This window comes from Nocardioides sp., from assembly GCF_030150155.1.
GTDB lineage: Bacteria > Actinomycetota > Actinomycetes > Propionibacteriales > Nocardioidaceae > Nocardioides.
The window spans coordinates 1-57,039 of the sequence record NZ_JASLGR010000029.1; the positions used below are offsets into that span (position 1 = coordinate 1).

Consider the following 57,039-nt stretch of genomic DNA (forward strand, 5'->3'; position numbering starts at 1 on the left):
CGGGAGGCGCGCGAAGAACCACCTCCTCGAGGCGAACCTCCGTCTCGTCGTCTCGCTGGCCAAGCGCTACACCGGTCGCGGGATGCTGTTCCTCGATCTGATTCAGGAGGGCAACCTCGGTCTGATCCGCGCGGTCGAGAAGTTCGACTACACCAAGGGCTACAAGTTCTCGACCTACGCCACCTGGTGGATCCGTCAGGCGATCACCCGCGCGATGGCCGATCAGGCCCGCACGATCCGTATCCCGGTGCACATGGTCGAGGTGATCAACAAGCTTGCGCGTGTCCAGCGGCAGATGCTCCAGGACCTGGGCCGCGAGCCCACCCCGGAGGAGCTGGCCAAGGAGCTCGACATGACCCCGGAGAAGGTCATCGAGGTCCAGAAGTACGGTCGTGAGCCGATCTCGCTGCACACCCCCCTGGGTGAGGACGGCGACTCGGAGTTCGGTGACCTGATCGAGGACTCCGAGGCCATCGTCCCGGCCGACGCGGTCTCCTTCACGCTTCTCCAGGAGCAGCTGCACGCCGTCCTCGACACGCTCTCGGAGCGTGAGGCAGGCGTGGTCTCGATGCGCTTCGGTCTGACCGACGGCCAGCCCAAGACGCTCGACGAGATCGGCAAGGTCTACGGCGTGACGCGTGAGCGCATCCGCCAGATCGAGTCCAAGACGATGTCGAAGCTGCGCCACCCGTCGCGCTCGCAGGTCCTGCGCGACTACCTGGACTGATCAGCCCCTGACGTCAGACACGAAGCCCCGCCCGGTTCGCCGGAGCGGGGCTTCGTCGACTTCCGGGTTCGCCACCGCCGACTTCCGGGTTCATCACCGCCGACTTCCGGGTTCACCACCGTCGACTTCCGGGTTCGCCCCCGAACTCAGTCCAGCCTGAACCGCATCCGCGGCAGAACCCGCCCCGGAACAGACCCGCTCGGCGACTCACCGACGACCTCGGCACCCTGGCTCCGGTAGAACGCCGCCGCGTCGGGATCGGCGTCGAGCAGCACCTCGGCGTACCCGCGTCGACGGCCTTCGGCCAGGGCATGGTCGAGCAGGGTGCGACCGATGCCGAGCCCGATGTACGGCGGATCGACGAACAGCATCGCCAGCTCACCGCTCGGCGCCGGCCCGTCGAGCAGCACGAACCCGGCGACGTTCCACCGCCCGTCGTCGGAGGCTCCGTCGTCGGAGGCCCCGACCTCGGCAACCGTGACGTCACCGACCTGGGACTGACGCAGGGTGAGCTCGGCGCGGCAGACGTCCAGGAACTCCGCGGAGTAGCCCCAGTGCCCCTTCGAGCGCAGCGCCAGCGCCGAGAGCAGGTCGACCTCGGTCGGCAGGGCCGGGCGCAGCAGGACGGGCGACGTCATCGGGTCAGCCTAGAGCGACCAGGGCGACGGCCACGCCGGTCAGTCCGAGCCCGAGGGCCTGGATCTTGTGCACGTGCTCGCGCAGGATCGCCACGGCGAGCAGGACCGTCACCGCCGGATAGAGCGAGCTGAGCACGGCTGCGACGCTGAGCATCCCGGAGTTGGCGGCGGCGAGGAAGAAGATCACCGCGGTGCCACCGAGCAGACCACCGGCGCTGGCCCACCAGTCGCTGCGTCGGGTGGGACGCCAGGCCTCGCCCAGGAACGTCGCGATCAGGGCGGTGAAGAGCGCGCCGACGGCCATCGAGAGCACCACCGGCCAGTGGCCCGCGGCCTCGGGTACCTGGGCGATGGTGGCGAAGCCGAACCCGAAGCCGACACCGGCCAGCAGGCCGAAGAGGGCGCCGGAGTCCGAGGTCGGCACCGGCGACGACCCTGAGGGGGACCCGGCAGAGTCCTCGACGCCCGCCGCCGTTGACGTCGCCGCGGCGGTCGGCGGCGCAGCAGCGACCAGGAAGACGGCCGGCAGCGCCAGCACCAGGCCGGTCCACACGATCCCGCCGGGGCGGTCCCCGTCGATCACGCCGACCAGGGCGGGCACGATCGCGCCGACGATGCCGGTGATCGGGGCGACGACGCCCATTCGGCCGATCGCGAGGCCGTGGTAGAGCGCGACCATCCCGAGGCCCGTGCACACGCCGGAGAGGGCGCCCCACGCCAGCGAGCCGCCGGTGAGGTGGCTGGTCGTCGCCACGGAGATCACGATCGTCGCCGCCATCCCGCCGAGCTGGCTGCAGAACGCCGAGGTCCAGGCAGGGATCTTGGTGCTCACCACCCCGCCGATGAAGTCCGAGGTCCCGTAACACAGGGCCGAGAGCAGAGCGAAGAGGACACTCACGTGACTACCACCATTCCAGTCAGGGTGACCGCCACAGCGAGCGCCGCGACGGAAAGCTCGATGAGGAGTGATAGGCCCGCCGCCTTGAGGGCGACGAACGTTGACGAGGTGGCCTCACCAGCACCCAGTCGTACCACCTCGGCGATCCACACGCCGAGAACGAAACCGAGCACCAGACCGATGACCGGGATCACGAAGAACCCCACCACACCGACCCCGAGGCCGATCAACTGGGTCCGGCCCGGGATGCCTGCGTCGGCGAGCCGGCGGCCCGGGACGACGTACTTCACGACCATGCCGGCGACCAGGAGGGCCAGCGCCACCGAGGTGAAGATCCAGGCCCGGCCGTCGTCGGCCTGGAGGGCCCAGACCACCGTGGCGGCGGCGATGATCAGGCTGCCGGGCACGACCAGGGCGACGATGCCGCACAGTCCGAGCAGCATGGTGAGGAGCAGCAGGACTTCGACGCCGGTCATGAGGGCAACCTAGTCTCGGTCGACCGACCTGACCCGACCGACCTGACCCGACCGACCCCGGAAACGACGAAGCCCCGGCCGCAAGGCCGGGGCAACGTGTCGAGGGGAGCGCTCAGTCGACGATCGGGCGCTTCTCGGTGAGCTTGTGGGTCTCGTCGACGACGTTCGCGGCGAGCTCCTTGATCTTGTCACCGTGCTCGCGGGCGTGGTGGGCGCAGAACAGCAGCTCTCCGCCGGACTGGAGCTCAACGCGGAGGTAGGCCTGGGCTCCACAGCGATCGCACCGATCGGCGGCGGTCAGTGCGGGGCTGGGGGCAACGGCGGTGGTCGCAGTGCTCATTTCGGGCCTCATTTCTGTCTCGGTGACTAGTGCAACGTAGCGGGGGGAACCAAGATTCCCGACTCTGCGTGTCACCTCTCACATCATCCAATCATGGACTGACACTCGAGACATCGGCATTTCGGCCTGTGAACTTCGCTCCTTGTGGGTAGTGCCGCGCTACCGGTCGTCTCGTTCACCCTCCAACCTAGTCGGCCGTTCAACGCGCGTGCCTCCACACCGGATCGGCGTGTCGCGGGTAGATTTGGACGACCATGAGCGACACGTACAACGCCGCGCACCTGCTCGTCCTGGAGGGCCTGGAGGCGGTTCGCAAACGACCCGGCATGTACATCGGGTCCACCGACACCCGCGGCCTGATGCACTGCGTCTGGGAGATCATCGACAACGGCGTCGACGAGGCCCTGGCGGGCTTCGCCGGCCGCGTCGAGGTGACGCTGCACGCCGACGGCTCGGTCGAGGTGTACGACGACGGGCGCGGCATCCCGACGGACAAGGAGCCCAAGACCGGGCTCACCGGCGTCGAGGTCGTGGCGACGAAGCTGCACGCGGGCGGGAAGTTCGGCGGGTCGTCGTACGCCGCCACCGGTGGTCTGCACGGTGTCGGCCTTTCGGTGGTCAACGCGCTCAGCTCGCGGATGGACATCGACGTCGACCGGTCGCCGGCCCGGCAGGGGATCAGCTTCCAGCGCGGTGTGCCCGGTGTCTTCGACGGCGCCGAGCCCGACGCCGGCTTCACCCCGGCCAACGGCCTGACCCGCAAGGGCGGCCGGGTCGCGAAGGGCAAGTCCGGCACCCTGGTCCGGTTCTGGCCCGACCGTCAGATCTTCACTCGTGACGCGGGTTTCGTCTGGGACGACCTGGTCGGTCGCGCCCGGCAGACGTCGTTCATCGTGCCCGGCCTCGAGCTGGTGCTGCGCGACCTGCGCGGCGAGCTGCCGGTGGAGGAGAAGTTCCTGCACGCAGGCGGCATCGGCGAGTTCGTCGACTTCCTCTCCACCGGCAACGCGGTCACCGAGGTGCTGCGGCTGCAGGGCTCGGACAACTTCACCGAGACCGTGCCGATGCTCGACGACAAGGGCCACATGACGCCCCAGGACGTCGAGCGGACCCTGGGCGTCGACGTGGCGCTGCGCTGGGTGGACGGCTACGACACCGTGATGAAGTCCTTCGTCAACGTGATCGCCACCCCCAAGGGCGGCACCCATGTCTCGGGCTTCGAGGGCGCGCTGAAGAAGACCTTCAACGACGCCATGCGCGCCGCCAAGGTGCTCAAGGTCAACGACCCCGACATCACCACCGAGGACGCCCTGGAGGGTCTGACCGCCGTCGTCACGGTGCGGCTGGCCGAGCCGCAGTTCGAGGGCCAGACCAAGGAGATCCTCGGCACCCCGGCCGCCCGCTCCGCGGTCCGCAAGGTCGTCGCCGCTGAGCTCAAGACCTTCCTGACCTCGACGAAGGCCAAGGAGAAGGCCCAGGCCAAGCTGGTGATGGAGAAGGTCTACGGCGCTGCCAAGACCCGCATCGCTGCCCGTCAGCACAAGGAGACCCAGCGCCGCAAGAACGCCCTGGAGTCCAGCGCCCTGCCCGCCAAGCTCGCGGACTGCCGCGCGGCCGACAACGAGCGCACCGAGCTCTTCATCGTCGAGGGTGACTCCGCGCTCGGCACCGCCAAGATGGCGCGCAACTCCGAGTTCCAGGCGCTGCTGCCGATCCGCGGCAAGATCCTCAACGTCCAGCGGGCCTCGGTCGCCGACATGCTGAAGAACGCCGAGTGCTCCTCGATCATCCAGGTCGTCGGCGCCGGTTCGGGTCGGACCTTCGACCTCGACGCAGCGCGCTACGGCAAGGTCATCTTCATGGCCGACGCCGACGCCGACGGTGCCCACATCCGCACCCTGTTGGCCACCCTCTTCATGAAGTACATGCCCGAGATGGTCAAGGCCGGCCGGATCTACAGTGCCGTGCCGCCACTGCACCGGATCGAGCTCTCCAACCCCAAGAAGGGGATGGAGAAGTACATCTACACGTACTCCGACGACGAGCTGCAGCGCAAGCTCGCCGAGCTGAAGAAGAAGAACATCAACGTCAAGGGCTCCCCGCAGCGCTACAAGGGCCTGGGCGAGATGGATGCCGACCAGCTGGCCGAGACCACGATGGACCCACGCCACCGCACCCTGCGTCGCCTCACCGTCGACGACGCCGAGGCGGCCGGCAGGATCTTCGAGCTCCTGATGGGCACCGACGTGGCCCCGCGCAAGGAGTTCATCACCGCCGGAGCCAGCCAGCTCTCCGACACCGATCTCGACTTCTAGGAGTCGACGATGACTGATCAGAAGGCACGGCGGATGGCCGTCGCCAAGGCCTTCCGTGAGCACAAGATCCCGTTGCGCAAGGGGCACTGGAAGATCCAGGGCACCGAGGTGGTGTGGTGGGTGAACCTGCGCTCGGATTCGCCGCTGCCCACGGCGGCGCTCGGCTTCGAGATCGGTGCCTGGGTCGCCGGTGCCGGCCCTGAGCCCGAAGGCGGCGCGATCGACTGCCCGCTGCTGGCCGACCAAGCCCTCGGTGCCGACCCCGCCGCCCAGACGGCGGCGCTGGTCGCCCAGCTCCAGGCGATCGGCACCGTGGCCGAGCTGGACGCTGCCGTCGATGCCGACGCGTTCCCCGAGGCCTACCTGGATGCGACGCTGCGGGAGATCCTGGGACGATAGCGGGGTGAACATCGGCACCCCGCTCTCGGCCTCCTCCACCACCGCACTCCTGCTCGGCTCCGGCGAGCTCGGCAAGGAGGTGGTCATCGAGCTGCAACGGCTCGGCGTGGAGACCGTCGCCGTCGATCGGTACGCCGACGCGCCGGCGATGCAGGTAGCCCACCGGTCCCACGTGATCGACATGCAGGACCCGGTGGCGCTGCGTGAGCTGCTGCTGGCCGAGAGGCCCGACGTGGTGATCCCCGAGATCGAGGCGATCGCGACCTCGGTGCTGGCCGAGCTGGAGGCAGCGGGCCAGGTGCGGGTAGCCCCGACCGCGCAGGCCACGGTGCTCACCATGAACCGTGAGGGCATCCGCCGGCTCGCCGCGGAGACGCTGGGCGTGCCCACGTCGCCGTACGCCTTCGTCGACAGCCTGGAGGAGTTCCGCGCCGCCGCCGACGAGCTCGGCTGGCCGGTCGTGATCAAGCCGGTGATGTCGTCCTCGGGCAAGGGCCAGTCGGTGGTCAGGAGCGCTGCCGACGTCGAGGCGGCGTGGGAGTTCGCCCAGACCGGTGGCCGCGGCTCGCAGTCGGCGCGCTGCATCGTGGAGGGGTTCGTCGCCTTCGACACCGAGATCACGCTGCTGACCGTTCGCCACGTCGACGGCACCACGTTCCTCGACCCGATCTTCCACCGCCAGGTCGACGGCGACTACGCCGAGTCGTGGCAGGAGCCAGCCGGTACGGCGTTCGGGTGGCTGTCGGCGGCCCAGGAGGTCGCCGGTGCTGTCACCGAGGCGCTCGGCGGCTGGGGGCTGTTCGGGGTCGAGCTGTTCATCCGCGGCGACGAGGTGATCTTCAGCGAGGTCTCCCCGCGCCCGCACGACACCGGCCTGGTGACGCTGGTGAGCCAGGACGTCAGCGAGTTCGGCCTGCACGCCCGCGCGGTGCTCGGCCTGCCGGTCGCCGTCACCCGCTGGCCTGGCGCTGCAGCGTCGTGGCCGATCAAGGTGCACGGCTCCGGGGTGCCGTCCTTCGCCGGCCTGGCGGACGCCTATGCCCTCGACCCGAGCGTCCAGGTCCGGCTCTTCGGCAAGCCCCGCGTCGATGGCGAGCGCCGGGTAGCGGTCACCCTGGTCCGGGGTGCGGCCTCGGGCACCGACGGCGCGCCGGCGGCGGCAGGTACGGCCCGGGCGCTGGCCAAGGCAGCCGCTGAGGCGATCACGGTCACCCTGGCCTAGCCGACTTCCGGGTTCACCACGCCCGACTTCCGGGTTCGCCACGCGCGACTTCCGGGTTCGCCACGCCCGAGTTCCGGGTTCGCCACGCGCGACTTCCGGGTTCGCCACGCCCGAGTTCCGGGTTCGCCACGCGCGAGTTCTGGGTTCGCCACGTGCGAGTTCTGGGTTCGCCACGTGCGAGTTCCGGGTTCACCACCGGCGACCTCCGGGTTGTCCACCAGAGCCTTGGCGCCAGTACGACGAAGTCCCGCCCTGCGCATGATGAGACGCGCGGGGCGGGACTTCGGACGTGAGTAACCCGGATCTCGATGGGGAGAAAGCCGGATCTCGGCGGTGGTGAACCCGGATCTCGGCGGTGGTGAACCCGGAAGTCGGCGGATCAGATCTTCTGCGAGATGAGGCCGGAGTCAACGTCGTAGACGAAGCCGCCGACCAGGGCGCGGTCGCCGATCAGGGGGTGCGAGGTGACCTTGTGGACGTCCTCGCCCAGGGCGCGGAGCTGGTCCTCGACGACGTGGAAGGGCTGCCAGGAGGCGTCGACGCCGGCGGACTTCTCGACCCGCTCGCGGATCTCGGCCTCGGTGCTGCTGGCCACGGCACAGCGGGTGTGCGGCACGATCAGGATGCGGTTGACGTTGAGCAGGTGGACGCCGAGGATCAGCGCCTCCATCGCCTGCGGCGTCACGCGGCCACCGGGGTTGCGGAAGATCTTCGCGTCACCGGGCTTCAGGCCGAGCATGTTGAGCGGGTCGATCCGGGAGTCCATGCAGGTCACGATCGCCACGCCCGCGTGGGCGACACCGTCGAAGCCGCTGAGCGGGAAGTCGGAGGCGTAGGTGGCGTTGGCACCGAGCAGATCGTCGAAGTTTCTCACCGAAGAATCCATAGCCCGACCTTAGCCGGTACGCCGACCCAGCAGCAGCAGGGCCAGCACTGCTGCGATCGTGGCCGCCCCGGCGGCCCCCACGAAGACCGCGTGCTCCTGGGCGATGCCGGCGTTCTGGATCAGGGCGCTGAACTCGGCGCACCGGGACTTGCCCGAGCAGACCTCCTGCACCGGCGGCAGGTTCGCCTGCTCGGCGTAGTAGCGCCGCAGCCCGATCCCGGTCAGCACCGAGATGCCGACCAGCATCCCGATCATGCGGGCCACCACCGTGGCGGCACTGGCGACACCGTGGGACTGCTCCGGTGCCGCGGCGAGCACCGCATGGTTGATCGGGGCCAGCGCCAGGCCGAAGCCGAGACCTCCCAGGACGAGCGGCACCGTGGCCCAGAACGAGGAGAGCGCGTCGGCATCCCAGGAGGCCATCAGCGCGAAGCCGAGGGCGGCGAGCACCATCCCCCCGGCAGCGACCAGGGCGGGGGAGAGGCGCTGCACGAGCCAGCCACCGGCCACGGCCCCGATCGGTAGGGCGACCAGGAACCGGACCAGCACCAGGGCGGCGAGCAGCTGGGAGTCGGTGTAGATCGTCGTCCGGGCGAAGAGCGGGATGTCGACCAGGGCGACCACCAGGGCGGCGCCGACGAAGAAGCTGACCAGCACCCCGCCCCAGGCCGGTCGGGCCCGCAGAGTCGCGGGGGCGATCAACGGCGTCGGGGTCCGCCGCAGATGCACGACGAACGCGACCAGGGCGAGGGCGGAGATGGCCAGGTACCAGCCGCCCAGGGGCGTCAGGACGCTCACCTTCGGGTCGGCCTCGGCGAAGGCGAGGACGACCCCGCCCAGGGCGAGTGCCAGCAGGAACGCTCCGGGCAGGTCGGCGGCACGGGTGTCGCTCCACCACCGGCGCAGGTCGATCAGCGGCCGGCGGGCGACCAGGCAGCGCACCACGAAGAGCACCGACCCGCCGATCACGGTCAGCCCGAGCGGCGTCATCCAGTCGCTGAGCCCGGTCACGGGCACGTACAGCTCACCCCAGGTGAGGTCGGTGACCAGCGAGGTCGGCTTGATCGTCAGCAGCATCGCCGCGACCGCCGTCGCCGCCGCGATCAGGACGCCCAGGAGGTCGGGCACCCGCAGCGGTGACCGGTCCCGGGTGCGGATCGCGACGGCCAGGACGACGGCGACGACCAGGTTGAGGGCGAAGATCGCCCGCCAGTCGGTGATCGCCAGGATGGCGGCCCCGAGCAGCGGCCCGAGCACGGCGCCGAGCTCCTGAGCGGCCGAGACCAGACCCAGGGGCATCGCGCGGCGTTCGACCGGATACAGATCGGCGACCAGAGCGAGCGTGGCCGGCACCAGCGCGCCCGCGCCGACCCCCTGCAGGAACCGGCCCGCCACGATGGTGGGCAGACCGTAGGAGAGCGCCGTCACGAACGAGCCGAACGCGAACAGCACCAGACCGGCGACCAGGACCGGCGCACGACCCCGTAGGTCGGCGATCCGGCCGATCAACGGGAGCATGGCGACGTACCCCAGCAGGAAGCCGGAGATGATCGGCGCCCCGCGCTGGAGCTCGTCGACCGAGAGCCCGACGCCGTGCATGATGTCGGGCAGCGCCAGCACGATGACGTACGTGTCGGCGGCGGTGAAGCAGACGGCGAAGGCGGCCAGCGCCAGCAGGCCGCGTCGCAGCGTCATCTCAGATCACTTCGGAGCGGTGATGGTCTTGCTGGTCCCGTAGTGGTCGAGATCGATGGTGTACGTCTCGGTATCCCCGGTGTTGTAGATGTCGCCCTTGAGCACGATCTGGCGCAGCTCCTCGGAGTCGGTGACCGTGTACGTGACGTCGAGGTCCTTGGTGATCAGCGGCACCAGGAGCTGGCCGGATTTGGCCGGCAGCGTCCCCGAGTACGACGTCAGGATCTCCTTGTTGCCGACGCCGCCGCGCACCTTGTCACCCTCGACCAGTCCCGTGGTGGCGGTGAGCCAGTCCGAGAGGCCGCCACTGGCAGCGGCCAGGGTGGCCGGGTCCGGGGCGCCGTACTCGGAGGGGTCGATGGTCTGCCAACCGACGCTCAACGGCAGCTGGGCGTAGACCTTGCCGTCCACGGCGACGATCGGGACCTGGGGCTTGAGGCCCGCGTACTGCACGGTGATCGAGCCGTCGAAGCCCGGCGCGTGGGTGAGCGTGCCCGAGCCGCTGAGTAGCGCGGTGACATCGGTGGGCACGCCGGTCGCGGTGATGCCGAGGTTGAGGCCGCTGGTCTCGTCCAGGGTCTTCTTGGCCTGGGCGAGCACCTGGGCGGGGGTCGTCGGCGCCGTGGACTCCTTCGAGCCCGACGTCGTGGAGGAGCCACAGCCGGCGAGCAGGGAGAGTGCGAGGCAGGCCGTCAGGAGGCGTCCGGTCGTGAGCATGGGGGTCACCCTCCCACGGGGCCGGCGACGGCGTCGATCGGCTGGGACGCCGGGACCCCGGAGCCGTCGCGACGCAGGTCGGGCTCGGGCAGGTCGATCGGGGCACCGGAGTTGGCCGCCGCGCGGGCGGGGCCGGGGCCGGCCCAGGCGAAGATCACGGTGTCCTCGCCACGCAGGTAGCGGTGGCAGCGCACGCCGCCGGTGGCGCGGCCCTTGGCCGGGTACTCCGAGAACGGGGTCACCTTGACCGAGCCGGTCTCCGTGCCCGGCAGGGCCGAACTGGAGCCCGAGGCGGTGACGACGACCGCGTCGGTCGGGTCGAAGGCACCGAAGAAGATGGCTTTCGAGCCGGCGGCGATCCGGATGCCGGCCATGCCGCCGGCGTTGCGTCCCTGCGGGCGGACCAGGTCGGCGTTGAAGTGCAGCAGCTGGGCGTCGGCGGTGATGAAGCACAGCTCCTCGGTGCCGGTGGCGAGCTCGACGGCGCCGATCACCTCGTCCTTGTCGGCGAGGTTGATCACCTCCCAGTCGTCCTTGCCGAGCACCTCGGGGTTGACCCGCTTCACCACGCCGAGCTTGGTGCCCAGGGCGATGCCGTGGCCCTCGGTGGCGAGCGTGACCAAGGCCAACGCGCGCTCGGTGCCGGTCAGCGCGAGCACCGCGCTGAGCGGCACTCCGCCCTGCAGGTTTGGGTCGCCGGCCGTGGCCGGGATGGCGGGCAGGTCCAGCACGCTGAGCTTGACCAGTCGTCCGGCCGAGGTGATCACGCCGATCTCGCCGCGCACGCTGGTGCGCACGATCGAGGTGATCACGTCGTGGTTGGCGCGACCACCGCCGGTGGCGATCGGCTCGTCCGAGGACGTCCGGGCCAGCAGGCCGGTCGAGGAGAGCAGGGCGAAGCACGGGTCGTCGGCGACCTCGGCCGACATCTTCTGCGCCTCGATCGCGGCTGTGCCGGCGCTGGCCAGCAGCACCGTGCGGCGCGGCGTGCCGAACGTCTTGGCGACGACGCCGAGCTCGTCGGAGACGACCTTCTTGAGCAGGTCCTCGTCGCCCAGGATGGCGTCGAGGTCCTCGATCGTCTTCTTGAGTTCCTCGGACTCCTTGTCCAGCTCGATCTTGGAGAACTTCGTCAGCCGGCGCAGCGCCATGTCGAGGATGTACTCGGCCTGGAGCTCGGAGAGGTCGAAGACGCTCATCAGGCGCTCCTTGGCCGCCGCGGCGTTCTCCGAGGAGCGGATCAGCTGGATGACCTCGTCGATGTCGAGGATCGCCAGCAGCAGGCCCTCGACCAGGTGCAGTCGGGCGGCGGCCTTGTCGCGGCGGAACTGGCTGCGCCGGCGGACGACCTCGTAGCGGTGGTCCAGGAAGACCTGGAGCAGCTCCTTGAGGCCGAGCGTGCGCGGCTGGCCGTCGACCAGGGCGACGTTGTTGATCCCGAAGGAGTCCTCCATCGGGGTCTGCTTGTAGAGGTGCTCGAGCACGACCTCGGGGACGAAGCCGTTCTTGACCTCGATCACCAGCCGCAGGCCGTTGTCCTTGTCGGTGAGGTCCTTGAGGTCGGCGATGCCCTCGAGCTTCTTGGACTGGACCAGGGTCTTGATCCGCTCGACGACCTTCTCCACGCCGACGGTGTAGGGCAGCTCGGTGACGACGATGCCCTTGCGTCGCCCGACCGGCTCGATCCGGGCGGTGGCGCGGATCTTGAAGGAGCCGCGGCCGGTCTCGTAGGCGTCGCGGATGCCGTCCAGACCGACGATGGTGCCGCCGGTGGGCAGGTCCGGGCCGGGGATGAAGCGCATCAGCGCCTCGGTGTCGAGGGTGGGCTTCTTGATCAGCTCGCGCAGCGCGGCGATTACCTCGACCAGGTTGTGCGGGGCCATGTTGGTGGCCATGCCGACCGCGATGCCGGTGGTGCCGTTGACGACCAGGTTGGGGATCGCCGAGGGGAGCACGGAGGGCTCGGTCTCGCGGGCGTCGTAGTTGGGCCGGAAGTCGACGGTGTTCTCGTCGATGTCGGCGGTCATCGCCATCGCGGCGGGCGCCATCCGGCACTCGGTGTAACGCATCGCGGCCGGGCCGTCGTCCAGGGAGCCGAAGTTGCCGTGGCCGTCGATGAACGGCACCCGCATCGACCAGGGCTGGGCCATCCGCACCAGGGCGTCGTAGATCGCGGTGTCGCCGTGCGGGTGCAGTCGACCCATCACCTCACCGACGACACGCGCCGACTTCACGTGGCCGCGGTCGGGGCGCAGCCCCATGTCGGCCATCGTGTAGAGGATCCGGCGCTGCACCGGCTTGAGGCCGTCGCGGGCGTCGGGCAGGGCGCGCGAGTAGATCACCGAGTACGCGTACTCCAGGAAGGAGGACTCCATCTCGGCCTTGATGTCGGTGTCGAGGATGTGCTCCTCGAACTCTTCGGGAGCGTCGGGGGTGCTGCGCCGTGCCATAGGGGGCATTCTCCCTGAGGCCGCCGACACTTCCGCGCAGGCTCGCGCAGTAGAGGCGATCCTGCTCCCGAATCGCGGATGCGGAGGCCGATGCTCACCCCTGGCCCGGTAGATTCCTGTCGTGACCTCGGCTGACGAATCTCCTGCTGACGTAGGCGTACAGGCCCCGCCCGACCACTGGGAGGCCGACGTCCTGCTGCGCGACGGCAGCACCGCCCACATCCGGCCGATCCTGCCTGCCGACGAGGAGCTGCTCGTCGACTTCTACGACCACCGGGTCAGCGACGAGTCGAAGTACTACCGCTTCTTCTCCCCGATGCCGCACCTGTCCGAGCGCGACGTGCACCGCTTCACCCACGTCGACAACGTCGGCCGGGTGGCGTTCGTGGTGATCCTCGGCGGTGACATCATCGCCACCGGGCGCTACGACGAGGTCACCCCGGGCGAGGCCGAGGTCGCCTTCCTGGTCAGCGACCAGCACCAGGGCCGCGGCATCGCCCAGATCCTGCTCGAGCACCTCGCCCAGGCGGGCCGCGAGCGCGGCATCTCCTCCTTCATCGCCGAGGTGCTGCCCGACAACTCCCGGATGATCCAGACCTTCCGCGACGCCGGCTACCGGGTGGCCAGCGGCTACGAGGACGGGATCATCAGGCTCGAGTTCCCGATCGAGCCCACCGAGACCGCCATCGGGGTGATGCTCGACCGCGAACACGAGGCCGAGGCCGCCTCGATCAGCCGCTTCCTCAACCCGCGCTCGGTCGCCATCATCGGTGCGTCGCGGCGTCAGGAGACCATCGGCCAGGTCCTGGTCCGCAACATGGTCAACGCCGACTTCACCGGCCGGGTCTACGTGGTTAACCCGAACTCCAGTGCGGTCTCCGGGATGCCGGCGTACAAGCGCGTCCAGGACATCGACGCCGACGTCGACGTGGCCATCGTCGCCGTCCCGGCCGAGGCGGTCCAGGACGTCGTCCTGGACTGTGCCGCCAAGGGCATCCACGGTCTGGTGATCATCTCCGCCGGCTTCGCCGAGACCGGGGAGGAGGGACGCGCCCGTCAGCGCCGCCTGGTCGGGCTCTCGCGCTCGTACGGGCTGCGGATCATCGGCCCGAACGCGCTGGGCATCATCAACACCGACCCGTCGGTGCGGATCAACGCCTCCATCTCCCAGGTGATGCCGCCGCGCGGTCGAGCGGGCTTCTTCTGCCAGTCCGGTGCGCTCGGCTCGGCGATCCTGGAGAAGGTGCAGAGTCGTGGCCTGGGTCTGTCCACCTTCGTCAGCGCCGGCAACCGCGCCGACGTCTCGGGCAACGACCTGCTGCAGTACTGGGAGGAGGACGACTCCACCGAGGTCGTGATGATGTACCTGGAGTCGCTCGGAAACCCGCGCAAGTTCTCCCGGATCGCGCGCCGCGTCTCGCTGCGCAAGCCGATCGTCGCGGTCCGGTCGGGCCGCACCACCCAGGGTGTGCCGATGGGCCACGCGGTGCGCAAGATCGCCGCGCCGCCGCAGGCGGTGGACGCGATGTTCCGCCAGGCCGGCGTGATCCAGGTCGACACCCTCGAAGACATGTTCGACGTCGCCCAGCTGCTCGCCCACCAGCCGCTGCCGCGGGGTCGCCGGGTCGCGATCGTGGGCAACTCCGACGCGCTCGGCCTGCTCGCCGCCGACGCCGCCGCCGGTGCCGGGCTGGTGGTCAACCGGCAGATCCCGCTCTCCTCGATTCCGACCGCCGAGGAGTTCGAGGACGCCCTCGACCAGGCCATCGACGACCCCGAGGTCGACGCCGTGGTCGCCGTCTACATCCCGCCGCTGTCGATCAGCGGCGAGGAGATCGCCAACGTTCTTGCCGCCGTGGGGGAGCAGTCTGACAAGCCGCTGCTGGCCTCCTTCCTGGGCGCCGAGGGTGTCCCGGAGCTGCTGCGCGTCCCCGACGTCGCCGGCTCGACGGCCGGACGCGGCTCGGTGCCGTCGTACTCCTCGGTGGAGAGTGCGGTCCGTGCGCTGGCCCGCGTCGTCGAGTACGCCGTGTGGCTGCGGACCCCGGACGGCCCGATGATCGAGACCGCCGCCGCAGACCTGAGCCGGGCGCGGGCGATCGTCACGACCGCCCTGGAGCAGCGCCCGCTCGGCGGTGACCTGACCCGCGACGAGCTCGCCGGGGTGCTGTCGTGCTTCGGCATCGAGCTGTGGCCCACGCGTGCCGTCGACACCCTGGCCGACGCCCAGGAGGCCGCCCGCGACCTGGGCTGGGACGTCGTGCTCAAGTCGACCGCGGACCACCTGCGCGAGCGGCCCGACCAGGCCCACGTGTGGCGCAACATCGTCGACGACCACACGATGGAGGAGGCCTGGCGTGCGCTGACCGGCTTCACCGGCGACCTCGCCGGTCGGGGGACCGCGTCCAGCTTCGTGGTGCAGCGCCTCGCCCCGCCCGGTGTGCCGCTGATGATCCGCTCGATCGAGGACCCGCTCTTCGGGCCGGTGGTCTCCTTCGGCATCGCCGGACCGCTCAGCGAGCTGCTCGGCGACCGGAGCTACCGGATCCCGCCACTGTCCCAGCGCGACGCCGCGGCGATGGTGCGCGAGGTCAAGGCGGCTCCGATGCTCTTCGGCTACCGGGGTGCCGAGGTGGTCGACGTGGACGAGGTCGAACGCCTCATCCGCCGGGTCGCCCAGCTCCAGAACGACCTGCCCCAGATCAGTGCGCTGACCCTCGATCTGGTCCTGGCCGGACCCGACGGTGCCAGCGTCCTGACGGCCGGGGCCCGGGTCGAGCCGGTGCTCGATCCGCGCTCGGACTGGTTCGTCCGCCGGATGCCGTCGCTGCCTGGCGACACCATCCCGAACTGACCCGGTCGGGTCGTGACAGACTGACCCCTATGAGCACCACCCATCCGAGTCACGCCGAGGTCGACCGGACCGCTGATCTGCGCCACGCCATCGACCTGACGGGCTACTACCCGGAGGTCGTGGCCGACGGGGTCGGCGGGGCCGTGGCGGGGGAGCGGGTGGTCGACTTCTTCGTGCACCACGAGCCGACCTTCGACCACGACGAGGTCCGACGTCACCTCTCGGTGCTGGTGCTGACCCCGACCCGGCTGATCCTGGCCCACACCGACGAGCACCCCGGCGACGACCTGCTGCCCGAGCCGTACACGTCGACCTCGACCGAGGCGATCCGGCTCTCCTCGCTCACCTCGGTGGTCGTCACCCGGATGAGCGCCAACCCGACCTCGGGCCGGCCCGCTGCCGCCGAGGCGGTGCTCAGCCTGGGCTGGGGAGCGGTGCAGCGGATCGACCTGGAGCCGGCCGGCTGCGCCGACCCGAACTGCGAGGCGGACCACGGCTACACCGGTCTGCTCAACTCCGATGACTTCTCGCTGCGGGTCTCGGCTGCTGCCGAGGGCCCGGAGGCCGTTGCCGGCCTGCTGCGTTTCGCCCAGGCCCTCTCAGCGCTGTCCTACGTCGCGTGAGCACGCCGACCGCGGGGCACGACGAGTTCGTCACCCCTGCCTACGGGCGGCGGTCGCTGGGCGACGTCGTGCCGGCGATCGCCCATGCTCTCGACCTCGGGGGCCTGGCCACGCCCACCGAGCTGGAGCTGCCCGATGCCTCGGCGTACGTGGTCTTCCTGGTCGACGGCCTGGGGGCCAACGTCCTGCGTCGCTACGCCCACGCGGCGCCGTACCTCTCCTCGCTGCTGGCCGAGCCCGGCACCGCCGGCGTGCCCTCGACCACGGCGACCAGCCTGACCTCGTTCGGCACCGGGCTGACCCCGGGCGCGCACGGCCTGGTCGGCTACACCAGCCGGATCCCCGGCACCGACCGGCTGCTCAATGCGCTCCAGTGGAGCAAGGACATCGACCCGCACGAGTGGCAGCCCAACCGCACGACGTTCCAGAGCCTGCGTGAGGCAGGCACGCCGGTGGCGGTGATCAACAAGCGCGAGTACGCCGGCTCCGGCCTCACCGAGGCGGCGCACCGCGGTGCGGAGTTCATCGGCGCGGACAAGGTCGGCGAGCGGATCGCCGCCGCATCGATCGCCTCGGCCGAGCGTGGCTCGATCACCTACCTGTACGACGGCGACCTGGACTGGACCGGGCACCGGCACGGTGTCGCCTCCAGCCCGTGGCTCCAGCAGCTGTCCATCATCGACTCCGAGGCCGAGCAGCTGCGCGAGTCGCTGCCGCACACGGTCAAGCTCCTGGTGGTGGCCGACCACGGCATGATCGACTGCGGTCCCGAGGACCGCACCGACGTCGACACCACCCCGGGGCTGCGCGACGGGGTCGCCCTGCTCGGCGGCGAGGCGCGCTTCCGGCACCTGTACTGCCGCAGCGGTGCGGTCGAGGACGTCGCGGCCACCTGGCGCGAGGTGCTCGGCGACAAGGCCGACGTGCTCACCCGGACCGAGGCGATCGAGGCCGGCTGGTTCGGCACCGTGGTGCCCCAGGTGCTGCCGCGCCTGGGCGACATCGTGGTCGCCAGCCGAGGCACCCACGCGGTGATGTCCTCGGCGTCCTTCCCGTACGAGACCACCCTGGTGGGACTGCACGGGTCGCTGACGGCCGACGAGATGCTGATCCCGATCCTGCTCGACTAGCGGGCCCCAGGCGGGCGGCCGCTCAGTCGAACGGCAGCGGCTCGGCGGCCAAGGAGACAGCCTTGGCCCGTCCGGCGGTCAGCTGACGCCGGTGATGCTGACGGCACAGCACCTCGTAGGTGACCTCGCCGGGTGAGGTGAGCTCGGCCTCGACGTCGCCGACGACGATCACGTCACCCTCAGTGACCATGATGCCGTCCTCGACCCGGGCGTTGTGGGTAGCGCGCTTGCCGCACCAGCACAGCGACTCGACCTGGAGCACCTGGGTGGAGTCGGCGAGCTCGACCAGGCGAGCGCTGCCCTCGAAGAGCTTAGAGCGGAAGTCGGTCAGGATGCCGAAGCAGTAGACGTCGATCTGCAGCTCGTCGACGATCTTGGCCAGGTCGTCGATCTGCCGGGTGGTGTAGAACTGGGCCTCGTCGCAGATGAAGTAGTCGATCCGCGCCCCGTGCGTCAGCGCGTCGACGGTGTAGCGCCAGAAGTCGAAGTCCGGCGGCACCTCGATGGCCTCGTGGGTCAGGCCGAGACGGCTGGAGACGAGGGCCTGCCCGGCACGGTCGTGCACGGTGAACAGACGCCCGGCGAGGCCGCGGGCAGCCCGGTTGTGGTCGGTCTGGAGGGCCAGAGTGGACTTTCCGGAGTCCATCGGGCCGGTGTAGAAGCGCAGCTCAGCCATGAAGCGGACGGCGTCGCCGGCTCAGGCCGGGTCGGAGTCGGAGGAGTCCGAGGACTTCTCCGCGTCACCGGCACCGCCGAACATGATCTCGTCCCACGACGGGACCGACGCGCGACCGCGACGCTTGGCCTTCTTCGGCGCCGCGGGGGCGGCGACCGGAGCCTCGACCACGGGCTCCGCCACGGTCTCGGCGGGGGCCTGCGCGGCGGGCTCGGCAGGAGCCTCGACCGGGGCCGCGGGAGCGACCGGGGCCGCCTCCTGCACCGGTACGACGTCCTCGACCGGCTCCGGGATAGCCGGGGCCAGCGGGGGGACCGCGGGGGTCCAGGTCGGCTTCGGTGCCAGCGTGGCGGCGGGCTGGTCGTCGTCGCGGGAGTCGCGACGCACCCGGGCAGCGCTCAGGTCGTCGAGCACCGGCGCGGCCGGAGCCTCGACCACGAGGTCGCCGACGAGCCAGCGAGCGTCGTCGTTGTCCAGCGAGACGTAGTTGCCCGGCGGGTCGAAGGTGAACTCACCGGCACCGGAGCGGGCGGCGGTGGTGTAGAGCGCGACCAGCGCCCACCGGCCGTCGGTGCGACGCCAGGCGTCCCACTCGACAGCGTCTTCGACACCGTCGGTGGTGGCGAGCTGGAGCGCCACCGCGTCACCGAGGGTGCGGGCGGTCGACTCGGTCGCCTGCCGGCGCACGCTGGCCTTCTGGGCGCGCCCGGCCATGTGCTCGCGCTCGGCCATCACCGGAGCGGCAAACGGCATGATCCGCTCGAGACTGGTGCCGGCCGCCTCGGCGACGGACTCGGGACTCTCACCGGAGCGGATCCGTGCCTGGATGTCGCGGGGGCGGAGGCTGGGGGTCTGGTTCACTGTCGTCTTCTCCGATCGCCGCGGCAGCGCGGTGGGTGCAACCGCCACGGACATCTCGTTTCCGTCGGCGTCGACCAGCAGCATGCGGGTGCCGTCACGGCTGATCGAGGCGACCGTCCACGTCTGCTGCTCGGTCCTGGGACCAGCAACGTCGTGGGGCAGTTCTTCGGCCGACATAGGACGAGCCTAAGGGTTCGGCATTCCAGGTTCACGTTGCCACGCCATTAACGTCTCCTTGTGGGCTCTGATCCGTCGCTTCTGATCGACCTCCTGGACTTGGTCGGTGTGCTCGTCTTTGGCATCTCCGGTGGCCTGGTGGCGGTCAATCGGGGGATGGACATCATCGGCGTCCTGATCCTGGCCGGCACCACCGGCCTGGGCGGCGGGATGATGCGCGACGTGCTGATCGGGGCCACCCCGCCGGCGGCGTTCTCCGACCCGTGGCTGCTCGCCGCGGTCGCGGTGGCCGGCCTGATCACGTTCTTCTTCCACCCCGCGATCAGCAGGGCCGAGGCCACCATCGAGGCGATCGACGCCATCGGCCTGGCCCTCTTTGCCGTGGTCGGTGCGTTCAAGGCACTGGACTACGGCCTGGACGCCGTGCCCGCGGTGCTGATGGGTCTGCTGACCGCGATCGGCGGCGGGGTGCTGCGCGACATGCTCGGCAACCGGCTGCCCGACGTCTTCCGCAGCGGGCTGTACGCCACCCCGGCCGTCACCGGCGCCGCGATCGCGGTGGCACTGGTCCGGGCCGACGTCTCCGACGGCTGGGCGGCGTTCGTTGGCGGTGCGGTCTGCTTCGGGTGGCGGATGATCGCGCTGCGCAACGACTGGAACGCGCCGATGCCGCGCCCCGTCTCCGAGGCGTGGGTCAGGGCCCGAGCACTCGATCGAGGTAAGGGTTGGCGAAGAGGCGGCCGGGGTCCAGGCGGTCCCGCAGCGCCGTGAACTCGCCGAAGCGCGGGTAGGCGGGCTCCAGGTCCGCCCGGGTGCGGGTGTGCACCTTGCCCCAGTGCGGACGGCCGTCGGCCGCACGCAGGATCGGCTCCAGCAGGTCGAAGTAGGGCCGGTGGTCCACGTCGCGGTGGACGTGGAAGGCGAGGTAGAAGGTGTCGCGTCCGTGCGCCGTGGACAGCGCCGGGGCGTCGGCCTGGGCCACCCGGAGCTCGACGGGAAAGCTGATCGCCAGGTCGGAGGCCTCGATCGCCCGGCGACACTCGGCCAGCACCTCAAGGCCGGAGGCGAGCGGGACGGCGTACTCCATCTCGCGGAAGACGACCCGTCGTTCGGCGATGAAGACCTTGTGCGCGCGGTCGGCGTAGGTGCGCGCGGCCAGCAGCTGGGAGGCGGCCCGGTTCACCGTCGGGATCGCGCCGGGGAAGCGGTTGGTCGCCCGGCACAGCGCGCCGAAGACGGCGTTCTGGGTGACGTCGTCGTCGAGCCAGGCCTTCCAGGCGGGCAGCGGCTCGAGCTCGTCGAGGCCGACCCTGACGTTGCGCTTGGTCGAGATCCGGTCGGTGTGCGGGAACCAGTACGCATCCAGATGCGCGGGTACGCCGGCGTGGTCGGCGATCAGCTCGTCGAACCGTCCGACGAACTCGTCCCAGGCCATCGGGGTCTCGGTGGCACGCAGGCCGAAGATCGGCTCGACCTTGAACGTGATCGAGACCAGGATGCCGAGGGCGCCCAGACCGACCCGGACCAGGTCCAGCAGGTCGGGGTCCTCCTCGGTGACGGCGACCAGGGAGCCGTCGGCGGTGACCATCTCGACGCCGACCACCTGAGCGGCCAGGCCGGCGACCCGGCCGCCGGTGCCGTGGGTGCCGGTCGAGATCGCGCCGGCCAGGGTCTGCTCGGCGATGTCGCCCATGTTGTGCAGCGACAGGCCGAGGCTGGCCAGGGCGGCGTTGAGGTGCTTGAGCTGGGTGCCGGCCTTGGCCGTCACCGTCATCGCCTCACGGTCGATGGCGGTGATGCCGGTCAGGGCGACCGGGGAGAGCATCAGGCCGTTGGCACCGCTGACGGGGGCGGAGATCCCGGTGAAGCTGTGGCCGGTGCCGACCATCTTCACCTTCTGCCCGCCCAGGGCGGCGGCCGTGACGACGCGTGCCACCTCCTCGGCCGAGTGCGGTGTGAGCACCCGTGCGGGGGAGGCGGCTTCCAGCCCGGACCAGTTCTTCCACTCGGCCATGCCGGACAGGCTAGTGGGTCGGCGACCTAGACCGCCGCCCTCGGAGCCGCAGCAGCCACCGTCTGCTGCCAGTGCTCGGAGGAGGTGATCAGGTCGTGGGCGGCCCGCAGGGTGCCGCGGTAGGTCCGCGGCGGGCGGCCCGTCGCCCGGTCGGCCGAGCCGGGGACCAGCACCCGGGACTCGGCCGCGGTGCGCCACAGCGCCCGGGCGGCACTGCGAAGCTCGTGGGAGCGGGGTGCGGGCGCGGTGGTGGGCAGGTCGGCCCGACGTACCGACGTGGTCAGGTCCTCCATCCGGCCATGCACCTGCACCAGGCCGGAACGGGCACCGGCGCTGAGCGCGAGCAGGGCGCGCTCGTTGCGCCCGACCGCGAAGTCCCACCCGGCGCGGTCGAGCTGGGGAAGGTGCTCGACAGCGCGCCGGGGCTCCAGGGCGTCGGCGATCAGGGGTCGCATCACCTGACGGACCAGGCCGACGGGGTGGCCCGCCTGGTGCCAGCGACGGCCGAGGTCCTGAAGCATCTGGGCCGACTCGTGGCCCACCGACTGGTTGACCCGGCCGACGGGGTGCTCGACGTCGACGTGGGTGGCCCCGGCGATCTCGGCGAAGGCACGCCACAGCGGGTGCTCCTCGGCCCGGGAGCGGGGCAGCGGCAGCACGTGCAGGTGCGCCACTCCGGGGTGGGCACCCCAGTCGGTGACGATCCGGTCGATCTCCTGGGCACGGTAGTAGGTCCGCCACGACCGGCTGGCGGGGTCGCCGCCGCGGGCCGGGTCGATCAGGCGCAGGTACTGCGGCCAGCCGGCGTCGCCGAAGTTGCGGCTGAACGTCTGCCACTGCGAGGCCAGGCCGCCGACCTGGTCGCGCACCACCAGCACCACGTCGACCCGCAGGCCGGCGAAGGGGCGCAGCAGGGCGTCGATCTGGTGCGGCTTGGCGAAGCTGAGGAACTCCGAGGAGATCACCGCGGTCGGGGCGGGGGAGCGGCGGGCGCGCTCGGCCAGCTCGTGCCAGGGCCGGGCGGCCTCGGCCGAGGAGGGGCGGGCGAGCACCTTGGCGGTAGCCCCTGATGGCCGGCCGAGCAGACGTCCGGTGACGACCCCGCCGGCAGCGAGCCGGTCCCGGTTGGAGTCCAGCACCGCCTGGAGATACGTCGTTCCTGTCTTCATCGCTCCGATGTGGAGCACCACCCGCTCGGCCACCGGGAGATCTTTACTTTTCTCTTTACTTTTCTCCTCGGTGTGCGCTGTGACCTCGCTATGAGGGGTGCGCTGGGCACGTCGGCGGGCCGAATAGTGTGGGGGCATGGATGTGCACCCGTACGACGCCCTGCTGCTGGTCTCCTTCGGCGGCCCGGAGAAGCCCGAGGACGTGGTCCCGTTCCTGGAGAACGTCACCCGGGGCCGGGGGATCCCCCGGGAGCGCCTCGTCGAGGTCGGCCAGCACTACTTCGGGTTCGGGGGGAAGTCGCCGATCAACGACCAGAACCGTGCCTTCCTGGCCGCGCTGCGCGAGGACTTCGCCGCCAACGGGATCGACGTCCCGGTGTACTGGGGCAACCGCAACTGGGACCCCTACCTGACCGACACCGTCGCCCAGATGCAGGCCGACGGGATCACCCGGGCCGCCGTCTTCGCGACCAGCGCCTACTCGTCGTACTCCTCGTGCCGGCAGTACCGGGAGAACCTCTACGACGCCTTCCACGCCGTCGAGGGTGCCCCGGTGCTGGACAAGCTGCGGGTCTACTTCAACCACCCCGGCTTCGTCGAGCCGGTCGTCGACGGCGCGCTGGCCGCGCTCCAGGACCTCCCGGCCGAGCGCCGCGACGATGCCGTGCTGCTCTTCGTCACGCACTCCATCCCGGAGTCGATGAACGCCGCCTCGGGGGCGCCGGGCGAGGGCGGTGCCTACCTGCGCCAGCATCTCGACGTGGCCGCCGTGGTGGCCGAACAGATCAGTGCCCAGACCGGCCTGGCCCGGCGCCACGAGCTGGTCTTCTGCTCCAAGTCCGGCGACGGCCGGATGCCGTGGCTCGAGCCCGACGTCAACGACCGGCTCGAGGAGCTGGCCGCCGAGGGTGTCGGTGCGGTGGTGATGATCCCGGTCGGCTTCGTCTCCGACCACATGGAGGTGGTCTACGACCTCGACACCGAGGCGCTCGCCACCTGTGCCCGGCTCGGCATCGAGGGACGACGCTCGGCCACCGCCGGCACCGACCCGCGCTTCGTCGCCGCGGTCCGCGACCTGCTCGTCGAGCGGGCCGCACGCGAGCGCGGCGAGGCCGTCGCCCCGGCCAGCATGGGGGAGATCGGCGCGCTGTGGGACCGCTGCCCGGTGGGCTGCTGTGCCGGCCGGGTCGACCGGCCCGCCCTGTGCGGACAGGACTCCTGATGAGCAGCCGCGGTCCTCTCGACATCGACGCCCTGGCCGACCTGGCGCTGGACACCGCCCGCGCCGCCGCCGACCTGGTCCGCGAGCGTGCCGCAGCCGGGGTCGCCGTGGCCGCCACCAAGAGCTCCGAGGTCGATGTCGTCACCCAGGCCGACCGTGACTCCGAGGCGCTGATCCGGCGCCTGATCGGCGAGGTCAGGCCGTCCGACGCCTTCCTGGGCGAGGAGGGCGGTGCCACCGGTGGTGCCGGGGACGCGGGAGACGCGGGAGACGCTGGCAGCGCCGCCGTGCGCTGGATCGTGGACCCGATCGACGGCACCGTGAACTTCCTCTACGGCCTGCCCGAGTTCTCCATCTCGATTGCCGCCGAGGTCGACGGCGTGCTGAGTGTCGGGGTGGTGCTCAACGTCGCCACCGGCACCGCCTACCGCGCCCGGCGTGGGGCCGCAGGCCTCCAGGCCGAGGTGCTCGACGGCCCCGGGCAGCGGATCGGGGTACGAGCCCCGGTGCCGCTGTCCCAGCAGCTGGTGATCACCGGGTTCTCCTACGACGCCGACGTACGCCGGCAGCAGGCGGCGGCCCTGGTGAGCCTGCTGCCCCGGGTGCGCGACATCCGACGTCACGGCTCGGCGGCCCTGGAGCTGTGCAAGATCGCCGTCGGCCAGGCCGATGCGTACGTCGAGGTCGGGGTGAACCTGTGGGACTACGCCGCGGGTGCGCTGATCGCCGAGGCGGCCGGTGCGCGCTGGGAGGTGCTGCCGGGGCTGGCTGGGCGGGACCTGGTGGTCTGCGCCCCTGCGGCGTCCTTCGACGACGTCCGGGACCTGGCTCTCGACGCCGGTTTCGGAGCCGGTTCCGGGACTGGCTCACGCCCCTGAGTCGAGCCACTAGACCGGTCCCATGCGTGATTGTGGGTATCTCGATCTAGAACAGTTGTGTGATTCGGGTGACGGCGGGAATACTCCGCGTGCCAGCACGGTTCAGGCGACGAGATTCGGGCAAGTGTGCGAGAACTGGGCGAACAGTGCCGCGATAGTGCACAATCACCGCCCGAGCAGAGAGGGAGTGATGACGGATGGCCACAGACTACGACGCCCCGCGTAAGACGGAGGAAGAGCAGTCAGAGGAGAGCATCGAAGAGCTCAAGGCGCGCCGTCACGACAAGAACTCGGGCAAGGTCGACGAGGACGAGGCCGAAGCGGCCGAAGCCTTCGAACTCCCCGGTGCGGACTTGTCGCATGAGGAGCTTGCCGTCGAGGTCAAGCCGAAGCAGGATGACGAGTTCACCTGCATGAGCTGCTTCCTGGTGCATCACCGGTCGCAGCTGGCGGACGCGAAGAAGATGATCTGTCGCGACTGCGCATGATCTGAATCGACGAAGAAGGCCCATCCCGTCGGGGTGGGCCTTCTTCGTGTCTGAAGGTTCGGTGCCGCCTCAGCGCCGGGCGCGGGTCGACTTCCTCACGCTCTCCAGGGCCGGGGAGGTGGCCGGGAGGGCGGAGCGCTTCTGGTAGTTGGCGACGGCGCGCTGAGCGACCAGCTTGGCCAGCGCCACCCCGGCGCCGGTCGCGGCGGCCCAGGTCACTGCCTCCCAGGTCGCGACCTCGGGGTCGGCGGGGTTGGTCGGCGGCTTCTTGCCCGTGACCGCCTTCCAGGACATGTCGAGGGTCTTCTTGAAGATCGTCGCGGCACCGACGGCCGTAGCGCTGGCGGCCAGACCGTAGACCTTCGATCCGTTCGCGGCCGACTTCTTCTTCGACTTCTTCGCCATAGGGGGAGCCTAGGGCATCGACCGGGCTTCTAGCGGTCGGAGGAGGTCTCCGTCAGGGAACGGACAGCCGCAGCGAGCGCGTCGGGGCGGCGGGTGGAGACCAGCCAGTACGGTGCGGGGTCGGCCGGGTCGGTGATCTCGATCCGGACCGCACGCTTGAGGTAGGGGCGCATCAGCAGGAACGCGCGCACGTCGGCGTCCTGGCCGGCGATGCGGCGCGCGGCGGCCTCGTCCAGCGCCTCCACCGCACCGAGCCAGCGGCCGTCGATCCGGGCGGGACCGGCGTACAGCTCACCGTCACGGACGGAGATCTGGGCCGAGCCGTAGGCGACGAAGGCAAGTGCGAGGAGGGCCAGGATGGCGCCGGCGATGGACCAGGCCCACGGCTCGGGGACCGCGACGATGAGGGCGAGCCAGAGCGACGCCACGAACATGACTCCCTGGACCCACCAGCGCAGCGGGACGTACAGCCGCTCGCTATAGGTGGTCACAATCATCAAGTTTCCCATAGGGTCCCCGGGTGGTTGACATCGCACTGGTCCGGCTCGACCCTGAGCTCCCGATTCCGTCCTATGCGCACCCCGGCGACGCGGGTGCGGACCTGATGACGACGGTGGATCTGCATCTGGCACCCGGTGAGCGGGCCTTGGTCCCGACCGGTGTCGCGATTGCTCTGCCGGAGGGGTACGTCGCTCTGGTGCACCCCCGCTCCGGCCTGGCCGCCCGGCACGGACTCTCCATCGTCAACACGCCGGGGACCGTCGACGCCGGCTACCGCGGCGAGATCAAGGTGTTGCTGATCAACCACGACCCGCACGAGGCGATCGAGTTGCGCCGCGGTGAACGGATCGCCCAGCTGCTGATCCAGCGGGTCGAGCGCGCTACGTTCGTGGAAGTGGAGTCGCTTCCTGAGTCGGTACGCGGTGCGGGAGGATACGGTTCCACGGGAACGGCCGGCCTCTAGGCCGCCGCCCCTGCCAGGCACCATCCAAGGTTCGTCAGGAAGTAGTCCGTTGAAGTTCCGTCGCAAGTCCACGCCCGCCGAGGCAGCGCCTGAGGTCGAGGCCGCCCCGAGCACGCCTGAGTCGTCCGACCCGTCCGCGCCCAGCGCGGAGGGGACCGAGGCCGCCGAGACCATCGAGGTGCCGATCGGGCCCTACGACATCGACGCGATCCCGGTGCCGATGGACCAGGTCGACCGCGTCGACCTGGGCTCCATCCTGGTCGCGCCGGTGCCCAACTGCGAGCTGCGCCTGCAGATCGACGAGAACACCCAGGAGGTCCAGGCCGTCCTGCTCACCTCCGACGAGGGCGCCCTGGAGCTGCGTGCCTTCGCCGCCCCGCGCAACGGCGACCTGTGGACCGAGATCCGGCCCCAGCTGGCCGCCGACATCACCTCGCGTGGTGGCGTCAGCGAGGAGATCGACGGCCCGTGGGGCGTCCACCTCGTCGGCCAGATGCCGGTCGTGATGCCCGACGGCACCGAGGGTGTCCAGGCCTCGCGGATCATCGGCATCAACGGCCCGCGCTGGATGCTGCGCGCCACCCTGATCGGTCGCCCGGCCGTCGACGGCGAGTACGCCGGCACCTGGCTCCAGGGCATCGCCGCCTCGGTCGTGCGCCGTGGCAACCACGCCCTGCCGGTCGGCGAGGCGCTGCCGCTGGTGATGCCGGTGCAGCAGCAGTCCCCGGACGCCTGATCCCCGATGGGCAAGCTGCGTGACCGGCTCAGCGCCTGGGCCAACAACGACAGCCTGGAGGCACGCGATCTCCAGGAGGCCTACCGCGCCCAGGACGTCTACGCGATCGCGGAGGCACCTGACCGGGAGAAGGTCCGCCTGCGCGGCATCCTCAAGACCGTGACGCTGCGTCCGCGCGGCGGGGTGCCGGCCCTGGAGGCCGAGCTCTTCGACGGCACCGGCGTGGTGACCGTGGTGTGGCTGGGCCGTCGCCGGATCGCGGGCATCGTGCCCGGACGCTCGATCCAGGTCGCCGGCAGGATCGGCGCGTACGACGGCGCCCGGGTGCTCTACAACCCGCGCTACGAGCTGATCCCGTGAGCGAGCAGCGCCCCGAGCCCGGCGAGAACGCTGCCGCCGCGGCGGAGCCCGCCACCGAGCCGGAGTCCTTCGCGGAGACCGTCTCGGAGGTCGTGCACGAGGTGCTGCACGACGGTGAGCAGCCGACCGCGCCCGCCTCCCTGGACACCGTCGAGGCCGTCGTACGGCGGCAGATGGCGCAGTCCCTGGGCGGCAAGCGCGGCATGATCGAGGCCGGTGTGCCGTCGATCATCTTCACGATCCTGTGGCTCACCACCAAGGACCTCAAGCTGGCGCTGCTGTGTGCCGGTGGCGTCGCGGTCGCGGCGCTGGTGGTGCGGCTGGTGCAGCGCTCCTCGACGCAGTACGTGCTCAACGCGATCTTCGGCATCCTGATCGGCTGGGTCTTCGTCAGGATCGCCGCGGGCAGCGGCGGCTCGGCCTCGGACCAGGCACTGGCCTACTTCCTGCCCGGGATCATCTGGAGCGGGGTCTACACGATCGTGATGGGGATCTCCTGCTTGGCCGGCTGGCCGGTGATCGGCTTCATGGTCGGCTCGGTCAGCGGCGATCCGGTGGCCTGGCACGAGGACAAGCAGGTGGTGCGGCTGTGCCAGCGCCTGACCTGGCTCTTCCTGCTGCCCGGCGCCGTCGGAGTGATCGGCCAGGGGCCGCTGTGGCTGCTGGGTCACACCGGTGCGATCACCGCCTCGACCGCGGTCGCGATCATCGTCGTGCTGCGCCTGGGCCTGGGCTGGGTGCTGCGGATCGGCTCGTGGGCGGCGATGATCTGGCTGCTGGCGCGCAACGCGACGCCGGTGGAGCCGAGCGCGGCCGGCACCAAGCCTGAGCCTGCTTGAGCCCGCCTGAGTCTGCGTGAGCCTGGTCAGGCTCACCGACCAACGCATCGGGCCCGGCCCGCGGAGTGATCCGCGAGCCGGGCCCGATCTGGTCTGCGCGGTGGGTCAGCCGCCGTGCTTGGACGGGGCGAGCATCCGCTCGAGCTCGTCCTCCTTGTCGGCCGGGACGATGAACATCAGCTCGTCGCCCGACTCGATCGGCTGCGCCGGGTCCGGGGTGTAGACCATCCCGTCGCGCAGGATCGTGACCAGGGCACAGTTGTCCGGCAACGGGATCAGACCGGCCTGCTTGCCGACGTACGGCGAATCGGCGGGCAGCACGATCTCGACCAGGTTCGCGTTGCCCTGGCGGAAGGTGAAGAGCCGGACCAGGTCGCCGACGGTGACGGCCTCCTCGACCAGTGCCGACATGATCCGCGGGGTGGAGACGTTGACGTCGACCCCCCACGCCTCGGTGAAGAGCCACTCGTTGTGCGGGTGGTTGACCCGGCCGACGGTGCGGGGCACGCCGAACTCGGTCTTGGCGAGCAGCGAGGTGACCAGGTTGACCTTGTCGTCACCGGTCGCGGCGATCACGACGTCGCAGCGGTCCAGGCGGGCCTCCTCCAGGGAGGAGAGCTCGCACGAGTCGGCCAGCAGCCACTCGGCGTCCGGCACCCGCTCGGGACGGATCGAGTCGGGGTTCTTGTCGATCAGCAGGATCTCGTGGCCGTTGATGATCAGCTCGCGGGCGATGGAGCGACCCACGGCGCCGGCTCCGGCGATGGCGACGCGCATGTCAGGACTCCTGAGGACCGGCGTTGAGGGTGTCGTAGACGTGCTGCGCGTTCTCCTCGCGCATCACCAGGTGGAGCATGTCGCCCTCCTGGATCACCGAGTCGCGGGTCGGCAGCACGCCCTCGCCGAGGCGGTCGATCCAGGCGATCCGGCTCTGGGACTGCTCCTGGAAGTGGATCGTGCGCTGACCGATCCAGGCCTCGGTGATCGGGACCTGGTCGAGCCGGATCGTGCCCGAGGGGTCACGGTAGTCGGGCTCGGCTCCGGCGGGCAGCAGCCGCCGCAGGACCTGGTCCGAGGTCCACTTCACGGTCGCGACCGTGGTGATGCCCAGACGCTGGTAGACCTCGGCACGGCCCGGGTCGTAGATCCGGGCGACGACCTGCTGGATCCCGAACGTCTCGCGCGCCACGCGGGCGGCGATGATGTTCGAGTTGTCACCGCTGGAGACGGCGGCGAAGGCGTCGGCGCGACTGATCCCGGCCTTCTCCAGCACCTCCTGGTCGAAGCCGACACCGGTGATCTTGTCACCGTTGAAGGTCGGGCCGAGACGGCGGAACGCATCGGGCTCGGTGTCGATCACCGAGACGGTGTGGTTCCGGTCCTCGAGGCTGCGCGCGAGGGTGGAGCCGACCCGGCCGCACCCCATGATCACAACATGCACTCGCTGAGCGTAGCCGTGGAGGAGCCCTAGCGCCGCACTGTGCCGTAGCGTTGCGCCTCGTGGGTGTCGGCGATGTCTCCAAGCGGATCCTGATCGGCCGCAAGCTCCGCAGTTCGCAGTTGGGGGAGACCCTGCTGCCCAAGCGGATCGCACTGCCGGTCTTCGCCAGCGATGCGCTCTCGTCCGTGGCCTATGCGCCCGACGAGGTCTTCATCATGCTGTCGTTGGCCGGGATCTCGGCGTACGCGTTCTCCTGGAAGATCGCGATCGCTGTCGCGGTCGTGATGGCGGCGGTGATCGCCTCCTACCGGCAGACGGTGCACGCCTACCCGAGCGGTGGTGGCGACTACGAGGTGGCCACGGTCAACCTCGGCTCTCGCGCCGGTACGACGGTTGCGTGCGCGTTGATCGTGGACTACATGCTCACCGTGGCGGTGTCGATCTCCTCGGGGGCGAACTACGCCAGCGCAGCGATACCCGCGTTCCAGGGCCACGAGGCCACCCTCGCGGTGGCGCTCGTGGTGGTGCTGACAGCGATGAACCTGCGCGGGATCCGCGAGGCCGGCAGTGCCTTCGCGTGGCCGACGTACGCGTTCATGGTGGCGATCCTCGGCACCGCGGTGGCCGGGTTCGTGATGTGGGCGACCGGCAACCTGCCGCACGTGGAGAGCTCGAACTTCGACATCACCCCGCGCGAGGGGATGGAGTCGCCGCTGTCGACCGCGGCCCTGCTGTTCCTGCTGGCGCGGGCCTTTTCCAGCGGTTGTGCGGCCCTGACCGGTGTGGAGGCGATCTCCAACGGCGTACCGGCGTTCCGGCGACCGAAGTCGAAGAACGCCGCCACCACGCTGCTGCTGCTCGGTCTGATCGCGATCTCGATGATGGTGAGCATCATCGTGCTGGCCAAGGAGATGGGTCTGCGGTTCGTGGACCCATCGGACCAGCACCGGCTCACCCTCAACGGGGTGCCGCTGGGCGACTCCCACACCCAGAACGCGGTGATCGCGCAGGTCTCCAAGGCGGTCTGGGCCGACTTCCCGCCGGGCTTCTACCTCACCGTCACGGTGACCGGCCTGATCCTGGTGCTGGCGGCGAACACGGCGTTCAACGGCTTCCCGGTGCTCGGCTCGATCCTGGCCCGCGACGGCTTCGCGCCGCGTGCCCTCGGCTCGCGCGGTGACCGGCTGGCGTACTCCAACGGCATCGTCTTCCTCGCGGTGATGGCCGCGGTGCTGATCATCGCCTTCGATGCGCAGACCACGAAGCTGATCCAGCTCTACATCGTGGGTGTCTTCGTCTCGTTCAACCTGAGTCAGCTCGGCATGATCAGGCACTGGACCCGTGAGATGGCCGCCGAGCACGACCCGATCAAGCGACGCTCGATGATGCGCTCGCGCACGATCAACACGATCGGCCTGACCTTCACCGCCGTCGTGCTGGTGGTCGTCCTGATCACGAAGTTCCTGGCCGGTGCCTGGATCACGATCCTGGCGATGATCTTCTTCTACATCGTGATGCGGCGCATCCGCAGCCACTACGACAAGGTCGAGGTGGAGCTCGAGGCCGGCGACGAGGACAAGGTCATGCCGACCCGGGTGCACGCGATGGTGCTGGTCTCCAAGCTGCACAAGCCGACGCTGCGGGCGCTCGCGTTCGCTCAGGCGACGCGGCCCAACACGCTCGAGGCCGTCACGGTCTCGATGGACGACGAGACCACCGCCAAGCTGCTGGAGGAGTGGGACGAGCGCCACTTCGACATCCCGCTCAAGGTGCTGCACTCGCCCTACCGCGAGCTGATCCGCCCAATCATCGACTACGCGACGGCGATCCGGAAGGCGAACCCGCGCGGCGTGGTCGCCGTCTACATCCCCGAGTACGTCGTCGGCCGCTGGTGGGAGTCGCTGCTGCACAACCAGTCGGCGCTGCGGCTCAAGGCGCGGCTGCTCTTCACCCCCGGGGTGATGGTCATCTCCGTGCCGTACCAGCTGGTCTCGGGCCTGCGGAAGGCCAAGGAGCTGCGCGATACCGCGTGGGTCCGCCCGGGCAGCATCCGACGTGACGACGACCGAGACAAGCAGGTGCGACTGTGAGCCCGAAGCCCGAGGGCAGGCCCGATCGGCGTCGTCACGGTGGCCGCGGTAACGGTGGGCGCCCGGTCCGGGCGCGCCAGCCCCGCGGACGCTCCCGGGTAGGGGAGCGGTTCGAGGCGGTCGTCGGACCCGTCGCCCACGGCGGCCACTGCGTCGCCCGGGTGGCCGACGGGGAGTCCCAGCGGGTCGTCTTCGTCCGGCGCGCCCTGCCGGGGGAGCGGGTCGTGCTGGAGATCACCGAAGGCACCGACGGCGACAGGTTCTGGCGCGGTGACGCGATCGAGATCCTGTCGGCGGCACCGGACCGCGTGGCGGCGCCCTGCCCCGCCGCGCGACCGGGTGGCTGTGGTGGCTGCGACTTCCAGCACGTCACGCTGGCGGCACAGCGGGGGCTGAAGGCCACGGTGGTCCGCGAGCAGCTGTCGCGGCTGGCGGGGCTCGACGTCGACGTCGAGGTCGAGGCGGTCCCCGGCGACGTCGAGGGTCTGCGCTGGCGGACCCGGCAGCGGTACGTCGACGTGCCCGGCGCCCCGCACGCCCGCGGGATGCGCGCCTTCCGCTCCCACGACGTGATCCCGGTCGAGGAGTGCCTGATCGCGGCCCCGGGGGCGCGCGAGGGCGGTGCCGGTAGTGAGGAGACGGTCGTGGAGACCGTCGCCGTGGGCTCCGAGGAGCACCGGTTCACCGTCGCCGCCGACGGCTTCTGGCAGGTCCACCCCGGGGCACCGTCGACCCTGGTCTCCACCGTGCTGTCGATGCTGGACCCGCAGCCGGGGGAGTCCGTCCTGGACCTCTTCTCCGGCGTCGGCCTGTTCGCCGCGTTCCTCGCCGACCACGTCGGCCCCACCGGCCGGATCGTCGCGATCGAGGGGGACCGTCGGGCATCGGCGTACTCCGCGCAGAACGTGCCGTCGGCCGAGGTCGCCTGCGGCGACGTCGCCACGGTGCTGGGCTCCGACTTCACCGACGAGTTCGACCTCGTCGTCCTGGACCCGCCCCGCGAGGGCGCCCGCCGCGCCGTGGTCGAGGCCGTGCTCGCCCGTTCGCCGAGGGCCGTGGCGTACGTCGCCTGCGACCCGGCAGCGCTGGCGCGGGATGTCGCGCTGTTCGCTGACGGGGGCTATGAGCTGGCGCAGCTGCGGGCGTTCGATCTATTTCCGATGACGCACCACGTGGAATGTGTTGCTTTGCTGACGAAAACCGGCTCTGACCTGCGGTGATGCATTTGGGGCTGACGGGGAATTCCACCTCGCAGGGGCCTTAGTGCCCGGTTTGGGCCCGCTTTGAGGTTGCGAGCCCGCTTCTGGTTGATTGGAGGGCGGCCCTTGACGGGGCACAGCCGGGCTACGTCGCCGGCGGCAACGCGTGGCCGGATCGGGCACCGGGGGCGAGGCGTTCGGTCGCTGCCCGGTAGTCCGGAACGACGAGTTTTCGGCTGATGTCATGCCGCTCCGTCACAGCCTTGGAGGTGTGGCCGAGTTGAGTGCTGGCCGCTTCCGCGTCGTAGAACTCGTCGATTTCGGTCGCGACGGTGCGTCGGAAGGCGTGCGGCGTCACATCCTGAAGGACCTCGACGTCTGCGTTGTCACCTATCTGTGCAGCAGACCCCCGAAGGTGCCCGGAGGCGTTCTCACTGATCGGAGTGGCTTTCCTACCTGTTCGTACAGGTCAGGAGAACGTCCGACCCAGATGTCGTCATGGAGATCCGACTGGCCGGCTCTGCCGCTACTCCCAATCGGTTGTCGGGTCGAAGTTCAGGGCCGGGTCCTGGACCTCGTGGAGGAGCCGAGCGATCTGGAGCTGATCGCCGACCCAGCGACAGATCAGGACATGCCGTGGCTTTCGCACGCGGCCGCCCGGACTGTGCATGACGCCCTGGGCGAGGTGCCAACTGAGGAGGTCGCCGCGCAACTCGCCTCGTTTCTTGAATCCGAGGGTGTTGGGGTCCTGAGCAGCGTGTGCGATCGCGGCCGCGATGAGCGCCGAGTATCGGGCCTCTGCGTCGGCGCCGAAGTTCTCGAAGGACCACTCCAGCGCGTGTGCGATGTCGTTCTGGGCCGAGCCTGAGATGTGAGGCTCGGGCTTCACTGCCCCGGCGTCCTCGGGGAGAGACGTGGGCTCAGCCCGTTGATAAACGCGGGGAGGTCCTCAGCGGCGACCGCAGTGAATCGACCGTTCTCGAGGTCATCAAGCCCGGTCTGAACTGCCTCGCGGAACGCCTCGACCTTGGCGTCGTGTGCCCGGCGGTCGGCTTCCATCTTCCGGAGTGCGAAGTCGACGACTTCGGCCGCGTCCTTCGCCTCTCCACTCTCGACGACAGCAGCGACGTACTCTCGGCCGTGGTCGCTGAGTGGGACGTTTTGCGTGGTCATCGGGGCGCCTCCTGAGTCGATTCTAGCGCCGAAGGGGCGGGAGGGCGGGGCGCGACGCGGTTCGCTGTGGGAGAGCGGTGCCACCACCCGAACCTGTGGTCGTTTGCGACCGTCAGCGACTGCTGACAGCAGGGCGCACTTTGGGCGCACATTGGTTCGCAAAGGCCCGCAACCGACCACCGCCACAAGCGGGGTTCGAAATCGACATCATCGCAGGTCAGCGGACATTTTCGCCTGCCAATCGCAGCCGGGCGCAAACACCTGCAATCACGCGTAGCCTCGCCGGTGTGTTCCCGATGACGCACCACGTCGAATGTGTTGCGCTGCTGATGAGAACAGGGCCGACTTGCGGTGACGCCTTCGGTGCTGGCGGGCAGTTCCGCCTCGAGGGGATCTGAGGGCCCGGTTTGGGCCAGCTTGGACATTGCACGCACGTCCGGGCCCTCGGAACGGGGCCGTCGGTATGACCATCGAGTTCACCGCTCCGAGGACGGCCGTGCTCACGATCATGGCAAGGCCAGTCTCGCGACCTTGTGATACGCGAATGGCGGCACGAGCAGTCCGGCGATGAGACCCGCGACCAGGATCGTGATGTAAAGGCCGTCGAGGGTGCCGCTCGCAGCCACCGCGATCCAGCCCACCGCGATGACGCCGACGAGGAAGGTGAGGTTGAGCGCGACCGACCAAGCGCCGAGACCGACCTCCTCCATCGTCGTCAGCGCGGCGATGGCGATCGCGGTCAGGCCGAGGCTCGGACCGACCACGTGCAGGTAGTGGGTGGCATGAGCGGCGGCGGCACCGGCTGGAAGCAGTAGGTCGACCAGCGCAGCGGCGGCGGCAACGACGACGATCGTGATGACGGCATAGGTGCCCACGAGCACGGCAAACGCGTGACGCAGCATGCTGACGCGGTGACCGGTGCGGGCATTGACCAGGACGGCGATGCCGGAGCCGAATCCGACGGCAGGGATGGTGACTAAGTCTTGCACTGTCAGGGCGCTGCTGAACCCCTCGAGCGTGGATCGGTCTCCGTAGGCGCCGACCACGTGCAGCATGACGACGCTGTTGAGGAACAGCACGAGGAACGAGGCCGCGATGGGCAGTCCGATCTGCAGGGTGGTCGGCACCATCGTCGGGTCCCAACGGGCGAGGTGCGGCGGTCGGAGGACATGGCAGCGGGTCAGCAAGACCGCACCGAGCGCGAGCTCGACGACGCCGGCTAGGGCCGAAGCGATTGGTAGCGCGTCGAGCCCTACTGAGAGAGCCAGTCCGATGAGCGCCACGAGCCCAACGTTCACCGCGGCGAGGGTGATCGAGACGAGGGTGCCGAGCGTGGCGCGGCCCAGGCCACGCAAGGTGGCGGCGCTCAGCTCCCCGATTGCCCCGACCAGTTGAGCGACGACCATGAGCAGGGAGAAGTGACGCAGCTCCGGGGCCAGGGAGGCAGGCATCGAGGAGAGTGCGGCCAGCGGCGCGGCAGCCAGCGCAACCAGTACGGCGAGGACCGTGAAGGCGAGCACAGCGAGCCGTGCCGAGGAGCCGATCCTGGCCGACTGGTCGGGAGGGATCGCCTTGCCGTGACGACTGCGGGCGACCGCTACCTGGAGCGGGACCGCGATGCCTGTCGTGATCGCGGTGAGGATGAGTGAGAGTGGCAGGTAGACCGACCGGACATAGAGCGCTGTGCCGCCCATGTGGCCGACGAGCCCGGTGATGACCACGGTTACGAGCAGTTGTACCGCGCTCGTTGTCGCAGCCGGTACGCAGGTGTGCATGACCTCCGCTATCGGACTGCGTGTCGGTGGAGCGGCAGGGGGCGTCGTGACCTCGGAGCCTTCAGACATCAGCGATCCCTCGAGTTGGCCGAGGATCAAGGTCCCGCGTGGCCCCGGCGGTGACGTTGACCAGCGGCACGTTCGACACCCCCTCCAAGAACTCCAGCGCCCGTGCGCCTCTGCGCCACTTCTCGGGTCGCGGATGCGCATCGATGGTGTCCGGTCCGAGAGGGTACGCGGCCCACTCTGCCATGGCGGGGCGCCGTGCTGACCGAGATCGGAGAAGCGCCCGGCCGGGCAAGGATTGGGAAGGGAAGCCTCGGTCCTCTCAGCCTCGGAGCCGTGGGGATATCTGTCAGTCGCTCCGTTCCGTGACCGACCCCCGCCACGGAGGGCGGGGCGGGTTCATCGGACCGAGCATGCCTCGAATGCTAGTAGCCCGAGGGTGTCAGCGGACCAGGTTCAGGGAGACCATCACCCTGCCGTCGTGGTAGCTGACCAGCAGGTTCTCGATCCGCCCACCGGTGGTGGACTTGTCCGTCATCGCGGAGCAGAAGTCGGACTCGGGCTTGCAGTAGACGTCCTGCAGCGGTCCCCAGGGGCGGGTGCCGCCGGTGGCGGTCGTCCAGGCCGGGCCGGAGAACCAGGTGCGCAGATCGGCGAAGGTGAAGGAGGTCGGTACGCCGAACCAGCGGATCACCTCCTCGCCGTTGTCGGACTGCGAGCCGTCGATCGAGGACTGCACCCAGGTGCTCGGGATCGGCTCGGCGGCGGCGCGGGCGAACGCTGCGGCTGAGGCACCGGTCGGGGGCTGGTACTGGCGGTACTCGGCGAAGACACTGACCTGGGTCGGGGCGCCGTCGATGCCGGCGTACGCCGTCGCCTGGACGGTGTACTCGGGGTGCTGGCCGGCGGCTGGGATCAGCTGGGCCTTGCAGGTGGTGGTCGGATCGGTGCTGCAGTAGACGGTCTGGATCGCGCCGAAGGCCGGCCCGCCGGGGTGGGACGTGCTGGTGGTCCAGCCGGGTCCCTCCAGCCAGGAGCGCAGGTCGGCGGCGGTGACCGTGTGCGGGACGTCGTACTCGCGCGACATGCTCTTGTTGTAGAACGACACCGAGCCGTCGTCACCGCTGGAGCTGCTGCTCAGGGTCCAGTCCGCGGGGAGCGGCATGGCGTCGACCTTGACCTTCAGCGCCTTGATCTGCGGTGGCGGGACGAGGTAGAACCACCGCAGGTTCGTGAACGTCACCACGCAGGCAGCGCCCAGCCCGCCGATCAGGATGAGCTGGAGGAACCAGCGCAGGATGCCGAGCCCGAGGCCGCCGAGCGGGCCGAAGGTCTCCATGTACTCCTCGCCGCCGCCCTGCCCGCCGCTCGCGGCGACGCCCCAGAAGCCGAAGCGCGCCACGATCCAGAAGACCGTCGGCAGGGCGAACGCGCACACCAGGGTGGTGGGGATCCAGCGGTGGTGGTCGAAGATCGACGCCAGGCCGAACGCCCACAGTCCGATGCCGATGAGCACCGGGATGACGTGCCACGCCACCAGGATCAGGGCCGCGCGGCCGAGGCTGCCGTGGGTGCGCGCGGCCAGGGACGGCGACGAGTGGCCCGAGAGTTTCGCCATGCCTCATTCAATCAACCGCCCGTCGACCGACCGTTGACTCCACGCCGTCCACCGGCGCGAGGCGCGGTCAGGATCGGGGCGATACCCGACACCAGTGGGAGACTGGAGCCATGAGCCTCACCGCCCTTCACTCTGCCCTGGCTGCCACCGATCTGCTCACCGAGCTCGAGATCGAGGACGGCTTCATCCACGGCGAGACCACGTTCGCGGCGGCCGGTGTCGAGGTCGTCGTGAACGTCGACCCCGACCCCGAGGAGGAGGGCCGCGAGGTCGACGCCGCCGCGATGGTCGAGCGCACCCGCGCCCTGCTCGGCCTCAGCGCCGAGGAGTTCACCCGGATCGTCGGTGAGGTCGCCGACGAGATCGACGCCGCGCTCGAGGAGGAGGAGATCGAGAAGGTCGCCGACCTGCGGGTCGACCTCACCCCGGTCTCCCTGATCGTCCTTCCCGAGGGTGCCGGCCTGGTCCTGCTCGCCCCCACCCAGCTGCCGAACGGCGCCGTCACCGTGATCCTCGACGACGAGCGCGAGATCACCGAGATCCAGCTCCAGGGCCCCGAGGGTGGCTGCGGCGAGGGCTGCGCCTGCGGCTCCGAGGGTGCTGAGGGCGAGTCGTTCACCAGCGTCGAGGAGCTGATCGGCTCGCTCTCCACCGAGAGCTGAGCCCCTGCGCGGCCCCCGAGGCCGCGACGAGCAACCCTGACGCCCTGCCCCGTTCAACGGGGCAGGGCGTCAGTGCAGCTGCAGGGTGCCGATCTGACGCGCGGTCAGGGCGGCGAACAGTCCGTCGGCCGGGTCGGCCGAGCCGACGAAGTGGCCGGCGAGCTCCAGGCTGAGGAAGCCGACGACGGCGGCGAGCTCGGCGAGCACCGCTGCGGTGCCCGACGGGTCGCCGGCCTCGAGCCGGGCCATCTGGGTGCGCAGGTCGGGGGACTCGAAGCCGGGCACCGGCCGCCGGGCGCCGACCGCGAGGAAGGGCGCCGCCACCCGAGCCGCTGCGGGCACCGTCTCCGCCGGCGCGACGTACCCCGGGATCGGGGTGCCGTAGATCAGCTGGAACTCGTGGGGCGCCTCGATCGCCCACGCCCGGAGTATGTCGACGAGGTGCTGCCAGGCCTCGGCCTCGCCCCACACCGGGTCGACCGTCAGACGATCGGCGAGCCGGTGGTAGCTCTCCATGATCAGCTCGGTCAGCAGGGCGTCGCGGCTGGGCGCATAGCGGTAGAGCGCCGAGGGCACCAGGCCGACGGTCCGCGCGATCCGACGGATCGACAGCCCGCCGCCGCCGTACTCGGCGATCTCGTCGCGGGCGGCGGCGAGGATCGCCTCCCGGGTGCGGGCCCGGGACTCCTCTCGTACGGCCATCGGTGGTCCTCTCGTGCTCCGTGGTCGGGTCCCACCAGTCTGCCACACAAGTGAGAACAGTGTTCTTGACAATGAGAGAACAGTGTTCTTGAATCGGTGGCATGAATAGTGAACAGCGTTCTCGTTTCCGGTCTCCCGCTCCACACCTCGCCGCGCCCCTGGTGGGCTCGGGCGTGCTGATGGCGCTCTACCTCCTGCTTCGGCCCTACGGCGACACCCGCAGCGACGCCGACCTGGCCGCGGCCGTCGCCTCGACCCGCTGGCTGGTGGCCCACCTGTGTGGCATGCTCGCGCTCGCCTCCGCCGGCCGACTGGCCCTGCGGATCCACGACCTCGACCCGCGCCCGCTGACGGCCGCGGCGCGGTGGACCGGGCTGGCGGGCGTCGTACTGGTGCTGCCGTACTACGGTGCCGAGGCGTTCGCCCTCCATGTCATCGGCGGCTCGGTGCCGGACCCGACCACGGCCGCCGACCTGGTCACCCAGGTCCGCGGTCAGGGGCTGGCGATGACCATGTTCGGCCTCGGCCTGGCCCTGATCGCCGTCGCGGCGGTCCTGATCGGGCTGTGGTGGCTGCGATGGGTGCGCGGGAGCGCGACGACGAGTCGTCTCCTGGTCGTGGCGCCCTGGCCGTGGGTGATCCTGACCGCGTGCGTGCTGCCGCAGTTCTACCTGCCGCCCGCCGGCCGGATCGCCTTCGGCGTCGTGTACCTCGTCGCCGCCCTCGGCTTCCTCGCGGCGGTCCACCGTGTCGGCGCCCTTCCGGTTGCCGGGCAGCGTGCTCGCACGACAGCATGACCGCGTGATCGCCCGCACGCCGACCCCGCCCTACACCGCCGTGATCTTCACCTCGCTGCGCACCGAGGGGGACCAGGGCTACGCCCGGATGTCGGAGCGGATGGCCGACCTCGCCGCCCAGCAGCCCGGCTTCCTGGGGGTGGAGTCGGCCCGGGAGGACGTCGGGATCACCGTCTCCTACTGGGTCGACGACGCCGCTGCCGCAGGGTGGAAGCAGGTCGCCGAGCACCTGATCGCCCAGGAGCGTGGCCGATCGACCTGGTACACCGACTACCAGGTCCGGGTCGCGACGGTGACCCGCTCCTACGGCCCCGACGGCCCGCGCTGAGCCAGGCTTGCCTTACCCCGGGGTGCCCGCACGGTCGGTGCGATGATCGTCGCTGCCGTACGCCGACCCGCCGCCCCGGCCGGCGTCGGCACCGCAGGACGAAGGAGCCCCGATGAGACCGATGCCTGGGATCGCCCTGGGGCAGCTGACCGGCGACCCGACCGCGAAGACGGCGAAGGTCGAGCGGGAGACGCTGCTGCGGGTGATGGGGTTCGCCCGACCGCACCGCTCCAAGATCGGTGCCTTCCTCGTCGTCACGGTGCTCGACGCGCTGATGGTCGCGGTGCCGCCGTTGCTGATGCAGCGGATCATCGATGACGGCGTGGCCAAGAGCGACACCGGGCTCGTCGTACGACTGGCGACGGTCGTCGCCCTGGTCGCCGTCGTCAGTGCTGGTCTCTCGGTGGTCTCGGGGGCGCTGTCGAGCCGGATCGGGGAGGGGCTGATCTTCGACCTGCGGACGAAGGTCTTCGCGCACGTGCAGCGGCTGCCGCTGGCGTTCTTCACCCAGACCCAGACCGGCGCCCTGACCTCGCGGCTCAACAACGACGTGATCGGTGCCCAGCGCGCCTTCACCTCGACCCTGCAGAGCACGGTGTCGAACCTGATCGGCGTCGCGGTCGTCGGGGTCACGATGCTGTTCCTGAGCTGGCAGGTCACCGTGGTGTGCCTGCTGATGGTGCCGATCCTGTGGATCGCGTCGCGCTGGGTGGGCCAGCGCATCTCCGGGCTGACCCGGCGTCAGATGGACGGCAACGCCGACCTGGGCAACGCGATGACCGAGCGGTTCAACGTCGGCGGCGCCCTGATCGTGAAGCTGTTCGGCCGGCCCGCGCACGAGGATGCGGTGTACGCCGAGAAGGCGGCGGTCGTGCGCGACCTCGGGGTCCGGATCTCGCTGTTCACCCGTTCCTACATGGCGGTGATGGCCCTGGTGCCGGCGCTGGCCACGGCGTTCGTCTACGGCATCGGCGGCTACCTGGCGGTGAAGGGCTCGCTGAGCATCGGCACCGTGGTCGCGCTCAGCATCCTGCTGACCCGGCTGCTCGGCCCGCTGCAGGCGCTGTCCAACGTCAGGATCGACGTGATGACCGCCCTGGTCAGCTTCGACCGGGTCTTCGAGATCCTCGACCTGCCCAACGCGATCACCGAGAAGCAGTCCGCGCAGGGGCTGCCGGCCGGCGCGAGCGGCGTCGAGTTCCGGGACGTGCACTTCTCCTACCCGGCCTCTGGCTCGGCGTCGGCACCCTCGCTGGGGGCCGGGGTGAGCCGGTCCCGACGTGGCTCCGGTGAGGTGCTGCGCGCGGTCTCCTTCACCGCTGAGCCGGGCCAGATGGTCGCCCTGGTCGGACCCTCCGGGGCCGGCAAGTCGTCCCTGACCCACCTGGTCGCGCGGCTCTACGACGTCGACGCCGGCCAGGTGCTCGTCGGCGGGCACGACGTCCGCGACGTCACGTTCGCCTCGCTGACGGACACGGTCGGGTACGTCACCCAGGACGCCCACATGTTCCACGACTCCATCCGGGCCAACCTGCTCTTCGCCCGGCCCGAGGCCACCGAGGCGCAGATGTGGGACGCCCTGGAGCGGGCCCAGATCGATGCCCTGGTGCGGTCCCTGCCCGAGGGGCTCGACACGCTGGTGGGGGACCGCGGCTACCGGCTCTCGGGCGGTGAGCGTCAGCGCCTCGCGATCGCCCGGCTGCTGCTCAAGGCACCGGCCGTGATCGTCCTCGACGAGGCCACCGCGCACCTCGATTCAGAGTCCGAGGCCGCCGTACAGCAGGCTCTGGATCACGCCCTGGAGGGCCGCACCTCCCTGGTCGTCGCCCACCGACTGTCCACCATCCGCAACGCCGACCTGATCGTGGTGATCGACCACGGCACGGTCGTCGAGCAGGGCACCCACGCCGAGCTGATGGCGGCACACGGCCTGTACGCCGACCTCCATGCCACCCAGTTCGCGGAGCGCGCCGGGGCGGAGTGAGTCAGGCGTCGGGGTGGGATGGTCGACGAGGTGCTGCGTTCTCCCGCGGCAACGGCGCAGGAGCCCTAGGGTGACACCGTGTTCCTCACGGTCGCGAAGAGCCCGACGGGCGGCGTCGTCTGGCGCCCCAGCCTCCCGGCGAAGGTCCTCACCGGCCTCCTCGGCCTGGTCGGCGGCACCGCCTGCGCGTGGCTGTTGCTGACGGGGGACGACCAGTCCCTCAAGGACCAGGGCCTGCAGGCACTCTGCGTGATCGCGGCGCTCGTCGCGGTGCCACCGGCGGTGTTCCGGTGGCGGGTGGTCCTGGAACGTGACGAGCTGCTCTTCGTCTTCCTCAGCACCCGGCGACTTCCGGTGCGCGACATCGTCCAGGCGACGTGCTCGTCCGGCGACGGCGTGGCGTTCGTCTGCGCTGACGGCCGTAGCGAGTCGACCAGCCTGGTCGGCAACGGGCTGTGGTCGCATCGACGGACCAAGCCGACGGATGCCGACCTGATGGCGCGCACCGTGCTGTGTGCTGCCGCCGAGGCGCGGGGCGAGGCCCCGCCGACCGAGTTCCGGCTGCCGCCGGTGAGGCTGACGAAGAGGCAGCTCCTCCGTGGCGGCGTCTTCGCGTTCCTGTTTGGGGCGTTCTTCAGCGACTGAGCCCGGCCCTCACCCCGGCCCACGCTCGGCATGGGAGCGGAAGTCGTGCTCGTCCCCGGCGAGCCACAGCGGAACCGTCGCCTGCAGGACTGCGGTGAGCAGGGGGCGGCGAGGCCCTTCGAGGGTGGCCTCACCGAACATCGTCCGCAGCCGTTGTCGCCTGTTCCTCACGGTCTGGACGTGGACGCCCAGACGAGCCGCGCTCTGTGCTGCTGGACCACCGACCTGCAGCCAGTCGAGCAGGGTCTCGGCGAGGTTGATCCGGGCCGTGCCGCGCAGGGCGAGGAGCGGGTCGAGGACGTCCTGGACCAGCCGCTCCCGGACGCTGAGGTCGGCGCGGAGCCAGAACTGGAGGGGATCGTCGGAGCAGTGCACCACGCTCCCGCCGGGCAGGATCCTCGCCTCGACCATCGCGGCGAGGCGGTGCGCCCAGCGGAGGGCGAGATGGACCTTGTCATGCGGACAGTCCCAGCCCTGCAGGAGGGTCACGCCGGGGAAGTGCTGCGCTGCCTCGGTGACGACTGCGTCCTGGACCTCGGCATCGACCAGGAAGGTCTGCCAGCGATCAGGCGGGCCGGCGAGGGTCGCGGGGTGCCGTGTGAGGAAGCCAGCGGCGGCGGCGTCGTCGGTGCTGATGACGGCGCAGCGGCTCGGCATCGGCCATGCCGAGGCGTGGGCCAGCGCCGCGAGCGCGGAACCACGTCGGGGCTCGAGGTGGCGCTGAGGATCCGTGTCGCTCAGGCCGGCCCAGAGCGCGGCGTACTCGGTGGGGGAGCTCTTGACCCGGAGGTCGTAGCCGGTCTGGAGCTCGGTGCTGAGCCGTTCCCCCAGCCTGAGGAGCTGCTCGAGCATGTCGGTCGAGGTCACGGAGGCGGAGCGCTCGGCACCGTCGCGGACGAGCTCGCGGTAGGTGGCGAGGGCGCCGTGGGTGACGGCGAGATGGAGCAGCTTGGGGGAGCGGTGCTGCTCCGCGGCGATCCAGCCGAGCCGACCGAAGAAGCCGGCCGCACCGTCCCACTGCAGGGCGCGATCCTTGGTCGGCATGGTGAGGATCTGGAGCGTGACGTTGGCACCCTGCTGCATCAGTCGATGCTCGGGACTGCCCGTGGCGCACTCCAGCCCCGGGATGGAGGCGCGCACCACCTCCACGGCATCGAGGATGGCGGGGCGGAGGGCGGTGGCGAGATGACGGGTGATCCCACGGCGACGCGGCGTGCCGGCGTCGGAGGTCTGGGCCTCAGCCGCCATGAGAGGCCACTCGTGCCAGTGCCTTCAGGACGCCGCCGGGTATCGTCCGCGCCTGTTCCCAATGGATGAGGGTGGGCAGGACCGTCAGAAGCAGACCCTGCATCCGTACGTCGAAGTCGAGCGGCCCCAGCTCCTGGACCAGCTTGCGCCGGTGGACCCGGGCGGTCCGCTCGCAGACGCCGGCCTGGTGGGCCAGCTGCACCCCGCTCCGGGCCCCGCGAGCCGCCGCGCTCAGGACACGCAGATCGGTGGTGAGCGTCGTCGTGCCGGCATGGATCAGCGGAGCCAGGTAGCGAGCGACGTCGTCGATGTCACCGATGGTGATCTCGCTCTGGTGATCGTGAAGACCGACCGGTCGGGTGATCTGCACGCGTCGGGTCGGCCTGGTGCCGGCACGGGCCAGCAGACGGAACGCGGTGACGGCCTCGGCGTAGGCCGGCCGGATCACGTCGGGGGCGAAGGCAGGGGTGGCGATCACGATCCGGTCGGCGCGGAGGATCCGCGGGGCGAGGGTGAGACGGAACCGGTGCTCGAGCTCGTGCGGGGACAGATACACCACGTGATCGGCACCTGCATGGATCGGGCGGGACCAGCTGCCGGTCAGCCCGGCCGGTCGACGTGGAAGCGGTGGCAGGCTGCTGCTCGCGACAGTGTCGGGGCCGACACCGCAGACCCAGAGCACCAGAGCGGTGCTGCCTGTCTTCCAGTACCCCTGGGCGATCGCTGCCGCGGCGGCGGGGGCAAGGTCGGCTCGGCGCCGTGCTGAGGGCACGCGAATGCCGGGTGACGACGGGCGTGCGGAACGCTGCTGAACCATCTCGTGGGGAACCATCTCACGTCTCCGAGAGCGATCAGGTTGGTCCTGATCTCTTCCTGTCATTCTGAGGTTCTGGGAAGGTCTCAAACGCGAGATGGTGAAGATGGCCGGTTTCGGGGCCAAATTTCTTCTTTCCGGGGCTGAAATAGTCACCCCGGTACTAACGGATGGGACTAAAGCCTCTCCCATGTCATTTCCCCTGGCGCAGCAGGTGTGCCACTGTCCAGCTGCGCCGGAGGGGGAGGTAGACGCTCGACCCGGCGTAGCTGACGCGCACGCGGCTGCTGGTCCGTAGAGCTCGAGTTCGCACCGTCACGCGCACCCGGCCCCCGCTGAGGTTCCGCACGCGGGTCCAGCCGCGCCCCCGGATCTCGACCCTGCCGGTGGCCGGCCCGAGTCGTCCGCCGACGGTGAGGGTGAGGATCGCGCGGTGGTGTCGCCGACGCAGGTCGAGACTCAGGTGGGGCGCGACCCGGGTGGGGCTGGGATGGGTCGTGGGGCGAGGTGCGGCGGGGACCAGGACCGCGTCCGAGGTGGCGGCACCCGGGATGATCCCCGCCGCCGACGCGAAGATCCGCACGCTGATCCGGTGGCCCTGGTCGGCCGCCGTGAGCGTGTACGCCGCGGTGGTGACCGCGCTCGCGAGTCCGTCGGGCCCCGTGGCGGTCAGCGGGGCGCCGTCGCGGAGCCAGAGATACTGGAAGCGCAGCAGGCCACGTGCGGCCTTCCAGGTCCCCAGCGACGTGGTCAGGACCGAGCCCGGTCGCAGTGGCCCGGGAGTGGCGCTGAGCACCGGCGCCGCGGTGCTGACGGCCGCGCAGGAGCCGCCCGGCGAGAGCGGACCACCGTTGATGCAGGACCGCTCCGGTGGGGTGGTGGCCTGCTGGGCGAGGAGATCGCGCGGGACGAGGGAGAACTCCTGCCAGTGGGTCGGCATCGGGGACTGGTCCTCGTCCCGCACGATGTGGTGGAAGCCGGTGTTGATCCAGGCGACCGGGTCGGTGAGGGGCGCGGCATCGTTCCTGACGTAGTCGCTGATGCCCTCACCCGGACAGCCGGCGTCGAGGTTGTCCCAGGCGTACTGCTGGCACGGAGCCGCGTTGGTGAAGGCCACCTTGAAGTCGGTCATCGACCAGAAGCTGTCCTGCACGGTGTCGTTGGCGATCTCGTAGGACCGCGGGTGCCCGTCGGGGTTGAGTGAGGCGGGGTTGAGCACGCGCCACCACGTCGTACGCGGGGTGTCGGCGGGTGCGATCAGGGCTCGGGCCTCCGTCGTCGGAACCCCGTCGAGGCGATACGCCGAGGTGGACGAGGGGGCGTAGTCCCAGCGTTGGACCTGCTGAGGTCCGGCGCCGATGCCGAAGTCGACGCGGTAGATCGCGTTGTGCCAGTGGGAGGCGGCGCCGGGCTGGCCCGTCTCCGTGGTGGTGGTCGTGGTCGCGGGGCCGACCTGCCAGCCGAGGGCGGGATCGGTGGGGAACAGCAGCGTGCTCTGACCGATGTCCCCGGTCGCGCCGAGGGCGACGGTGATCTGCCCCTGGTCGGTGAATGTGTAGCGCTGTTGGTACTCGTACCATCCCACCCGGGACAGCGAGGACACCTCCAGGGCACTGCCCCGGGAGTCGTAGCGGTCGGCGGTGACCCCGACATCGTCCTGGGCATGCCACGCCAGTCCGGTGGAGGTGGTGGCGAGACAGATGCCGGGGATGGTCCGTTCGATGTGAGCCGATCCGCTGACCAGCGACTGCTCCACGGGGATGGTGGTGCCGGCGCAGGTGGTCGCGTTCTGAGCGACGAGCTGGGGTCCGCCCAGGCCGGTGCCGGTGACGTCGTTGAACCCGACCAGGCCGTGGTCGTACGGGACGTGGAGCTGGGCCAGGGTGAGGGAGTCGATGACCGGCAGCCAGCCGTCGTACTCCCGTGATCCGGTGGCGGGCTTGAACTGGATCGACTCGGCGACCAGACCGGTGAAGTCGTGGACCCGCACGCACATCCGCCAGGCCGAACCGGTCGGCAGTGTGCGGGTGACCTCGGCGACGCCGCAGCTCAGATCGGGGGCGGCGGTGGCCGCCGACCGAGGGGCCGACGCGTTGGCGGGGGCGAGGGTCAGCAGGCTGGTCAGCACCAGGAGCGCCAGGGGCACCAGGCGGAGGTGCCGGCCCCGTCGGGGCCTGCGCGCCGGGTCAGTCGTGGTGGGCATCGTGCTGCTCGTTCTCGAGCTGGTCGGTCGGAGCCACTGGGGTGGTGATGAGCCTGCGGACGGTGAGATCGACGACGAAGTCGGAGGTGTCCAGGTAGCGGCCGGACGGGAGGTCGATCTGGAGGCGAACGCATCGGTGGCTGGCGCAGGCTCCGGACACGGTGGTGTCGAGGGCCGCTGCGGTGCTCCTCCAGGTCAGGCCGATGGCGTGCACCTGCTCGGCGGTGACCAACGGCGTGTGGGTGAGGGAGCGGTACTCGGCCACGAAGCGTGGATGCGGAGTCGCGCTCAACGCTGTTTGCAGGGCGATCCCAGTCTCGGCGGGGGTCGGCGGCAGCTGTACGCCGCGGGCGCTGTGCGTGCTGGCGACTGTGCCGCTGCTCAGGTCGACGGTCGCCTGCCGGGTGGTGTTGTCGGTGTAGTCGTAGAGCACCACCTCGACCAGGCGGCGGCTCCGCTCGGTCGGGACGAGGGGGAGGTCGGCCAGCAGCACCTCGGCGCCGGCCTGGCCGTCGACGTCGCGGGAAGTCGGAGGGAGGGTGCCGAGCGCCAGCCGGACGGCGTAGCCACGCTCGTCGGTGCTGAGCGGCGCCCGGGCGGCTCGCAGCCGTGGCGGTGTGGTGGGAAGCGGGCCGCGTACGACGGCGAAGGCTGTCGAGGCACTCGTCGGGGTGGTGCTGCCGGTCCACGAGGCGAGCGAGGGTGCCCGTGCGAGGAGGACGGCCGCGACGAGGAGCGTCACGCTCCCGATCGCGAGGAGGCGCGAGCCGGGCCGGAGCCGGGTCGGTCGGGTCAGTCGTGGGTGCGGGCGGTGCTGCATGTCGGTCCTCCCGAGACCGAGGGGTGAGGCGGGGCGCAGCAGGGAGTAGTACGCCCCGCCTCACGAGGTGATGGCTCAGAAGCGAGCCCGCCGGGTGGCGTGGGATCCCGCGATGGTGCCGTTGCCGGCGTAGTCGACGGAGATCGTGTAGGTGCCGCGCTTGAGGTTCTTCACGGTGACCGTGGCGACCCCGGCCGCGTTGACGGTCGCGGTGGCGCGCTTGGTCTTCTTGCCCTTGATCAGGATCTTCACCGTGCCGGCCTTGGAGACGGCCGCGCCGGAGCGGACCGTGATCGTGAGGGTGACCTTCGCGACCACCTTCCGGGTCTTCCCCTTGGCCTTCCACGAGGTGAGGAGGGTCGAGGAGGCCTTGGCGACCGTCACGGTGGCCCGGGCGCTGCTCGGCTTCGTGCCGGTGGTGCCGGTGTAGGAGGCGGTGAGCTGGTGGGTCCCGACCGCCAGGGTGGCGGGCAGGGTCCAGGTCGCCTTGCCGCCGGTCAGCGCGACGGTGGCGTGCAGGGCCCCGGTGGCGAACGCCACGGATCCTGTGGCCGGTCCGGTAGCGGTGGCTACGGTTGCGGTCACGGTGCGCCGGGTGCCGTAGGCGCCGCCGGCGGGGGAGACCGCCAGCCTGACGGTGGAGGCCACCGGCGCGGTGACGGCCGCGGTCGGCTCGGAGGTGGACGTCACCGTGTCGGAGCCACGTGTCGCGGTGGTCCGATAGGAGACGGTGGCGCCGATCAGGTCGTCGGTCACCGTCATCGTGGTCGCGGTCTGGCCCTCGATCGGGGTGGTGACCCCGTCGCGGGTAGCGAACCACTGGCCGGTCGCGGGGGCATCAGGCGCGATGGAGAAGGTGGCAGGATTCGCGGTCAGCGTGCTGCCCACGACGGGGGTACCGGTGACGGTCGCCTCGGTGGCGGTGCGGAAGCCGGTGATGACGGCGACGGCGTGGGTTTCGCCGATCGCGATCGAGGTGATCGGCTGATTGGCCAGTTCGTCGAGCTTGGCTTGATTGCTGAGGTCGGCGGCATAGGGGCTGCCTTCCGAGCCCCACACGGCGACGCTGGTCGCCCCGGTGGCGGTGTCCTTGAGGACGACGGCGGCGTCGCCAGCGAGCGCCAGAGATTCGACCGTTTTACCGGGGAAGGTCTTCGCCGGCGGAGCGGAGCTCTCGCCCCAGACCTGCACGGTGCCGTCGGCCAGGACGGCTCCGAGCGAGAAGTAGCCGCCCGCGATCTGGGTGACCTTGGTCCCGGCCGGGATCGGAGGTGCGGTGTACGTCGCGGAGTTCCCCCAGCCCATCACGGAGCCGTCGCGGCGCAACACGATCCCTCCGTTGCCTGTGACGGCGACGTCGACGATGTCGCTCAGATCCTTGATGGACTGCGGCAAGGTGGTGACGGAGGCCGCCTGGGCGTAGCCCCAGGTGACGAGCTTGCCGGCGGTTGTGACGGCGAAGGCGGCGCCGTTGCAGAGCGAGAACGCCTTGACGTGGTCGGGTTTCCCAGTGCTCAGATCAAAGAATCCGCCCCAGGTGGTCAGGGTCCCGTCGCGGTGGAGCAGGATGCCGGCGTAGCCGCCGGCGTCGAAGGCCACGGCGGTGGCGTCGGTGACGTTCGTCGGAGCATTCATCTGCACAAACCCGGTGGGGTCCCCCCAGATGCTGAACGTGCCATCGGCTGTGACCACCGCGGTGCTGGCCGAGTTGGCCGCGGCGTCCACCACCGTCGAGCCGAGGTCCGGGGGAATGGTGGTCGAGCTCGCGGCAGAGTCCGCGCCCCAGGCGAGGACGGTGCCGGCCTTGACCGGATCGGCGGGGGTCTCGGCGTGTGCTGTGGCCGGCGTGGCAATCGCGACGCCGCAGGCCATCGCACTTGCCGCAGTGACCGCGAGCCAGGTGCGTAGATGCATGGTCAGTCTCCTTCGGTGACGGAGGGATGTCCCGTCCCCCCGGATGTGGACTGAATCGTGGGGCGCGACGGGCATGGTGAAGCGGCCTCACGACGGCGGGAGGCCCGGTCGTCGTCGCCGTTGTCATCGGCGTGACAAAGATTCGGCGGGTGGGGGATGCCCGGCGGCAAGGTCGCTGCCGCCGGGCATCGTGATGGTCTACCGCGTGGTGCTCTGACTGATCAGGGGATGAAGTCGATCAGTCCCCCGGTCCCGGTGGTGATGTTGAGCGGGACGTGCAGGGTGACGGCGTTGCCATTGGCGATGAGGCCGGGGACGCAGGATCCTCCAGTGACCTTGGCCATGGTGAGGGTGCCGTCCAGGGTGAGCAGCTGGGAGGCCGGGGGGCCGGCCTTGGGGGTCTCGTCGAAGGTGTAGCCGACGTTGCCCCAGAGCTGGAAGGTGCAGGCCCCGTTGCCGAAGTTGACGTTGACGCATCCGTTGGTGCCGCTGGCGCCGCTGGTGCCGAAGTTGGCGGTGCCGGTCAGAGCGGTGTCGTAAGGGCCCGCGAAGGGAGCGACGGCGCTGGCCATGGTGGTCAGTGCGGTGGTCGAGGACGGTGCGCTGAAGCCGATCCCGGCCGCGGTGACGCACTTGGTGTCATAGGAGATCACGACGGCGAGGCTGGGGATGATGGAGGGACAGTTCAGGCTCAGGTTGTTGACCGAGAGCCACGGGGCAGGGACCGGGGACGCGGCCGAGACGGTGCCGCTGGCCGATGCGCTGGTGCAGGTGACACTCACGAGCCCGGCGACGGTGGCGGTGATGGGAGCCTTGCCGACTCCGGTGAACGTTTGGGTGCCGGTGGCACCGCCGATCCGGTTGCCGCTGGGGGTGACCGCCTGGGCGACGGTGGGGGCCAGGGCGAGGCCCAGCGCCACCGCGACGGTGCCGAGGCTGAGAAGGAGTTTTCGCATGGGGATGTCGCTTTCTGTGTGTCGTATCGACGCCGTTCGACGTCGAAGACAGCGTCACGGGCCCTGCCGCGGATGACGCCGGCCATCGCGGAAATGATCGGGATACGCGACCTTTCGCGGCGTTCCCCTTGCGGGGTGAGACGCGTGGGCGTACAAGCGGCACGCTGGCGACGGGGGAAGGCAAGCGGTAGCGGGAGGAATCTGCCGGGGTCGCCCGGTTTTGCTAGCAGGCTCACAACGGTCAGGTGATTTCCGTCATTTCCGGGTGAGGCCGGCGCTTCCGGGTCACAGGGCTTCTTACGGTCGGGGCATTCCTGTGCCATTCGGGCCAGGGTGTGTGGCTGGAGGAGTGCAATGCGGGGACGGAGAGTGGCGGCAGTCGTGATTACGGTCTGCTTGATGGCCGGTGGCGTGGCGGCGGTGGAGCCGACCAGGCCGGCAGCGGCGGAGGAGGCGTCGGGGTGGAGCATCCCGGCGATGCAGAGCGCGGCGGTGCCGCTGGCCCAGGCCGGCGAGCTGGTCGCGTGGGGGCTGAGCGATAGCGGTCAGCTGCCGTTGCCGGCGGCGATGCGGGACGTGGCGATCGTGCAGACGGTGGATGTCGGCGGCGTGATCCTGGCGTTGACCGCTTCGGGGACGGTGCTCGCCGCAGGGGGTAACCCGGCCGGGGTCTCACGGATCCCGGCTCGGGTGAACGAGATCGGGGCGGTCCAGCTCACTGGCTCCGATGGCAGCTATGCGGGTGCGATCTTGAAGGACGGCACCGTCGCGGTGTGGGGGATCAATTGGGGTGGGTCGGACCCGCTGGATGTCCCCGCCGGCCTGAGGGACGTCAAACAACTCCTCATCGTCGGGTTCGTGGCCTTTGCGTTGAAGACCGACGGCAGCGTGGTCGTATGGGGAGCCCCGGCCAGCACGACCACCACGACGGCAGCGTTGTGGGCGGTGCCGACCGGATTGCGGGCTACTGCCTTGTCGGGCGGTGCCGACATGGTCTCGGCGCTGACCGCCGATGGCACCGTGGTGAGTTGGGGATTCCGGGGCGATTACAACCCCCCGCCGGAGTTTGTTCCGCCGGAGGTTACAGAGTCGGGCAACGTCACAGCGGTCTCGCGGTTCGGTGACGGGGCACTCGCTCTCCTGAAGGATGGCTCGGTCGTCCCCTGGGGCTCGGCCTACCGGACTGCTGGTGGAGACCTGCTGCCGTGGCTGCCACCGTCGATGACAGGCCACGCGATCGTCGCCTTCAAACAGGAGTACGGCTCGGTGATGGCGGTGGACGAGGTCGGCAGCCTGCATCTATGGCGTACGGGCGGTTTTGCGGGCCCGCAGGACTGGGCCGACGTGCCTTCTGACGCGTTGGCGGGCAAGCACATCGCCCAGTTTGACGTTGGCATGTCCAACGCCATGGTGATCGTCACCAAGATGTTGAGTGCCGTACCGCCCTCGGTCACCGGCGCAGTCGTGGCCGGGCGAACGGTGACGGGCGTGCCCGGGACGTTCTCCGCCTCACCGACCTCCGTGTCCTCACAGTGGTACGTCAACGGGGTGGCCTCGGGGAACACCTCGCCGACGTTGAATCTCACGGGCCTGCAGGGCAAGACCATCGCCTACGTCTCGACCGCTGAGAAGGCCGGGGAGACCACGGTGACGTCGACCTCGACCCCGGTCACGGTCGCCCCGGCCCCGAAGCCGCCGGTGGTGGCGAAGGTGGCCGCCAGTATCAAGGTGACGAGTCTCAAGGTTGCCAAGAAGGGCGCCAAGGTCAGCATCGCTGGCAAGGTGGTCGCGGCCAAGGCCCCGACCGGCGCTGTGACCCTCACCGTCTCCAAGGGCCCCAAGCGAGTGGTGACCACGACGCTGCGGGTGCCCGCGAGCGGGGCCCTCAGCGTCACGATCGCGAAGTTCTCCAAGCTGGCGTTGAAGGCAGTCAAGGGGAAGTCGAAGAAACGCTACCGCGGCACGTACGCGCTGGTGATCGCCTATGGCGGCAACAGCCTGGTGAAGCCCGCAAGCGCGCGGGCGACGTTCCGCGTCAAGTAGCACCCGCGTGTCGGTGCCTGGCGGCGGCTCGGGAGTCGCCAGGCACCGACATCGGACTGTCAGGGTCCCGCGAGGGCGGCCACGTGCCGCCCGGGGCCTCCGTTGAGAAGCAAGGGATCCCTCATGAATCTGCCCAGGATGCGCCCGAGATCGACCGTCCGACTCCTGCTCGCGTCGGCGATGGCAGCAGCAGTGATGGCCGCGGTGCCATCATCGAAAGCCGACGACTGGTGGCCGGGAATCCCCAACGCGGTCGACGTTGCTGACGCCTGGTACGGCTCGGCCGTGGGAGGGATGGGGTACAGCACGAAGGCGGCCCAATGGTTCAGAAACCCGGTCGGGATATCTGTGGCGCGGGCCCAGGCGACGATGCAGGGATCCGTTGGAGTTCCGCAGGTGGACAGCTCGGGCAACCCGGCCAATGTGCAACGGGGAGAGGCCGTAGGCGAGGCCTACATCGTGTCGCCGAGTGGCGCGCCCGCGAACTACGGCTATCTTGCCCCCGCCACGGTGCGGAGCGTGGGGTTCGGGCTGATGCCCGTGGAGGCGACGATTCAGGTCAGCCAGCGTCGCCGCAATGGCTATCCGATTCCGATCAGGGCAGTACTGCATGGGCGATGGGTGGCACGCCACCTGGGGGAACCCTACTCGGAGATCATCTCGGAGCCCGTTGTCGTCGACGACGCATTGAATGTGGAGGTCAAGGCCGTCAAGATCGACGGACGCAGTGTCGGCCTGCGCCCCGGCTGCCGCACTAGGACTCCCGCGCCGATCCATCTGGTGGGGCCGGGCTACATCATTGACACGCCACAAGACGAACCCGGTTGGTTCGCCAGCCATGACCCGACCACCTTCTACAGCCCCTTCCACGGCGGTTACATGGAAGGCACCATCACCATCCCGCCCTTCACCGGATGCCGCACGGCGACCGGCGACGACATCTCCGCACTGATGACGGTCTCGGCCTCCGGGCCGGGCAACCCGATCAAGGCCGTCAGCAGCGACCCGTTCGAGTGCAGCGACCATATGCCACATATCGACGGGCAGCGGTGGCCGTTCCCGCCCGGCGCCAGCACCCCGAAGAAGACGGGGTGTGCCGGCCCGATGACCCTGCCCTACCCGCCCCGCCCCTCGAGCTGAACGGTCCTTCCAGGTTCTGAATGACGACATGCCCGGCGGCAGGTTCACTGCCGCCGGGCATCGTGGTGCCTATGGCGGGACGTGCAGGTTGACGGTGTTGGAGGTGAAGTAAATGACGGGCAGGCCGGAGACACCGGACTCCCGCTGATCCCCGCTGGCGCGGGGCGGACGACCACGGTGAGACTCACGCTCTGACCGGCATGGGCTCATCCCCGCTGGCGCGGGGCGGACAAACCGATCAGATTGGCGTTCTCGCGGTAGACGGGCTCATCCCCGCTGGCGCGGGGCGGACGTCGGCACCACCGCCGTCAACAAGGCCGTCACGGGCTCATCCCCGCTGGCGCGGGGCGGACAGATGCCAGACCGGACCATCGACCCGCAGCGGCGGCTCATCCCCGCTGGCGCGGGGCGGACGCGGCCGTACAGGGCCGCAGCAAGACCGACGAGGGCTCATCCCCGCTGGCGCGGGGCGGACGGGCGCAACGCCACGTCAACGAAACACAAGAGGGGCTCATCCCCGCTGGCGCGGGGCGGACCGGGACGTCGCCTTCCAGAACACCAGCCCGTGCGGCTCATCCCCGCTGGCGCGGGGCGGACCCGCTGTTGCAGCCGTAGTGCGCCGGGGCAAGGGGCTCATCCCCGCTGGCGCGGGGCGGACATGTGCCGGACGATCCGGAAGGACTCGGCCTCCGGCTCATCCCCGCTGGCGCGGGGCGGACGTCGCCGACGGCATCTCGAACACCCTGACCGGGGGCTCATCCCCGCTGGCGCGGGGCGGACTTCTCGGCAAGATCTGAGCCTGAGGCGCACCCGGGCTCATCCCCGCTGGCGCGGGGCGGACGGCACGGTGTCGATCACCAAGCAGGGCCGCGTCGGCTCATCCCCGCTGGCGCGGGGCGGACCGGGTGACGAGGTCACGCCACCAGTGCTGCCCGGGCTCATCCCCGCTGGCGCGGGGCAAACTTCTCGTCACGGAACCGCTCCAACGATGAGAAGGGCTCATCCCCGCTGGCGCAGGGCGGACCGCATCCTGGTGTCGATCTGGGGCGACGGCGACGGCTCATCCCCGCTGGCGCGGGGCGGACACCTGCCCGGCCCCGTACTCGTCGGTGAACGTGGGCTCATCCCCGCTGGCACGGGGCGGACTATGACCCCTCGGTGCTCCTCAAGCCACTGGAGGGCTCATCCCCGCTGGCGCGGGGCGGACGCGGATGTATGCCTTGCTCACGGCGTCGGCTCCGGCTCATCCCCGCTGGCGCGGGGCGGACACGGACCTGGTCGGCCGAACGGTCGCCGAGGAGGGCTCATCCCCGCTGGCGCGGGGCGGACGTCTTGGCGCACATCTCGCACCTCGTGGTCGTGGGCTCATCCCCGCTGGCGCGGGGCGGACGGGCGCTCGCCGGGGATCGTTCAGGCCACCCGGGGCTCATCCCCGCTGGCGCGGGGCGGACGGGCCGGGGCACCGCCGTGACGGACAGGCGCCGGGCTCATCCCCGCTGGCGCGGGGCGGACAAGTCCGACATTGCCACCGCGTACCCGGACTGCGGCTCATCCCCGCTGGCGCGGGGCGGACAGAGCTCGCAGGGCGAGCGCTTGGCCTTGGCCGGGCTCATCCCCGCTGGCGCGGGGCGGACAGAACCGATCCACCGAGGCCGCCCTCGTTGTCCGGCTCATCCCCGCTGGCGCGGGGCGGACCAGCAAAGCACTTCCCGACGCGGAACGTCGCCCGGGCTCATCCCCGCTGGCGCGGGGCGGACGAAGTCGCGTTCGATGCCCCGCCGATGCCCCTGGGCTCATCCCCGCTGGCGCGGGGCGGACCGGCCCAAAGGCAATCACGCATCCATCGCAGACGGCTCATCCCCGCTGGCGCGGGGCGGACGTCCGGCGTGCTCGGTCCCTGGTGCGTGAGGAAGGCTCATCCCCGCTGGCGCGGGGCGGACTTCTCGGCCTTGGCGAGGTAGGTCACTGCGGCGGGCTCATCCCCGCTGGCGCGGGGCGGACACCGGACCGTCGGCCTGGAGGTAGTCGGTCCCGGGCTCATCCCCGCTGGCGCGGGGCGGACGGCGACGTCGAACAAGGACGCGAAGTTCGGGAGGGCTCATCCCCGCTGGCGCGGGGCGGACCTCATTCTTGATCGCGAGCGTTGGCATAACGAGGGCTCATCCCCGCTGGCGCGGGGCGGACCTCGCGACCGTCGACGTACTCGATCTGAAGCCGGGCTCATCCCCGCTGGCGCGGGGCGGACCCAGTCCGGCAGCGCCTCGAACCGCTCCACCCAGGCTCATCCCCGCTGGCGCGGGGCGGACTCTTGCAATATCACCGCGTGCGCGAGGGGGGACGGCTCATCCCCGCTGGCGCGGGGCGGACGCCAGCGAGACGACCTCGTAGGCGTAGGGCACCGGCTCATCCCCGCTGGCGCGGGGCGGACGCGGCCGAGATCGCCGCCACGGCGATGACGCAGGGCTCATCCCCGCTGGCGCGGGGCGGACCCGTCTTGCGTAGTGTGCGGAGGGCTTCGCCAGGGCTCATCCCCGCTGGCGCGGGGCGGACGGTCGCCATGCTGTGCCCGAAGATCGAGACGTGGGCTCATCCCCGCTGGCGCGGGGCGGACATTGGCGACGCCATCGACACCCCGGACGAAGAGGGCTCATCCCCGCTGGCGCGGGGCGGACGAGATCATCTTCACCAACGGGTCGCGGATCCAGGGCTCATCCCCGCTGGCGCGGGGCGGACGTCTTGGCGTCCAGGCGCAGGCGGGCGTCGACGGGCTCATCCCCGCTGGCGCGGGGCGGACCGTCGCGGCCTTCTTGATGAGCTCGCTCAGCCGGGCTCATCCCCGCTGGCGCGGGGCGGACAAGTTGTCGACCTTGTTCTGCCACTTCTGGGCGGGCTCATCCCCGCTGGCGCGGGGCGGACGGTCTCGCAGTCGCCCAGGGCCATGAGGCTCAGGGCTCATCCCCGCTGGCGCGGGGCGGACCGGTACGCCTGGATTCGCCCTCGGTCGCCCCAGGGCTCATCCCCGCTGGCGCGGGGCGGACCGGTGACGCTCTGGCACGACGACAGCCCGGGCGGGCTCATCCCCGCTGGCGCGGGGCGGACCCGCCCTCGTCGGACTGCGTGTTCTCAGCCCCGGGCTCATCCCCGCTGGCGCGGGGCGGACAGTAGCGCGACCTTGTACGACGCCGAGCGGCCCGGCTCATCCCCGCTGGCGCGGGGCGGACTTGCGAGGGTGGTCATGCTGCTGCCTTCGTCTTCGGCTCATCCCCGCTGGCGCGGGGCGGACCGGCCCGCCTCCAGGTCCCGGTCGCGTGCAGAGGGCTCA

Annotated in this window: 52 protein-coding genes and 1 CRISPR repeat array (1 of these 53 only partly in view); of the genes, 24 read left to right on the forward strand and 28 right to left on the reverse strand. The window is 70.4% G+C overall.

Translation table 11 applies throughout. The annotated features are described in order from the left end of the window. The coding region (locus Q1V88_RS08315; protein WP_300680370.1) for an RNA polymerase sigma factor at positions 1-727 on the forward strand (727 nt) is incomplete at its 5' end. A 146-nt stretch (positions 728-873) separates the two neighbouring features. Here the strand turns inward: Q1V88_RS08315 and Q1V88_RS08320 are convergent. The 4 genes from Q1V88_RS08320 to Q1V88_RS08335 form a co-directional block, all read right to left on the reverse strand. Continuing rightward, a complete protein-coding gene (locus Q1V88_RS08320; RefSeq protein ID WP_300680371.1) occupies positions 874-1,365 on the reverse strand; it encodes a GNAT family N-acetyltransferase in 492 nt (163 codons plus the stop codon). A gap of 4 nt (positions 1,366-1,369) precedes the next feature. Then, positions 1,370-2,263: an EamA family transporter gene (locus Q1V88_RS08325; protein ID WP_300680373.1), complete on the reverse strand. Its 894-nt coding sequence runs from the start codon at positions 2,261-2,263 to the stop codon at positions 1,370-1,372. Next, a complete protein-coding gene (locus tag Q1V88_RS08330; protein ID WP_300680375.1) occupies positions 2,260-2,739 on the reverse strand; it encodes a DUF456 domain-containing protein in 480 nt (159 codons plus the stop codon). The genes Q1V88_RS08325 and Q1V88_RS08330 overlap by 4 nt, the downstream gene beginning before the upstream one ends. Before the next feature lie 112 nt (positions 2,740-2,851). Then, entirely contained in the window at positions 2,852-3,079 is a 228-nt protein-coding gene (locus Q1V88_RS08335) for a hypothetical protein (RefSeq protein WP_300680377.1), read from the reverse strand. 254 nt (positions 3,080-3,333) lie between these two features. Here Q1V88_RS08335 and Q1V88_RS08340 point away from each other — a divergent pair, with 254 nt between their 5' ends. The 3 genes from Q1V88_RS08340 to purT are packed head-to-tail and all read left to right on the forward strand — an operon-like array spanning position 3,334 to position 7,015. Beyond that, a complete protein-coding gene (locus tag Q1V88_RS08340) occupies positions 3,334-5,394 on the forward strand; it encodes a DNA topoisomerase IV subunit B (protein WP_300680379.1) in 2,061 nt (686 codons plus the stop codon). A gap of 9 nt (positions 5,395-5,403) precedes the next feature. Beyond that, the gene (locus Q1V88_RS08345; protein WP_300680381.1) at positions 5,404-5,793 is read left to right on the forward strand and encodes a hypothetical protein; all 390 of its coding nucleotides are present in this window, start codon (positions 5,404-5,406) and stop codon (positions 5,791-5,793) included. Positions 5,794-5,797: 4 nt separating this feature from the next. Further along, positions 5,798-7,015, forward strand: a complete 1,218-nt coding sequence (gene purT, locus Q1V88_RS08350; RefSeq protein WP_300680383.1) for a formate-dependent phosphoribosylglycinamide formyltransferase — start codon at positions 5,798-5,800, stop codon at positions 7,013-7,015. A gap of 379 nt (positions 7,016-7,394) precedes the next feature. On the opposite strand, the gene Q1V88_RS08355 is transcribed toward purT, so the two are convergent. Genes Q1V88_RS08355 through Q1V88_RS08370 form a run of 4 tightly spaced genes read right to left on the reverse strand, consistent with a single transcriptional unit; the run spans position 7,395 to position 12,763 of the window. Then, complete coding sequence (locus Q1V88_RS08355; protein ID WP_300680385.1) at positions 7,395-7,889, reverse strand: carbonic anhydrase; 495 nt, start codon at positions 7,887-7,889, stop codon at positions 7,395-7,397. Positions 7,890-7,910: 21 nt separating this feature from the next. Further along, on the reverse strand, positions 7,911-9,596 hold the full coding sequence (locus Q1V88_RS08360; protein WP_300680387.1) for an MFS transporter: 1,686 nt from the start codon (positions 9,594-9,596) through the stop codon (positions 7,911-7,913). A 6-nt stretch (positions 9,597-9,602) separates the two neighbouring features. Continuing rightward, positions 9,603-10,313, reverse strand: coding sequence for an LppX_LprAFG lipoprotein (locus tag Q1V88_RS08365; RefSeq protein ID WP_300680389.1), 711 nt, complete (start codon positions 10,311-10,313; stop codon positions 9,603-9,605). A gap of 5 nt (positions 10,314-10,318) precedes the next feature. After that, on the reverse strand, positions 10,319-12,763 hold the full coding sequence (locus Q1V88_RS08370; protein WP_300680391.1) for a DNA topoisomerase (ATP-hydrolyzing): 2,445 nt from the start codon (positions 12,761-12,763) through the stop codon (positions 10,319-10,321). Positions 12,764-12,884: 121 nt separating this feature from the next. Between Q1V88_RS08370 and Q1V88_RS08375 the strand changes: the two genes are divergently transcribed. From Q1V88_RS08375 to Q1V88_RS08385, 3 genes are read left to right on the forward strand one after another with little or no spacing between them, the layout of a single operon-like run. Next, a complete protein-coding gene (locus Q1V88_RS08375) occupies positions 12,885-15,617 on the forward strand; it encodes a bifunctional GNAT family N-acetyltransferase/acetate--CoA ligase family protein (protein ID WP_300680393.1) in 2,733 nt (910 codons plus the stop codon). Positions 15,618-15,646: 29 nt separating this feature from the next. Next, positions 15,647-16,240 carry a DUF5998 family protein gene (locus Q1V88_RS08380; RefSeq protein WP_300680395.1) on the forward strand — a complete coding sequence of 198 codons (594 nt, stop codon included), beginning with the start codon at positions 15,647-15,649 and terminating at the stop codon, positions 16,238-16,240. Beyond that, a complete protein-coding gene (locus Q1V88_RS08385; protein ID WP_300680397.1) occupies positions 16,237-17,370 on the forward strand; it encodes a nucleotide pyrophosphatase/phosphodiesterase family protein in 1,134 nt (377 codons plus the stop codon). Before Q1V88_RS08380 ends, Q1V88_RS08385 begins: the two co-directional genes overlap by 4 nt. A gap of 22 nt (positions 17,371-17,392) precedes the next feature. Here Q1V88_RS08385 and Q1V88_RS08390 read toward each other — a convergent pair whose 3' ends face one another. Next, a complete protein-coding gene (locus Q1V88_RS08390) occupies positions 17,393-18,046 on the reverse strand; it encodes a thymidine kinase (RefSeq protein ID WP_300680399.1) in 654 nt (217 codons plus the stop codon). Between the two features lie 21 nt (positions 18,047-18,067). Then, positions 18,068-19,084 carry a septation protein SepH gene (gene sepH / locus Q1V88_RS08395; RefSeq protein WP_300680401.1) on the reverse strand — a complete coding sequence of 339 codons (1,017 nt, stop codon included), beginning with the start codon at positions 19,082-19,084 and terminating at the stop codon, positions 18,068-18,070. A 60-nt stretch (positions 19,085-19,144) separates the two neighbouring features. On the opposite strand from sepH, the gene Q1V88_RS08400 reads away from it, so the two are divergent. Next, complete coding sequence (locus Q1V88_RS08400; protein ID WP_300680403.1) at positions 19,145-19,855, forward strand: trimeric intracellular cation channel family protein; 711 nt, start codon at positions 19,145-19,147, stop codon at positions 19,853-19,855. Here Q1V88_RS08400 and Q1V88_RS08405 read toward each other — a convergent pair. Then, a complete protein-coding gene (locus Q1V88_RS08405) occupies positions 19,779-21,098 on the reverse strand; it encodes a D-arabinono-1,4-lactone oxidase (RefSeq protein WP_300680405.1) in 1,320 nt (439 codons plus the stop codon). The genes Q1V88_RS08400 and Q1V88_RS08405 overlap by 77 nt on opposite strands. Positions 21,099-21,124: 26 nt before the next feature. Beyond that, on the reverse strand, positions 21,125-22,300 hold the full coding sequence (locus Q1V88_RS08410) for a hypothetical protein (RefSeq protein WP_300680407.1): 1,176 nt from the start codon (positions 22,298-22,300) through the stop codon (positions 21,125-21,127). Between the two features lie 103 nt (positions 22,301-22,403). Between Q1V88_RS08410 and Q1V88_RS08415 the strand changes: the two genes are divergently transcribed. The 3 genes from Q1V88_RS08415 to Q1V88_RS08425 all read left to right on the forward strand — a co-directional run bounded on the left by Q1V88_RS08415 (position 22,404) and on the right by Q1V88_RS08425 (position 24,855). Continuing rightward, positions 22,404-23,489: a ferrochelatase gene (locus tag Q1V88_RS08415; RefSeq protein WP_300680409.1), complete on the forward strand. Its 1,086-nt coding sequence runs from the start codon at positions 22,404-22,406 to the stop codon at positions 23,487-23,489. Continuing rightward, positions 23,489-24,367 carry an inositol monophosphatase family protein gene (locus Q1V88_RS08420; protein WP_300680411.1) on the forward strand — a complete coding sequence of 293 codons (879 nt, stop codon included), beginning with the start codon at positions 23,489-23,491 and terminating at the stop codon, positions 24,365-24,367. The genes Q1V88_RS08415 and Q1V88_RS08420 overlap by 1 nt, the downstream gene beginning before the upstream one ends. A gap of 197 nt (positions 24,368-24,564) precedes the next feature. Further along, positions 24,565-24,855, forward strand: coding sequence for a DUF4193 domain-containing protein (locus Q1V88_RS08425; protein ID WP_300680413.1), 291 nt, complete (start codon positions 24,565-24,567; stop codon positions 24,853-24,855). A 69-nt stretch (positions 24,856-24,924) separates the two neighbouring features. On the opposite strand, the gene Q1V88_RS08430 is transcribed toward Q1V88_RS08425, so the two are convergent. Both Q1V88_RS08430 and Q1V88_RS08435 read right to left on the reverse strand, forming a co-directional pair. Then, a complete protein-coding gene (locus Q1V88_RS08430) occupies positions 24,925-25,260 on the reverse strand; it encodes a DUF4235 domain-containing protein (RefSeq protein ID WP_300680415.1) in 336 nt (111 codons plus the stop codon). 29 nt (positions 25,261-25,289) lie between these two features. Next, positions 25,290-25,757: a DUF3093 domain-containing protein gene (locus Q1V88_RS08435; protein ID WP_300680417.1), complete on the reverse strand. Its 468-nt coding sequence runs from the start codon at positions 25,755-25,757 to the stop codon at positions 25,290-25,292. 23 nt (positions 25,758-25,780) lie between these two features. Between Q1V88_RS08435 and dut the strand changes: the two genes are divergently transcribed. Genes dut through Q1V88_RS08455 form a run of 4 tightly spaced genes read left to right on the forward strand, consistent with a single transcriptional unit; the run spans position 25,781 to position 28,159 of the window. Next, on the forward strand, positions 25,781-26,224 hold the full coding sequence (gene dut / locus Q1V88_RS08440) for a dUTP diphosphatase (RefSeq protein ID WP_300680419.1): 444 nt from the start codon (positions 25,781-25,783) through the stop codon (positions 26,222-26,224). 49 nt (positions 26,225-26,273) lie between these two features. Then, positions 26,274-26,960, forward strand: coding sequence for a DUF3710 domain-containing protein (locus Q1V88_RS08445; protein ID WP_300680421.1), 687 nt, complete (start codon positions 26,274-26,276; stop codon positions 26,958-26,960). Between the two features lie 15 nt (positions 26,961-26,975). After that, positions 26,976-27,320, forward strand: a complete 345-nt coding sequence (locus Q1V88_RS08450) for an OB-fold nucleic acid binding domain-containing protein (RefSeq protein WP_300680482.1) — start codon at positions 26,976-26,978, stop codon at positions 27,318-27,320. Next, positions 27,317-28,159: a DUF3159 domain-containing protein gene (locus tag Q1V88_RS08455; protein WP_300680423.1), complete on the forward strand. Its 843-nt coding sequence runs from the start codon at positions 27,317-27,319 to the stop codon at positions 28,157-28,159. Before Q1V88_RS08450 ends, Q1V88_RS08455 begins: the two co-directional genes overlap by 4 nt. Positions 28,160-28,264: 105 nt before the next feature. On the opposite strand, the gene Q1V88_RS08460 is transcribed toward Q1V88_RS08455, so the two are convergent. Beyond that, complete coding sequence (locus tag Q1V88_RS08460; RefSeq protein WP_300680425.1) at positions 28,265-28,936, reverse strand: TrkA family potassium uptake protein; 672 nt, start codon at positions 28,934-28,936, stop codon at positions 28,265-28,267. Position 28,937: 1 nt separating this feature from the next. Continuing rightward, positions 28,938-29,600, reverse strand: a complete 663-nt coding sequence (locus Q1V88_RS08465) for a TrkA family potassium uptake protein (RefSeq protein ID WP_300680426.1) — start codon at positions 29,598-29,600, stop codon at positions 28,938-28,940. Between the two features lie 59 nt (positions 29,601-29,659). Between Q1V88_RS08465 and Q1V88_RS08470 the strand changes: the two genes are divergently transcribed. Continuing rightward, entirely contained in the window at positions 29,660-31,690 is a 2,031-nt protein-coding gene (locus Q1V88_RS08470; protein WP_300680428.1) for an APC family permease, read from the forward strand. Further along, positions 31,687-32,910: a TRAM domain-containing protein gene (locus tag Q1V88_RS08475; protein WP_300680430.1), complete on the forward strand. Its 1,224-nt coding sequence runs from the start codon at positions 31,687-31,689 to the stop codon at positions 32,908-32,910. The genes Q1V88_RS08470 and Q1V88_RS08475 overlap by 4 nt, the downstream gene beginning before the upstream one ends. Positions 32,911-33,034: 124 nt before the next feature. Here the strand turns inward: Q1V88_RS08475 and Q1V88_RS08480 are convergent, their stop codons facing one another. The 5 genes from Q1V88_RS08480 to Q1V88_RS08500 form a co-directional block, all read right to left on the reverse strand. Next, complete coding sequence (locus Q1V88_RS08480; RefSeq protein WP_300680432.1) at positions 33,035-33,247, reverse strand: hypothetical protein; 213 nt, start codon at positions 33,245-33,247, stop codon at positions 33,035-33,037. A gap of 168 nt (positions 33,248-33,415) precedes the next feature. Continuing rightward, positions 33,416-33,778 (reverse strand): hypothetical protein, encoded by a 363-nt coding sequence (locus Q1V88_RS08485; protein WP_300680434.1) that lies wholly within the window; start codon positions 33,776-33,778, stop codon positions 33,416-33,418. Beyond that, positions 33,775-34,062 carry a type II toxin-antitoxin system ParD family antitoxin gene (locus Q1V88_RS08490; RefSeq protein ID WP_300680436.1) on the reverse strand — a complete coding sequence of 96 codons (288 nt, stop codon included), beginning with the start codon at positions 34,060-34,062 and terminating at the stop codon, positions 33,775-33,777. The genes Q1V88_RS08485 and Q1V88_RS08490 overlap by 4 nt, the downstream gene beginning before the upstream one ends. 506 nt (positions 34,063-34,568) lie before the next feature. Next, a complete protein-coding gene (locus tag Q1V88_RS08495) occupies positions 34,569-35,906 on the reverse strand; it encodes an MATE family efflux transporter (RefSeq protein WP_300680438.1) in 1,338 nt (445 codons plus the stop codon). A 379-nt stretch (positions 35,907-36,285) separates the two neighbouring features. Further along, complete coding sequence (locus tag Q1V88_RS08500) at positions 36,286-37,461, reverse strand: hypothetical protein (RefSeq protein ID WP_300680440.1); 1,176 nt, start codon at positions 37,459-37,461, stop codon at positions 36,286-36,288. 110 nt (positions 37,462-37,571) lie between these two features. Between Q1V88_RS08500 and Q1V88_RS08505 the strand changes: the two genes are divergently transcribed. Next, on the forward strand, positions 37,572-38,123 hold the full coding sequence (locus Q1V88_RS08505) for a hypothetical protein (RefSeq protein WP_300680441.1): 552 nt from the start codon (positions 37,572-37,574) through the stop codon (positions 38,121-38,123). Between the two features lie 69 nt (positions 38,124-38,192). On the opposite strand, the gene Q1V88_RS08510 is transcribed toward Q1V88_RS08505, so the two are convergent. Beyond that, positions 38,193-38,825, reverse strand: a complete 633-nt coding sequence (locus Q1V88_RS08510; RefSeq protein WP_300680443.1) for a TetR/AcrR family transcriptional regulator — start codon at positions 38,823-38,825, stop codon at positions 38,193-38,195. 179 nt (positions 38,826-39,004) lie between these two features. Here Q1V88_RS08510 and Q1V88_RS08515 point away from each other — a divergent pair, with 179 nt between their 5' ends. The 4 genes from Q1V88_RS08515 (at position 39,005) to Q1V88_RS08530 (ending at position 42,579) form a co-directional block, all read left to right on the forward strand. Then, positions 39,005-39,622, forward strand: coding sequence for a hypothetical protein (locus Q1V88_RS08515; RefSeq protein WP_300680445.1), 618 nt, complete (start codon positions 39,005-39,007; stop codon positions 39,620-39,622). A 4-nt stretch (positions 39,623-39,626) separates the two neighbouring features. Beyond that, the gene (locus Q1V88_RS08520; protein ID WP_300680447.1) at positions 39,627-39,950 is read left to right on the forward strand and encodes an antibiotic biosynthesis monooxygenase; all 324 of its coding nucleotides are present in this window, start codon (positions 39,627-39,629) and stop codon (positions 39,948-39,950) included. 112 nt (positions 39,951-40,062) lie between these two features. Next, positions 40,063-41,934 (forward strand): ABC transporter ATP-binding protein, encoded by a 1,872-nt coding sequence (locus Q1V88_RS08525; RefSeq protein WP_300680449.1) that lies wholly within the window; start codon positions 40,063-40,065, stop codon positions 41,932-41,934. Between the two features lie 78 nt (positions 41,935-42,012). Then, entirely contained in the window at positions 42,013-42,579 is a 567-nt protein-coding gene (locus Q1V88_RS08530; protein ID WP_300680451.1) for a hypothetical protein, read from the forward strand. A gap of 9 nt (positions 42,580-42,588) precedes the next feature. On the opposite strand, the gene Q1V88_RS08535 is transcribed toward Q1V88_RS08530, so the two are convergent. The 6 genes from Q1V88_RS08535 to Q1V88_RS08560 form a co-directional block, all read right to left on the reverse strand. Continuing rightward, positions 42,589-43,827, reverse strand: a complete 1,239-nt coding sequence (locus tag Q1V88_RS08535; protein WP_300680453.1) for a helix-turn-helix domain-containing protein — start codon at positions 43,825-43,827, stop codon at positions 42,589-42,591. After that, positions 43,817-44,599 carry a hypothetical protein gene (locus Q1V88_RS08540; RefSeq protein WP_300680455.1) on the reverse strand — a complete coding sequence of 261 codons (783 nt, stop codon included), beginning with the start codon at positions 44,597-44,599 and terminating at the stop codon, positions 43,817-43,819. The genes Q1V88_RS08535 and Q1V88_RS08540 overlap by 11 nt, the downstream gene beginning before the upstream one ends. A 235-nt stretch (positions 44,600-44,834) precedes the next feature. Further along, positions 44,835-46,844, reverse strand: a complete 2,010-nt coding sequence (locus tag Q1V88_RS08545; RefSeq protein WP_300680457.1) for a hypothetical protein — start codon at positions 46,842-46,844, stop codon at positions 44,835-44,837. After that, on the reverse strand, positions 46,828-47,586 hold the full coding sequence (locus tag Q1V88_RS08550; RefSeq protein ID WP_300680459.1) for a hypothetical protein: 759 nt from the start codon (positions 47,584-47,586) through the stop codon (positions 46,828-46,830). Before Q1V88_RS08550 ends, Q1V88_RS08545 begins: the two co-directional genes overlap by 17 nt. A gap of 153 nt (positions 47,587-47,739) precedes the next feature. Further along, positions 47,740-49,578: an Ig-like domain repeat protein gene (locus tag Q1V88_RS08555; RefSeq protein ID WP_300680461.1), complete on the reverse strand. Its 1,839-nt coding sequence runs from the start codon at positions 49,576-49,578 to the stop codon at positions 47,740-47,742. Positions 49,579-49,799: 221 nt separating this feature from the next. After that, positions 49,800-50,534, reverse strand: coding sequence for a hypothetical protein (locus tag Q1V88_RS08560; protein ID WP_300680463.1), 735 nt, complete (start codon positions 50,532-50,534; stop codon positions 49,800-49,802). Between the two features lie 399 nt (positions 50,535-50,933). Between Q1V88_RS08560 and Q1V88_RS08565 the strand changes: the two genes are divergently transcribed. Both Q1V88_RS08565 and Q1V88_RS08570 read left to right on the forward strand, forming a co-directional pair. Next, positions 50,934-52,577, forward strand: coding sequence for a hypothetical protein (locus tag Q1V88_RS08565; RefSeq protein ID WP_300680464.1), 1,644 nt, complete (start codon positions 50,934-50,936; stop codon positions 52,575-52,577). A gap of 123 nt (positions 52,578-52,700) precedes the next feature. Further along, entirely contained in the window at positions 52,701-53,717 is a 1,017-nt protein-coding gene (locus Q1V88_RS08570; RefSeq protein ID WP_300680466.1) for a hypothetical protein, read from the forward strand. 142 nt (positions 53,718-53,859) lie between these two features. Next, a CRISPR array of direct repeats spans positions 53,860-57,039; the repeat unit is 28 nt; unit sequence GGCTCATCCCCGCTGGCGCGGGGCGGAC; it runs 389 nt beyond the window's last position.

Coding starts and splice junctions, on each gene's coding strand:
- Q1V88_RS08320 (WP_300680371.1), bottom strand. CDS start 1,365: ATGACGTCGCCCGTCCTGCTGCGCCCGGCCCTGCCGACCGAGGTCGAC.
- Q1V88_RS08330 (WP_300680375.1), bottom strand. CDS start 2,739: ATGACCGGCGTCGAAGTCCTGCTGCTCCTCACCATGCTGCTCGGACTG.
- Q1V88_RS08335 (WP_300680377.1), bottom strand. CDS start 3,079: ATGAGCACTGCGACCACCGCCGTTGCCCCCAGCCCCGCACTGACCGCC.
- Q1V88_RS08340 (WP_300680379.1), top strand. CDS start 3,334: ATGAGCGACACGTACAACGCCGCGCACCTGCTCGTCCTGGAGGGCCTG.
- Q1V88_RS08345 (WP_300680381.1), top strand. CDS start 5,404: ATGACTGATCAGAAGGCACGGCGGATGGCCGTCGCCAAGGCCTTCCGT.
- Q1V88_RS08360 (WP_300680387.1), bottom strand. CDS start 9,596: ATGACGCTGCGACGCGGCCTGCTGGCGCTGGCCGCCTTCGCCGTCTGC.
- Q1V88_RS08365 (WP_300680389.1), bottom strand. CDS start 10,313: ATGCTCACGACCGGACGCCTCCTGACGGCCTGCCTCGCACTCTCCCTG.
- Q1V88_RS08370 (WP_300680391.1), bottom strand. CDS start 12,763: ATGGCACGGCGCAGCACCCCCGACGCTCCCGAAGAGTTCGAGGAGCAC.
- Q1V88_RS08380 (WP_300680395.1), top strand. CDS start 15,647: ATGAGCACCACCCATCCGAGTCACGCCGAGGTCGACCGGACCGCTGAT.
- Q1V88_RS08390 (WP_300680399.1), bottom strand. CDS start 18,046: ATGGCTGAGCTGCGCTTCTACACCGGCCCGATGGACTCCGGAAAGTCC.
- sepH (WP_300680401.1), bottom strand. CDS start 19,084: ATGTCGGCCGAAGAACTGCCCCACGACGTTGCTGGTCCCAGGACCGAG.
- Q1V88_RS08405 (WP_300680405.1), bottom strand. CDS start 21,098: ATGGCCGAGTGGAAGAACTGGTCCGGGCTGGAAGCCGCCTCCCCCGCA.
- Q1V88_RS08415 (WP_300680409.1), top strand. CDS start 22,404: ATGGATGTGCACCCGTACGACGCCCTGCTGCTGGTCTCCTTCGGCGGC.
- Q1V88_RS08420 (WP_300680411.1), top strand. CDS start 23,489: ATGAGCAGCCGCGGTCCTCTCGACATCGACGCCCTGGCCGACCTGGCG.
- Q1V88_RS08425 (WP_300680413.1), top strand. CDS start 24,565: ATGGCCACAGACTACGACGCCCCGCGTAAGACGGAGGAAGAGCAGTCA.
- Q1V88_RS08430 (WP_300680415.1), bottom strand. CDS start 25,260: ATGGCGAAGAAGTCGAAGAAGAAGTCGGCCGCGAACGGATCGAAGGTC.
- Q1V88_RS08435 (WP_300680417.1), bottom strand. CDS start 25,757: ATGATTGTGACCACCTATAGCGAGCGGCTGTACGTCCCGCTGCGCTGG.
- Q1V88_RS08460 (WP_300680425.1), bottom strand. CDS start 28,936: ATGCGCGTCGCCATCGCCGGAGCCGGCGCCGTGGGTCGCTCCATCGCC.
- Q1V88_RS08490 (WP_300680436.1), bottom strand. CDS start 34,062: ATGACCACGCAAAACGTCCCACTCAGCGACCACGGCCGAGAGTACGTC.
- Q1V88_RS08495 (WP_300680438.1), bottom strand. CDS start 35,906: ATGTCTGAAGGCTCCGAGGTCACGACGCCCCCTGCCGCTCCACCGACA.
- Q1V88_RS08500 (WP_300680440.1), bottom strand. CDS start 37,461: ATGGCGAAACTCTCGGGCCACTCGTCGCCGTCCCTGGCCGCGCGCACC.
- Q1V88_RS08505 (WP_300680441.1), top strand. CDS start 37,572: ATGAGCCTCACCGCCCTTCACTCTGCCCTGGCTGCCACCGATCTGCTC.
- Q1V88_RS08510 (WP_300680443.1), bottom strand. CDS start 38,825: ATGGCCGTACGAGAGGAGTCCCGGGCCCGCACCCGGGAGGCGATCCTC.
- Q1V88_RS08515 (WP_300680445.1), top strand. CDS start 39,005: ATGGCGCTCTACCTCCTGCTTCGGCCCTACGGCGACACCCGCAGCGAC.
- Q1V88_RS08525 (WP_300680449.1), top strand. CDS start 40,063: ATGAGACCGATGCCTGGGATCGCCCTGGGGCAGCTGACCGGCGACCCG.
- Q1V88_RS08535 (WP_300680453.1), bottom strand. CDS start 43,827: ATGGCGGCTGAGGCCCAGACCTCCGACGCCGGCACGCCGCGTCGCCGT.
- Q1V88_RS08545 (WP_300680457.1), bottom strand. CDS start 46,844: ATGCCCACCACGACTGACCCGGCGCGCAGGCCCCGACGGGGCCGGCAC.
- Q1V88_RS08555 (WP_300680461.1), bottom strand. CDS start 49,578: ATGCATCTACGCACCTGGCTCGCGGTCACTGCGGCAAGTGCGATGGCC.
- Q1V88_RS08560 (WP_300680463.1), bottom strand. CDS start 50,534: ATGCGAAAACTCCTTCTCAGCCTCGGCACCGTCGCGGTGGCGCTGGGC.
- Q1V88_RS08565 (WP_300680464.1), top strand. CDS start 50,934: ATGGCCGGTGGCGTGGCGGCGGTGGAGCCGACCAGGCCGGCAGCGGCG.
- Q1V88_RS08570 (WP_300680466.1), top strand. CDS start 52,701: ATGAATCTGCCCAGGATGCGCCCGAGATCGACCGTCCGACTCCTGCTC.